49 protein-coding genes, 1 pseudogene and 2 riboswitches are annotated in these 52283 nt (G+C 72.3%); of the genes and pseudogenes, 26 read left to right on the top strand and 24 right to left on the bottom strand.

Annotation, left to right across the window (positions count from 1 at the left end; genetic code table 11):
* A pseudogene (locus GQQ95_RS19670) lies at nt 1-132 on the top strand (IS481 family transposase); the annotation flags it as partial.
* A 257-nt stretch (nt 133-389) separates the two neighbouring features.
* On the opposite strand, the gene GQQ95_RS11830 reads toward GQQ95_RS19670, so the two are convergent.
* Both GQQ95_RS11830 and fbaA read right to left on the bottom strand, forming a co-directional pair.
* Nucleotides 390-1052 (bottom strand): DUF6264 family protein, encoded by a 663-nt coding sequence (locus tag GQQ95_RS11830; protein ID WP_157427878.1) that lies wholly within the window; start codon nt 1050-1052, stop codon nt 390-392.
* Between the two features lie 9 nt (nt 1053-1061).
* Nucleotides 1062-2093, bottom strand: coding sequence for a class II fructose-bisphosphate aldolase (fbaA, locus tag GQQ95_RS11835; RefSeq protein WP_157427879.1), 1032 nt, complete (start codon nt 2091-2093; stop codon nt 1062-1064).
* A 111-nt stretch (nt 2094-2204) separates the two neighbouring features.
* On the opposite strand from fbaA, the gene GQQ95_RS11840 reads away from it, so the two are divergent.
* The 4 genes from GQQ95_RS11840 to GQQ95_RS11855 all read left to right on the top strand — a co-directional run bounded on the left by GQQ95_RS11840 (nt 2205) and on the right by GQQ95_RS11855 (nt 6304).
* Nucleotides 2205-3272 (top strand): fructose-bisphosphatase class II, encoded by a 1068-nt coding sequence (locus GQQ95_RS11840; protein WP_170297047.1) that lies wholly within the window; start codon nt 2205-2207, stop codon nt 3270-3272.
* 152 nt (nt 3273-3424) lie between these two features.
* Entirely contained in the window at nt 3425-4426 is a 1002-nt protein-coding gene (glpX, locus tag GQQ95_RS11845) for a class II fructose-bisphosphatase (protein WP_157427921.1), read from the top strand.
* A gap of 46 nt (nt 4427-4472) precedes the next feature.
* Nucleotides 4473-5849, top strand: a complete 1377-nt coding sequence (locus GQQ95_RS11850; RefSeq protein WP_212275409.1) for an MFS transporter — start codon at nt 4473-4475, stop codon at nt 5847-5849.
* 65 nt (nt 5850-5914) lie between these two features.
* On the top strand, nt 5915-6304 hold the full coding sequence (locus tag GQQ95_RS11855; protein WP_157427881.1) for a VOC family protein: 390 nt from the start codon (nt 5915-5917) through the stop codon (nt 6302-6304).
* 119 nt (nt 6305-6423) lie between these two features.
* Here GQQ95_RS11855 and GQQ95_RS11860 read toward each other — a convergent pair whose 3' ends face one another.
* Nucleotides 6424-7860, bottom strand: coding sequence for a DNA recombination protein RmuC (locus GQQ95_RS11860; protein ID WP_157427882.1), 1437 nt, complete (start codon nt 7858-7860; stop codon nt 6424-6426).
* Nucleotides 7861-7939: 79 nt separating this feature from the next.
* On the bottom strand, nt 7940-8557 hold the full coding sequence (locus GQQ95_RS11865) for an exonuclease domain-containing protein (RefSeq protein ID WP_157427883.1): 618 nt from the start codon (nt 8555-8557) through the stop codon (nt 7940-7942).
* A 66-nt stretch (nt 8558-8623) separates the two neighbouring features.
* Here GQQ95_RS11865 and GQQ95_RS11870 point away from each other — a divergent pair, with 66 nt between their 5' ends.
* Complete coding sequence (locus tag GQQ95_RS11870; protein ID WP_157427884.1) at nt 8624-9406, top strand: class I SAM-dependent methyltransferase; 783 nt, start codon at nt 8624-8626, stop codon at nt 9404-9406.
* A gap of 27 nt (nt 9407-9433) precedes the next feature.
* Here GQQ95_RS11870 and GQQ95_RS11875 read toward each other — a convergent pair whose 3' ends face one another.
* Nucleotides 9434-11272: a histidine-type phosphatase gene (locus GQQ95_RS11875; protein WP_157427885.1), complete on the bottom strand. Its 1839-nt coding sequence runs from the start codon at nt 11270-11272 to the stop codon at nt 9434-9436.
* 153 nt (nt 11273-11425) lie between these two features.
* Between GQQ95_RS11875 and GQQ95_RS11880 the strand changes: the two genes are divergently transcribed.
* Nucleotides 11426-12709: a glycosyltransferase gene (locus tag GQQ95_RS11880; RefSeq protein ID WP_157427886.1), complete on the top strand. Its 1284-nt coding sequence runs from the start codon at nt 11426-11428 to the stop codon at nt 12707-12709.
* A gap of 82 nt (nt 12710-12791) precedes the next feature.
* Entirely contained in the window at nt 12792-13865 is a 1074-nt protein-coding gene (gene ychF, locus GQQ95_RS11885; RefSeq protein ID WP_157427887.1) for a redox-regulated ATPase YchF, read from the top strand.
* An 18-nt stretch (nt 13866-13883) separates the two neighbouring features.
* Here the strand turns inward: ychF and GQQ95_RS11890 are convergent, their stop codons facing one another.
* The 3 genes from GQQ95_RS11890 to GQQ95_RS11900 all read right to left on the bottom strand — a co-directional run bounded on the left by GQQ95_RS11890 (nt 13884) and on the right by GQQ95_RS11900 (nt 15762).
* Nucleotides 13884-14441, bottom strand: a complete 558-nt coding sequence (locus tag GQQ95_RS11890) for a hypothetical protein (protein ID WP_157427888.1) — start codon at nt 14439-14441, stop codon at nt 13884-13886.
* A gap of 131 nt (nt 14442-14572) precedes the next feature.
* The gene (locus GQQ95_RS11895; protein WP_157427889.1) at nt 14573-14800 is read right to left on the bottom strand and encodes a hypothetical protein; all 228 of its coding nucleotides are present in this window, start codon (nt 14798-14800) and stop codon (nt 14573-14575) included.
* Between the two features lie 200 nt (nt 14801-15000).
* Nucleotides 15001-15762: a patatin-like phospholipase family protein gene (locus GQQ95_RS11900; RefSeq protein ID WP_170297048.1), complete on the bottom strand. Its 762-nt coding sequence runs from the start codon at nt 15760-15762 to the stop codon at nt 15001-15003.
* 196 nt (nt 15763-15958) lie between these two features.
* Between GQQ95_RS11900 and GQQ95_RS11905 the strand changes: the two genes are divergently transcribed.
* Complete coding sequence (locus GQQ95_RS11905) at nt 15959-16525, top strand: RNA polymerase sigma factor (protein ID WP_246205438.1); 567 nt, start codon at nt 15959-15961, stop codon at nt 16523-16525.
* Between the two features lie 67 nt (nt 16526-16592).
* Nucleotides 16593-17981: a hypothetical protein gene (locus tag GQQ95_RS11910; RefSeq protein ID WP_157427891.1), complete on the top strand. Its 1389-nt coding sequence runs from the start codon at nt 16593-16595 to the stop codon at nt 17979-17981.
* A 6-nt stretch (nt 17982-17987) separates the two neighbouring features.
* On the opposite strand, the gene GQQ95_RS11915 is transcribed toward GQQ95_RS11910, so the two are convergent.
* Entirely contained in the window at nt 17988-18569 is a 582-nt protein-coding gene (locus tag GQQ95_RS11915; protein WP_157427892.1) for a 1-acyl-sn-glycerol-3-phosphate acyltransferase, read from the bottom strand.
* Nucleotides 18570-18660: 91 nt separating this feature from the next.
* Here GQQ95_RS11915 and GQQ95_RS11920 point away from each other — a divergent pair, with 91 nt between their 5' ends.
* The 4 genes from GQQ95_RS11920 to GQQ95_RS11935 all read left to right on the top strand — a co-directional run bounded on the left by GQQ95_RS11920 (nt 18661) and on the right by GQQ95_RS11935 (nt 22209).
* Entirely contained in the window at nt 18661-18975 is a 315-nt protein-coding gene (locus GQQ95_RS11920; protein ID WP_157427893.1) for an NIPSNAP family protein, read from the top strand.
* A 22-nt stretch (nt 18976-18997) separates the two neighbouring features.
* Nucleotides 18998-19789 (top strand): GNAT family N-acetyltransferase, encoded by a 792-nt coding sequence (locus GQQ95_RS11925; RefSeq protein ID WP_157427894.1) that lies wholly within the window; start codon nt 18998-19000, stop codon nt 19787-19789.
* Between the two features lie 32 nt (nt 19790-19821).
* Complete coding sequence (locus GQQ95_RS11930) at nt 19822-21513, top strand: ABC-F family ATP-binding cassette domain-containing protein (protein ID WP_157427895.1); 1692 nt, start codon at nt 19822-19824, stop codon at nt 21511-21513.
* Between the two features lie 153 nt (nt 21514-21666).
* On the top strand, nt 21667-22209 hold the full coding sequence (locus GQQ95_RS11935) for an RBBP9/YdeN family alpha/beta hydrolase (protein WP_157427896.1): 543 nt from the start codon (nt 21667-21669) through the stop codon (nt 22207-22209).
* Between the two features lie 16 nt (nt 22210-22225).
* Here the strand turns inward: GQQ95_RS11935 and GQQ95_RS11940 are convergent, their stop codons facing one another.
* Nucleotides 22226-22801 (bottom strand): MarR family winged helix-turn-helix transcriptional regulator, encoded by a 576-nt coding sequence (locus GQQ95_RS11940; protein ID WP_157427897.1) that lies wholly within the window; start codon nt 22799-22801, stop codon nt 22226-22228.
* A 76-nt stretch (nt 22802-22877) separates the two neighbouring features.
* On the opposite strand from GQQ95_RS11940, the gene GQQ95_RS11945 reads away from it, so the two are divergent.
* Complete coding sequence (locus tag GQQ95_RS11945; protein WP_246205440.1) at nt 22878-23783, top strand: SDR family NAD(P)-dependent oxidoreductase; 906 nt, start codon at nt 22878-22880, stop codon at nt 23781-23783.
* 9 nt (nt 23784-23792) lie between these two features.
* On the opposite strand, the gene GQQ95_RS11950 is transcribed toward GQQ95_RS11945, so the two are convergent.
* Nucleotides 23793-24539, bottom strand: a complete 747-nt coding sequence (locus GQQ95_RS11950) for a hypothetical protein (protein WP_157427898.1) — start codon at nt 24537-24539, stop codon at nt 23793-23795.
* A 111-nt stretch (nt 24540-24650) separates the two neighbouring features.
* On the opposite strand from GQQ95_RS11950, the gene GQQ95_RS11955 reads away from it, so the two are divergent.
* On the top strand, nt 24651-25526 hold the full coding sequence (locus GQQ95_RS11955) for a DNA-formamidopyrimidine glycosylase family protein (protein ID WP_157427899.1): 876 nt from the start codon (nt 24651-24653) through the stop codon (nt 25524-25526).
* A 69-nt stretch (nt 25527-25595) separates the two neighbouring features.
* Here GQQ95_RS11955 and GQQ95_RS11960 read toward each other — a convergent pair whose 3' ends face one another.
* Both GQQ95_RS11960 and GQQ95_RS11965 read right to left on the bottom strand, forming a co-directional pair.
* Nucleotides 25596-25814 carry a hypothetical protein gene (locus GQQ95_RS11960; protein ID WP_157427900.1) on the bottom strand — a complete coding sequence of 73 codons (219 nt, stop codon included), beginning with the start codon at nt 25812-25814 and terminating at the stop codon, nt 25596-25598.
* Nucleotides 25815-25905: 91 nt separating this feature from the next.
* Nucleotides 25906-26271 (bottom strand): DUF4180 domain-containing protein, encoded by a 366-nt coding sequence (locus GQQ95_RS11965; RefSeq protein ID WP_157427901.1) that lies wholly within the window; start codon nt 26269-26271, stop codon nt 25906-25908.
* A 141-nt stretch (nt 26272-26412) separates the two neighbouring features.
* Between GQQ95_RS11965 and GQQ95_RS11970 the strand changes: the two genes are divergently transcribed.
* Both GQQ95_RS11970 and GQQ95_RS11975 read left to right on the top strand, forming a co-directional pair.
* Nucleotides 26413-27285, top strand: coding sequence for an Fpg/Nei family DNA glycosylase (locus GQQ95_RS11970; protein WP_157427902.1), 873 nt, complete (start codon nt 26413-26415; stop codon nt 27283-27285).
* 55 nt (nt 27286-27340) lie between these two features.
* Nucleotides 27341-27928, top strand: a complete 588-nt coding sequence (locus tag GQQ95_RS11975; protein WP_157427903.1) for a GNAT family N-acetyltransferase — start codon at nt 27341-27343, stop codon at nt 27926-27928.
* On the opposite strand, the gene GQQ95_RS11980 is transcribed toward GQQ95_RS11975, so the two are convergent.
* Together GQQ95_RS11980 and GQQ95_RS11985 are read right to left on the bottom strand one after the other, a co-directional pair.
* Nucleotides 27912-29204 carry a phosphotransferase gene (locus tag GQQ95_RS11980; RefSeq protein WP_157427904.1) on the bottom strand — a complete coding sequence of 431 codons (1293 nt, stop codon included), beginning with the start codon at nt 29202-29204 and terminating at the stop codon, nt 27912-27914. The genes GQQ95_RS11975 and GQQ95_RS11980 overlap by 17 nt on opposite strands.
* A 9-nt stretch (nt 29205-29213) precedes the next feature.
* Nucleotides 29214-31085, bottom strand: coding sequence for an anthranilate synthase family protein (locus GQQ95_RS11985; protein ID WP_157427905.1), 1872 nt, complete (start codon nt 31083-31085; stop codon nt 29214-29216).
* A gap of 227 nt (nt 31086-31312) precedes the next feature.
* Between GQQ95_RS11985 and GQQ95_RS11990 the strand changes: the two genes are divergently transcribed.
* Nucleotides 31313-32161 carry a putative protein N(5)-glutamine methyltransferase gene (locus GQQ95_RS11990; RefSeq protein WP_157427906.1) on the top strand — a complete coding sequence of 283 codons (849 nt, stop codon included), beginning with the start codon at nt 31313-31315 and terminating at the stop codon, nt 32159-32161.
* Here GQQ95_RS11990 and GQQ95_RS11995 read toward each other — a convergent pair.
* On the bottom strand, nt 32109-32759 hold the full coding sequence (locus GQQ95_RS11995) for a phosphoribosyltransferase (protein WP_157427907.1): 651 nt from the start codon (nt 32757-32759) through the stop codon (nt 32109-32111). The two genes, GQQ95_RS11990 and GQQ95_RS11995, sit on opposite strands and share 53 nt — an antisense overlap.
* Before the next feature lie 313 nt (nt 32760-33072).
* On the opposite strand from GQQ95_RS11995, the gene GQQ95_RS12000 reads away from it, so the two are divergent.
* Entirely contained in the window at nt 33073-34920 is a 1848-nt protein-coding gene (locus tag GQQ95_RS12000; protein ID WP_157427908.1) for a VWA domain-containing protein, read from the top strand.
* Nucleotides 34921-34995: 75 nt separating this feature from the next.
* Here the strand turns inward: GQQ95_RS12000 and GQQ95_RS12005 are convergent, their stop codons facing one another.
* The 7 genes from GQQ95_RS12005 to GQQ95_RS12035 form a co-directional block, all read right to left on the bottom strand.
* The gene (locus GQQ95_RS12005) at nt 34996-36552 is read right to left on the bottom strand and encodes an MDR family MFS transporter (RefSeq protein ID WP_212275411.1); all 1557 of its coding nucleotides are present in this window, start codon (nt 36550-36552) and stop codon (nt 34996-34998) included.
* Nucleotides 36553-36710: 158 nt separating this feature from the next.
* A complete protein-coding gene (locus GQQ95_RS12010) occupies nt 36711-36878 on the bottom strand; it encodes a hypothetical protein (RefSeq protein WP_157427909.1) in 168 nt (55 codons plus the stop codon).
* A complete protein-coding gene (locus GQQ95_RS12015) occupies nt 36875-38020 on the bottom strand; it encodes a cysteine desulfurase family protein (protein WP_157427910.1) in 1146 nt (381 codons plus the stop codon). The genes GQQ95_RS12010 and GQQ95_RS12015 overlap by 4 nt, the downstream gene beginning before the upstream one ends.
* On the bottom strand, nt 38017-38919 hold the full coding sequence (gene nadC / locus GQQ95_RS12020; protein ID WP_157427911.1) for a carboxylating nicotinate-nucleotide diphosphorylase: 903 nt from the start codon (nt 38917-38919) through the stop codon (nt 38017-38019). The genes GQQ95_RS12015 and nadC overlap by 4 nt, the downstream gene beginning before the upstream one ends.
* A complete protein-coding gene (gene nadB / locus GQQ95_RS12025; RefSeq protein ID WP_157427912.1) occupies nt 38916-40544 on the bottom strand; it encodes an L-aspartate oxidase in 1629 nt (542 codons plus the stop codon). Before nadB ends, nadC begins: the two co-directional genes overlap by 4 nt.
* Nucleotide 40545: 1 nt before the next feature.
* On the bottom strand, nt 40546-41889 hold the full coding sequence (gene nadA / locus GQQ95_RS12030; RefSeq protein WP_212275413.1) for a quinolinate synthase NadA: 1344 nt from the start codon (nt 41887-41889) through the stop codon (nt 40546-40548).
* Nucleotides 41886-42638 carry an NUDIX hydrolase gene (locus tag GQQ95_RS12035; protein ID WP_157427913.1) on the bottom strand — a complete coding sequence of 251 codons (753 nt, stop codon included), beginning with the start codon at nt 42636-42638 and terminating at the stop codon, nt 41886-41888. The genes nadA and GQQ95_RS12035 overlap by 4 nt, the downstream gene beginning before the upstream one ends.
* A 122-nt stretch (nt 42639-42760) precedes the next feature.
* A riboswitch (glycine riboswitch) is annotated at nt 42761-42851 on the top strand.
* Nucleotides 42852-42947: riboswitch (glycine riboswitch) on the top strand. It abuts the riboswitch before it with no gap.
* 146 nt (nt 42948-43093) lie between these two features.
* On the opposite strand from GQQ95_RS12035, the gene GQQ95_RS12040 reads away from it, so the two are divergent.
* From GQQ95_RS12040 to GQQ95_RS12060, 5 genes are all read left to right on the top strand, one after another.
* The gene (locus tag GQQ95_RS12040) at nt 43094-44512 is read left to right on the top strand and encodes an L-serine ammonia-lyase (RefSeq protein WP_246205445.1); all 1419 of its coding nucleotides are present in this window, start codon (nt 43094-43096) and stop codon (nt 44510-44512) included.
* 10 nt (nt 44513-44522) lie between these two features.
* The gene (gcvT, locus tag GQQ95_RS12045; protein WP_157427915.1) at nt 44523-45695 is read left to right on the top strand and encodes a glycine cleavage system aminomethyltransferase GcvT; all 1173 of its coding nucleotides are present in this window, start codon (nt 44523-44525) and stop codon (nt 45693-45695) included.
* Nucleotides 45696-45739: 44 nt separating this feature from the next.
* Nucleotides 45740-46111 (top strand): glycine cleavage system protein GcvH, encoded by a 372-nt coding sequence (gene gcvH, locus GQQ95_RS12050; RefSeq protein WP_157427916.1) that lies wholly within the window; start codon nt 45740-45742, stop codon nt 46109-46111.
* A gap of 12 nt (nt 46112-46123) precedes the next feature.
* Nucleotides 46124-49015 (top strand): aminomethyl-transferring glycine dehydrogenase, encoded by a 2892-nt coding sequence (gene gcvP / locus GQQ95_RS12055; RefSeq protein ID WP_157427917.1) that lies wholly within the window; start codon nt 46124-46126, stop codon nt 49013-49015.
* Nucleotides 49016-49130: 115 nt separating this feature from the next.
* A complete protein-coding gene (locus GQQ95_RS12060) occupies nt 49131-49601 on the top strand; it encodes a hypothetical protein (protein WP_157427918.1) in 471 nt (156 codons plus the stop codon).
* On the opposite strand, the gene GQQ95_RS12065 is transcribed toward GQQ95_RS12060, so the two are convergent.
* Nucleotides 49547-50308 carry a CPBP family intramembrane glutamic endopeptidase gene (locus tag GQQ95_RS12065; RefSeq protein WP_157427919.1) on the bottom strand — a complete coding sequence of 254 codons (762 nt, stop codon included), beginning with the start codon at nt 50306-50308 and terminating at the stop codon, nt 49547-49549. The two genes, GQQ95_RS12060 and GQQ95_RS12065, sit on opposite strands and share 55 nt — an antisense overlap.
* Nucleotides 50309-50514: 206 nt before the next feature.
* Between GQQ95_RS12065 and GQQ95_RS12070 the strand changes: the two genes are divergently transcribed.
* Nucleotides 50515-52137 carry a peptide ABC transporter substrate-binding protein gene (locus GQQ95_RS12070; RefSeq protein WP_157427920.1) on the top strand — a complete coding sequence of 541 codons (1623 nt, stop codon included), beginning with the start codon at nt 50515-50517 and terminating at the stop codon, nt 52135-52137.
* The last annotated feature ends 146 nt before the right edge of the window (nt 52138-52283 follow it).

A 52283-nucleotide genomic window follows, 5' to 3' on the forward strand; every position in this document is an offset into this window, starting at 1 on the left:
GCATCCAACACGGAACGCGCAGCAGCCTTGCCAACCTGGCTCGACCACTACAACCTAGACAGAACCCACCTCGGCATCGGAGGCAAAACCCCCATCGACCGAATCAACAACGGTCGAGGTCAGTACACCTAGACGCTCGGCCGCGCAGGCCACCGCGCCCGAACCGCGACCGCATCGATCCGTCGATGTCCGCCCCTTGACCGGCTTGGGTCGGGCGCACATCGACGGATGGATCGGGCCTGCTGGGCGCTCACGTCGGTGCTGCCAACGTTCGACCCCGTGCGTTCGCCACGCGCGACAAGGGCCGACGCGCGTGTCGCCATGCGGGGCCCGCGTGCAGCACGCGAACCGCGGATGCCGCCGGCGCGCGTCCGACGGCCGGTTCGGCGCTACCCTCCGGCGGCCGCGCCCGCGCCGCTCAGCGCGGCCATGAAGTCGGGGTCGCTCGCGAAGACGAGCAGGCCGACGATGGATACGACGAGGAACGCGACGACGCCCGCGAGGATCGGGATCCACCATGCCAGGCGGCCCGCCCGCAGGCGCGCACGTGCCCAGAGCAGGGCTCCGATCCAGAGGGCGACCTGCAGCGCGACCCCGATGGCGATGAGCGTCGGCACCGCGGGGCCGGGCGTGAACGAGCTCGGTCCCTCGACGCCGAGCATCGACGAGGAGAGCTTCGCCGACTCGAGGGCCGTCGCGGGCAGCTGCACGAGCGTCAGGACGTTGTAGAAGACGCCGAAGGCGCCGAAGACGAGCAGGGCGATGGTCCAGAGCCGGTCGGTCGGTCGTGCGACGGGCGCCACGGGGGAGACCGTCGAGCCGGTCGTGTACGGTGCCGCGGCGTCGGGAGCACCGCCCGCGGCCGTGCGGGTGCCGGCATCGTCGGCTGCGGCATCCGGCACCGCATCGGGTGCGACCGGCGGCTGCCAGGTCCAGCCCTCGGGGGCGTACTCGCCGTAACGCGGACGAGGCCGCTCGTCGATCGGGGGAGTCGGCGGGGGCGAATCCTGCCCCGCGGCTCCGGTCGGGCGAGCGGCCTCGTCATGCGTCATGGATCGTGCCTACGCCGTGATCGAGTTGCCGGCGGAGCCGAGCTGACGGGTGGACTCGACGACGCGAGCGGCCATCGCGGTCTCGGCGATCTTGCCCCAGGCGCGGGGGTCGTACTGCTTCTTGTTGCCGACTCCGCCGTCGACCTTCAGCACGCCGTCGTAGTTCTTGAACATGTAGTCGGCGATGGCCCGCGTGTACGCGTACTGCGTGTCGGTGTCGATGTTCATCTTCACGACGCCGTTCGCGACCGCCTCGGCGATCTCGGCGTCGGTCGAGCCCGAGCCGCCGTGGAAGACGAGGTCGAGCGGCTTCGGGCCGGTGCCGTACTTGGCGGCCAGGCCGTCCTGGATGTCCTTGAGCAGCGACGGGCGCAGCTTGACATTGCCGGGCGCGTAGACGCCGTGCACGTTGCCGAAGGTGAGCGCGGCCATGTAGCGGCCCTGTTCGCCGAGTCCGAGCGCCTCGACCGTGGAGATCGCGTCGTCGAGGGTCGTGTAGAGCGCGTCGTTGGAGCCCTCGTGCGCCACGCCGTCCTCTTCGCCGCCGACGACGCCGATCTCGACCTCGAGGATCGCGTTGATCGCCTTCATGCGGGGCAGGATCTGCTTCGCGATCTCGAGGTTCTCGTCGAGCGGCACGGCCGAGCCGTCCCACATGTGCGACTGGAAGATCGGGTTGCCGCCGGCCTTCACGGCCTCCTCGGATGCCGCGAGCAGCGGGAAGACGAAGTCCTCGAGCGCGGGCTTCGGGCAGTGGTCGGTGTGCAGCGCCACCGTGACGGGGTAGCTCTTGGCGATCTCGTGCGCGGCCGCGGCGAAGGCGAGCGCACCGGTGGCGCGGGCCTTGACGGTGTGGCCGGCGAAGTAGTCGGCGCCGCCGGTGGTGACCTGGATGATGCCGTCGGAGCCGGCCTCGGTGAGGCCCTGAAGCACCGCGTTGAGGGTCTGCGTCGACGAGACGTTGAACGCCGGGAAGGCGAAGGCCTTCGCCTTGGCGGTGTCGAGCATCTGTGCGTACTGCTCGGGGGTGGCGATGGGCATGGCGCTCCTTCGGAAGGCAACAGGATTCAAGGGGAAGTCTACCGAGGTCGCGAGGAGTGCTCACGTGCGTTGCGCGAGCAGCGGATGCCGCGGCTGCGCGAAGATGGGCGGGTGCCTGACTCTCCCGCGACCGTGCCCTCCGATCCGAGCCCCGAGACCGGGTCGGATGCCGCGCCGTGGGCGGCGGATCCCGGGCTGCGGCGGGCCCTCACCGAGGCCGTTCTGGCGGCGGCGCGCGCGGCGCGCCCGCTCGTCGGCTGCGGCGACGGCGACGCGGTGGATGCCGCGGCGGTCGACGCGCTGCGGCGAGCCCTCGCGGGCGTGCCCGCCGACATCCGCGTCGTCTCGGGTGAGGGCGAGAAGGACGAGGCGCCGATGCTGCACCCGGGAGAGCGCTTCGGCACCGGCCGTGGGCCGTCGCTGGACCTCGTGGTGGACCCGGTCGACGGCACGCGCCTCGCCGCGGGCGGTTATCCGGGGGCGATGGCGATCCTGGCGGTCGCGCCACGCGGGGCGTTCGCCGACCTCGGGCCGGCGTTCTACCTCGACAAGCTCGTGCACGCCGGGCCTGAGGCGTCCGGCGTCGACGGTGCCGGCGCGCAGGCGCCAGGGCAAGCGCTCGCGCTCGACGCGAGCGTCGCCGACAACCTCTCCCGGCTCGCCGCGGCGCACGACCGCCCCGTCTCGACCCTGCGGGTCGCCGTGCAGCGACGGCCCCGCAACGCCACCGTCGCCGACGCCGTGCTCGCCGCCGGTGCGCAGCTGCACGAGTTCGAGCACGGCGACATCGAGCGCGTCGTGCACGCCGTCTGCGCGACCGGCGACCTCGACCTGCTGCTCGGCATCGGCGGCGCTCCCGAGGGGCTGCTCGAGGCCGCCATCGTCCGCGCGCACGGCGGCGTCATGCGCGCGCGCCTCTCGCCGCAGTCCGATGCCGAACGCGAGCGCCTCGACGGCGTCCTCGCGGCCCCCGGCGCATCCGGTGCCGGGAGGCTCGAGGGACTCTCTCGCCCGGAGGGCGTGGGGCTCGACGCACTGTGCGCGGCGCCCGCCCTCGTGGTGATCGCCCCGGTGACGCCCTGCGCCGTGGGCCCGGCGGGCGCACCGCTCGTCATCGTCGACACCGCCCAGCGCCTCGACGGCTGGGAGCCGGTGAGCGCAGGCTTGACAGCCGGTTAAGAATCCGAGTTCTTTCCGTGCATCACGCCTGCGAATTCGCCGGTGACGCAAGCCGCCTGCCTAGGCTTGGGGAGAGCGCGGACTGAGCCGACGGCCCGACCGGGGCCGCGCCGGCCACGTCGCACCGATGCACGGAGGATCACTCGAGCATGATGAGCAGCACCGACGCCGACAGCCTGTACCTGCACCCCGACCGCAACATCGCCATCGAGCTCGTCCGGGCGACCGAGGCCGCGGCGATCCGCTCGTACCCCTGGATCGGCAAGGGCGACAAGCTCGGGGCCGACGGCGCCGCCGTCGACGCGATGCGCGCCTTCCTCGGCACCGTGGACTTCGAGGGCGTCGTCGTCATCGGCGAGGGCGAGAAGGACGCCGCCCCGATGCTCTTCAACGGCGAGCGCGTCGGCACCGGTCGCGGGCCCGCCTGCGACATCGCCGTGGACCCGATCGACGGCACCTCGCTCACGGCCGCCGGCCGCCACAACGCGCTGTCGGTCATCGCGGTCGCCGACCGCGGCACGATGCTCGATGCGTCCACGGTCTTCTACATGGACAAGATCGTGACGGATGCCACGGGCATCGGCGTCGTCGACATCCGCAGGCCGATCGGGGAGAACCTGCGCGCGCTGGCGAAGGCCAAGGGCAAGGACGTCTCCGAGCTCCGCGTCGCCGTGCTGAACCGCGAACGCCATGAGCAGCTCATCGCCGACATCCGCGAGGCCGGCGCGGGAACCCGCCTGATGAGCGACGGCGACGTCGCCGGCGGCATCAACGCCGCGCGGTACGAGTCGCGCATCGACATGTGCGTGGGCATCGGCGGCAGCCCAGAGGGCATCACCACCGCCTGTGCGATCAAGGCGCTCGGCGGCTTCATGCAGGGCGTCCTGGCCCCTAAGGACGACGCCGAGCGCGCACGCGGCGAAGCCGCCGGGCTCGACTGCGACCGGGTCTACGAGCTGAACGACCTCGTGCGCGGCGACAACACCTTCTTCGTCGCCACGGGCGTGACCGACGGCGAGCTGCTCGAGGGCGTGCGCAAGAAGGGCCCGATCATCCGCACGGAGTCCATCGTCCTTCGCGGCAAGTCGGGCACCATCCGACGCATCGTCGCCGACCACCTCGTGGAGAAGTGGCTGGACGACGCCGATCGGTGACCGTCCGCCACTCGCGGACGTCGGTGGTGCACCCGACAATGGGAGGGTGACCGACCGCCGCACCCTCCCGCGCGCCCTGCGCCCGTTCGGCGCCGCCCAGTACCGGCTGCTCGTGCTCGCCCTCGCGGCGTCGCTGCTGTCGGCCGGCGCCTGGCTCGTGGCCGCCGCCTGGCAGGTCGTCGAACTCGGCGGGAGCCCCATCGACCTGTCGTTCGTGGCCGTGGGATCCAGCCTCGGGCTCGTGCTCGCCGTGCTGATCGGCGGCGTGGCCGCCGACAGCATCCCGCAGCGGAGCATCCTCATCGTCGTCGAGATCGTCCGCGGCGGCGCCTTCGCGGTCGCGGCGGTGCTCGCGGCGACGGGCGTCATCGAGGTCTGGCACATCGCGGTGATCTCGTTCGTGCTCGGCATCGCCGACGGGTTCTTCTACCCGGCGTACTCGGCGTGGCTCCCGGCGATCCTGCCCGGTTCGCAGCTGCTCGCCGCCAACGGCATCGAGGGCGTCCTGCGGCCGGCCGTCATGCAGGCCGCGGGTCCCGCCCTCGCGAGCGCGCTGATCGCGGTGCAGGCGCCCTGGCTCGCCTTCGCGGTCGTCGCCGCGATGCAGGCCGTGGCGGCCGTGGTGCTCGCCGTGATGCGCTCCACGCCCGTGCGCCGCGACCCCGAGGAGGTCGTGCGACACCCCGTGCGGCAGTCGCTGCTCGACCTGCGCGACGGGTTCGCCTACCTCGTGCAGACGAAGTGGCTGCTGGCCACCCTCGTCTTCTCGATCATCCTCGTGTTCCTCATCATGGGGCCGATCGAGGTGCTGCTGCCGTTCGCGGTGAAGGACCAGACCGGCGGCGGAGCCGGGGCCTTCGCCCTCGCGCTCGCCGCGTTCGGCGTGGGCGGCGCGGTCGGCTCGCTGTCGGTGGCCTCGTTCCGCCTGCCGCGTCGCTACCTGACGCTCATGATCCTCGCGTGGGGCGTCGGATGCGTGCCGCTCGCGATCATCGGCTACACGTCCCAGCTCTGGGTCATGGTCATCGCCCTGTTCCTCGTGGGCGTGCTGTTCGACGGCGCCCAGGTCGTGTGGGGCACCCTGCTGCAACGCCGGGTCCCGCCGTCGATGCTCGGCCGGGTCTCGAGCCTGGACTTCTTCGTCTCGCTCGCGCTCATGCCCGTCTCGATGGCGGTCGCCGGCCCGGTCGGAGAGGCCATCGGTCTCGCACCGGCATTCCTCATCGCCGGCCTGGTGCCGCCGTTCCTCGCGTTCGCGACGCTCGCGATCGCGCGACTCGGCAAGGACGAGCTCGCCCATCCGCTGGATTCGGCGATCGCCGATCCGAGCATCGTCACCGGCGCCGAGGCGGCGGCCGGGTTCGAGGCACCCGTCGACGAGGCGCATCCGCCGGCGCGCAGCGCCGAGTCCGGGCCCGCCTGAGCCCGTCGCCCCTCGACGACGTCACCCGGGTGTGGAAAGGTGGGCGCCGAGGAGAGGGGTTCCCCATGGTCCAGGTCAGCGATGCGTTCCCGGGTTTCAGCGTGAACGATGTCGACGCGGCACGCGCGTTCTACGGCGAGACGATCGGGCTGGAGGTCACGGACTCGATGGGCGGGCTGAACCTCACCCTGCCGTCGGGTCAGGGCATCTTCGTCTACCCGAAGGACGATCACGAGCCGGCGTCGTTCACGATCCTCAACTTCGAGGTGGCCGACATCGGGAAGGCCGTCGATGAGCTGAACGCCGCCGGTGTGGTCACGAAGATCTACACCGACCCGCATTCGTACGGAACCGACGAGCGCGGCATCGCCTGGGGCTCCAAGACGGGGCAGGGGCCGGACATCTGCTGGTTCCGCGACCCCGCGGGCAACGTGCTCAGTCTCATCGGTCAGTGAGCTCAGTCTCGTCGACCGCTGAGCTCTGTCTCATCGGTCGGTGAGGAGGCCGTCCCGCCAAGCTCGGCCGTCCAGGGCGACGCCCGACCCCCCAGCCACGCGAGCGGCGCCGGCCCGGGTCAGATCGAGCGGATCTCGGGGTCGATGTCGGCGCTGAAGTCCGCGCCCGCCGGCATCTCGAGCTCGGCGTCGGCCTCGATGGCGAGCGGCTCGTCGACCGTGGCGGCAGCCGTCGTGAACTCGTAGGCCGTCAGCTCCCGAGGGCTCTCCTCGATGCCCTCGAGCTGGGCGAGCACCTTGGTCTCGTCGAGCGCCTTGAGCTTGCGGGCGGTGGGCATGACGCGCGTCTCGAGCGAGCCGACGAAGGCGTTGTAGTCCTTGACGGTGCGTTCGATGGTGCGGCCGAGCTTCTCGATCTGCCCGGCCGTGACGGAGAGCCGCGTGTAGAGCTCGCGGCTGAGGTCGAAGAGGGTCTTGGCCTCCTTCGTCAGAACGTCCTGCTGCCAGCTGAACGCGACCGTCTTCAGCACCGACCACAGCGTCACGGGGGAGGCGAGCGCCACGCGCTTCGAGAAGGCGTAGTCGAGCAGGGCGGGGTCGGTCTCGAGCGCGCTCGAGACGAGCGACTCGCTCGGGATGAACGCGATCACCATCTCGGGGGAGGCTCCGAGGCCCGCCCAGTACGTCTTGCCGCCGAGAGCGGTGATGTGGTCGCGCACGGCCTTGACGTGCTGCTTCATGAGCGCCTCGCGGCGGGCGGCCTCGGCACCGGTGGCCGTGAGCGGGATCTGGCTGGCCTCGAGGTAGGCGTTGAACGGCACCTTCGCGTCGACCGCGATGTTCTTGCCGCCGGGGAGGTGGATGACCATGTCGGGCCGACCGGCGCCCGAGTCGGTGGTGATGGAGTGCTGCGTGTCGAAGTCGACCCGCTCGAGCAGGCCCGCGGCCTCGACCACGCTCTTCAGCTGGGTCTCGCCCCAGACGCCGCGCGTGCTGTTGGAGCGCAGTGCCGAGGCCAGGGTCTCGGCCGTCGATCGCAGTCGCTCCTCGTTCTCGGCGGCGATCTTCAGCTGCTGGCTGAGCTCGCCGTGCTGCTGATGGCGCTGCGCCTCGAGTTCGGTGACCTTGGCCTGCATCTCGGTGATGGTCTGCTTGACCGGGGCGAGGGCCGTGAGCACCTTGCTGTCGGCGGCCTCGCGGGCCTCGCGCTGCTGCTGCTCCGACCGTTGCCGCTCGACGATCTCGCGGTACTGCACGCGCGCCGACTCGATCTGCTCCCGGAGCCCGACGGTCGTGGCCTGCGCCGACGCGAGTTCGGCCTGCAGCTGTGCCTGCACCTGCTGTTCACGAGCGAGGATGCGCGCCTGCTCGGCGGCCTGCTCGGCCCGCATCGCCGTGATGGCGGCCTGGTGCCTCGCCTCGACGAGGGCCGGATCTTCGAGCTCGACCGTGTCGGCCGACGCCTCGCTCGCGCGCTTGGATGCGACGAACCACGTGGCGAGCGCGCCGAGGGCGATGCCGACGACGAGGCCGATGACGAGCAGCAGGATCTCCATGTCGCCAAGTGTCGCAGGGGCCGCCGACATCGCCGGTGATGCTCCCCGGCGAGGCTCGAGCGAGCAGCAGCGACAGCGGCTACTGCAGCGCCATGGGGCCGTGCGCGGCGGCCCGGGCCGTCGCGGCCGTGCGGCCGACCGCGCCGAACGCGACCCGCGTCACGTGCGCGAGGCGGTCGAGGTCGTCGGCCTCGTGCCGGCGTGCGGCGTGCACGACGATCGCCGCGCACGCCTCGGCGTCGGCGAGCGCGTCGTGGTGCGAGAAGTCCTTGAACCCGGCCGCCATCGCCGCCACGGGCAGGCGGTAGGACTCGAGGTGGTAGGTGCGGCGTGCGACCTGCAGGCTGCAGAGCGAGCGGTGGTTCGGCACCTCGACGCCCACGGCCTCGCTCGTCTTCTCGATCACGCGCATGTCGAATCCCGCGTTGTGTGCGACGAGCACGTCGTCGCCCGCGAACTCGCGGAACGCCGGGAGCAGTTCGGCCCAGCCGGCGGCATCCGCCACCATGCCGCGTGTGATGCCGTGCACCCGGACGTTCCACTCGGAGAACTCGTCGTGGGGGAACGGCGGGCGGATGTACCGGTGCAGGCGGTCGACGACCACGCCGTCGCGCACCTTCACCAGTCCGATCGAACAGGCCGAGGCACTCGACGGGTTGGCGGTCTCGAAGTCGATCGCGGTGAAGTCCACTGGCACGTGAGCATCGTGCCATGCACCGCAGACGGTTGACGGATGCCCCGCCGCAGGCGTGGAATGGGCGCCATGACCGAGACGACCGGAGCCGTCCCGCCCCTCGGGGATCCGTCCGCGCCCGAGACCGTCGCGGCGGCGAGGTCGTTCGGCGCGGCGGCATCCGCCTATCACCGGGCCAGGCCCGGGTACCCGGCCGAGGCCGTCGCCTGGCTCGTCGGCGACGCGGTCGACGTGCTCGACCTCGGCGCAGGCACCGGCAAGCTCACCGAGGCGCTCGTGGCCCTCGACCTCGACGTCATCGCCGTCGACCCGGTCGAGGAGATGCTCGATGAGCTCGAGCTCACCGTGCCCGCCGTGCCGCGCATCCTCGGCACGGCCGAGGAGATCCCCCTCGAGGACGAGACGTTCGACGCGGTCGTGGCCGGCCAGGCGTGGCACTGGTTCGAGCCGCATCGCGCCCTCCCCGAGATCGCGCGAGTGCTGCGCCCCGGAGGGATCCTCGGGCTCGTGTGGAACAGCCGGGACCTCCGGGCCGACTGGCTCCGCGAGGCCGGCGAGCTCATGCACGAGCGGCACGACGCGAGCGCCACGTTCGAGGCCTACGTGAACATCGGCGCGCCGTTCGGCGAGGTCGAGGAGCACACCGTCGAATGGACCGAGCGCATGTCGCGCGACCGGTTCCTCGAGCTCGTGCGCTCGCGTTCGTACTTCATCACCGCGTCGCCGGCCGAGCAGGAGGCCACGCTCGCCGCTCTGCAGACCCTGCTGCACACGCATCCGGATGTCGCGGGCGCCGTGGAGCTGGAGGTGCCGTACGTCACGCGCTGCTTCCGCGCGCGGCTCGAGGACTGAGCCGCGCGCGGAAGCGGGTCGCACGCGTCAGCCGCGCAGGGTGCGCCGCGACCGGCGGGCCAGGAGGGAGGCCGTGACGCCGCCCGTGAGGAGCAGCAGGGCCGCCGTGGCCGCTCCGGCCTCCACGCCCGTCTCGGCGAGCTGCGGGCCTTCGGCGTCGGTCGCGGCGGGGACCGCGTCGGTGGCCGTCTCGACGGCGATGAGCGGGCTCTCGGTCGTCGCGACATCCGCGAGGCAGCGCTTCAGCTCGGTGGCCTTGACCCAGGCCGAGCCCTCGGCGACGGGCTGGCAGCCCTCGGCGAAGGCGATCTCGCGTTCGTTGAAGAGCATGCGGACGAGCGGCGTGTACGCGGCGCCCGTCGCGGGGTCGACGCCCTCGCGGCCGACGACGTCCCACTGCACGTTCGCGGCCATCGGCGTCACCTGCGAGCCGCGCCACGGGTTGCTCGCGTAGTCGTACACGTCGGCCTCGCTCGCGGGGGCGGCGACGTCGGGCGCGGCCACGGTCGACCCGGGCAGGCGCAGCAGGGCCGCGAACGGCACGATCGTCTCGGCGTGCGCGAACCGGAAGGTCGCCGCGACGTCGCCGCCGCCGGCACGCTCGTCGATCGTGGCGAAGAAGTCGTCGAGCAGCGGCTGGGCGATGCGGTACGTCTCGTCGTGGCCGGCGAGGCTCGGGCCCTTCTCGTAGAAGTCCTCCGTGTCGAGGAGGTATGCGAACCACTCGGCGTCGGCCTCGTGGCCGACGAAGTACGCGCCGAAGTCGAAGGCGTGCGGCGCGACGTTCTCCTCCTGCATGTCGACGGCGATGATGTACAGGTTGTAGAGCGTCATGGCCGCGTCGACGGGGCTCTCGATCGACTTCTCGGGATCGCCGCACGCGTCGGGGTCGACGGCGGGGTCGGCACCCGGCGCGCAGGTCACGGCCCCCGTCTCGGTGCCGTCGGCCGTGTTGAACCACGTGTGCGCCTCGTCGGCGCCGATCTGCGCGATGAACTCGGACGTGAAGATGCCGGAGAGGAGCTCATCGGCGACCTCGAGCGAACGCGGCCGGTCCTCGATGAAGTCCGTCGCCGCCGCGATCGTGCCGCCGTCGCCGGTCTGCTCCTCCAGGTAGGCGTCGTACGCCTCGGCGATCGCGCGCTCGGGCGAACCCTCCGCCTTCTCGGTCCCGTCGGGGTTCTCGACCTTGTGGAAGTACAGTCGCTCCGGGTGCGCGACGAGCGGCTGGTCGAGGGCGGGCACGGCGCCGCCGGCGGCGGCCGCGGCATCTGCGAACCCCTGCAGGAAGCTCTCGCCCGACTCGGTGGCGCGCGCCTCGCCCGAGGTCTCGGCGACGATCCGGTCCCCGGCCGACGACGCCTCGGCGAAGAGCGCGGCGTTGCGCTCGTAGGCACGTGCGCCGATGCCCCGATGCTGCGTCGCCCCCTGACCCGTGAGCATGCCGTAGCCGTTCTCGACGTTCGCGGCCGTGATCGCATCGAGGTTCGAGACGAAGGTCGCGCCGATCTCGGGCGTCAGGAACCCGCCCTCGGCCAGTGCGGTCTCCGCCAGGCGGTGCAGCAGCGCGTCGTACTTGTAGCTCGAGAGGCCGCGCGATCCGTGCCGGGCCACGGACTCGGTCGCGATCGTCGCGTACCCGGCGGGCGCGGGCGAGTACGCCTCCAGGTCGGCGGTTCCGGGTGCGACGTAGGGCTGCTTGCTGCTGTAGAACCCATCGGCGACCGGGGCGTCGGATGTCTCGGCGGCGACAGCCGGGCCGGCGAGCGCGACGGCGGCGAGGGCGCCGAGCGTGCCGGCCGCGAGGGCGATGCGGACGCTGCGGGCGGCGCTCGGCCGGCGGCGGGTGGGAAGCGGGCGGATCATGGAACCTCCGTGCGTAGGGGGCGGCCCCGAGGATCGGGCCTCATCAGGAGTACCGGCGGCGGGTGAACGGGAACCGACGGCGGGATGACCTGCCGGCGTCGAAGCGCGAGGCGGCCGGTTGACCGCCGGCGAGCGGAGGAGGAACCTTCAGGCATGAAGTATCTGCTCGCCGTCTGGGACGGCGGGGGAGCGACCCCGCCGAACCTCGGGATCGCGCGCCTGCTCGTCGGGCGAGGGCACGAGGTCGTCGTCCTCGGCGACCCGACGCTCGCCGAGGCGATCGCCGCGACCGGGGCATCGCACCGCACCTGGCCGACCGCCCCGCAGCGCCGGTCGACGGCGCTCGAGGACGACCTCTTCAAGGACTGGGAGTGCCGCACGCAGTTCGGGGCGCTGAACCGGGTCCGCGAGCGGCTCATGGTCGGCCCGGCCGCGAGGTACGCGGCCGACGTCGTCGCCACGCTCGATGAGGCGTCCGCCGGGGCCGAGTCAGCCCCGTTCGATGCGGTGCTGGCCGACGGCATGCTCCTCGGCGCACTCATCGGGGCGGAGGCCCGCGGCATCCCGACCGCGGTGCTCGTCGGCAGCGTCTACCTCGTGCCCTCCCGCGTGCGCCCGCCGATCGGACTCGGGCTCGCGCCGGCGCACGACGCGCTCGGCCGCGCGCGCGACCGCGCGGCCTACGCGCTCATGACGAGGATGTCCGATGTCGGCACGGGGCCGGTCGACGCCGCCCGTTCCGAGTTGGGTCTCGGGCCGCTCCGCCACCTGTGGGAGCAGTGGGACCACGCCGACCGCGTGCTCGTGCTCACCGGCTCCGCGTTCGATGACCCGCCGCCCGATGCGCCGAACGTGCGGCACGTCGGCCCGGTGCTCGAGGACATCCCCGTCGAGGGGGCGCTGGAGTTGCCGCCCGGCGACGCGCCGCTCGTCGTCGTCGGCCTCTCGAGCTCGTACATGCGCCAGGCGGACCTGCTCACGCGGATCTCCCGTGCGCTCGCGTCGCTCCCGGTGCGCGCCGTGATCACCACGGGCCCCGCGGTCGATCCCGCCGCGATCCCCGGCGCGAGGAACGTCGCGGTGGTGCGCTCCGCCGCCCATGGCGAGCTGATCCCACGGGCGGCCCTCGTCGTCACCCACGCGGGGCACGGCACGCTCATCAAGGCGCTCGCCGCGGGGGTGCCGGTGCTCGCCATCCCGCTCGGCCGCGATCAGCCCGAGAATGCGGCCAGGGTCGCACGGCACGGCGCCGGCAGGGTGATCTCGGTGCGGTCGGATGCCGCCGCGATCGCGACGGCGGTGTTCGACCTGCTCGTCGAGCCGTCCTACCGCGAGGCGGCGGCCGCGCTCGGCACGCGCATCCGTGCGGAGATCGACTCCGGCACGCTCCTCACCGAGCTCGAGGGGCTCGCCGCGGCGCCGCATCGCCCGACCTGACGGCGGCGCGGATGGGGGAGCGGCAGCACGCGGCATCCGCTCGATGAGGCCGCCGGCCGACGCACCGGTACGATAGACCCCCGTGGCTCTCACTATCGGCATCGTCGGCCTGCCCAACGTCGGCAAGTCCACCCTCTTCAACGCCCTCACCAAGAACCAGGTGCTCGCGGCGAACTACCCGTTCGCGACGATCGAGCCCAACGTGGGCGTCGTGAACCTGCCAGACCCACGGCTCGAGGTGCTCGCCGGCATCTTCGGCTCCGAGCGCATCCTGCCCGCCGCCGTGTCGTTCGTCGACATCGCCGGCATCGTGCGCGGGGCGTCCGAGGGCGAGGGCCTCGGCAACAAGTTCCTCGCCAACATCCGCGAGGCCGACGCGATCGCGCAGGTCGTGCGCGGGTTCGAGGACGCCGACGTCGTGCACGTCGAGGGCGCCGTCGACCCGAAGTCCGACATGGAGACCATCAACACCGAGCTGATCCTCGCCGACCTCGAGACCCTCGAGCGCGCGATCCCGCGCTTCGAGAAGGAGATCAAGGGCAAGAAGCTCGACCCTTCGGTGCTCGAGGCCGCGAAGGCCGCGCAGGACGTGCTGCAGCGGGGCACGCCGCTGTCTGCGGCATCCGTCGACCTGGAGCCGGTCAAGGAACTCGGCCTGCTCACCGCGAAGCCCTTCATCTACGTGTTCAACGTCGACGAGACCGTGCTGACGGATGACGCGCGGAAGGCCGAGCTCGCCGCGCTCGTCGCGCCCGCAGAAGCCGTCTTCCTCGACGCGAAGATCGAGTCGGAGCTCATCGACCTCGACCCCGCGGATGCCGCGGAGCTGCTGGCCTCGACCGGCCAGGAGGAGTCGGGGCTCGACCAGCTCGCCCGCATCGGCTTCGACACGCTCGGACTGCAGACCTACCTCACGGCCGGCCCCAAGGAGTCGCGCGCGTGGACGATCCACAAGGGCGACAAGGCTCCGCAGGCGGCCGGCGTGATCCACACCGACTTCGAGCGGGGCTTCATCAAGGCCGAGGTCATCTCCTTCGCCGACCTCGTCGAGACCGGTTCGGTCGCCGAGGCGCGCGCGAAGGGCAAGGCCCGCATGGAGGGCAAGGACTACGTCATGCAGGACGGCGACGTCGTGGAGTTCCGCTTCAACGTGTAGCGGTCGAGGCCTCGGCTGCTAGACGCCGGTGCCGTCCGTTCGCCTGGGGGCGGTCGTCCGCGCGTCATCGATGTCGGTGCGGGCCTCGTCGCCCCCGCCGTTCCTGGAGCCATCGGAGACGTGCGCGCCGGTACCGCCCGTCGTCGACCCTGCGGAACCGGAATCCCGCCGGGCGCCGAGATCACGGTCCGTGGTCCCGTCGGGATCCGCGTCAGCCGCCTCGCGCGCGTGGCGAGCCGCCTCCTCCTGCAGGCCGGCGGCGCGCTCGGAGCGCTCGTTCCCCTCGCGGGCGAGGCGATCGGCCTCCAGACGGGCCCGCTCGGCCTGGGCCTCGGCCTGTGCGGCGCTCGACGCCGCAGCGAGTCGATCCGCCTCGGCCTGCGAGGCCGCCGCGGCCTGCTCACGGGCATCGCGCTCGGTGCGCTCGGCCTTCTCGCGGAGCTCGGCGGCGTGCTTGCGCTCCGCCTCGACCTTGGCCTCCTTGCGGCGCCGTGACGTGGCCATCACGGCGATGACGACGATGATGGCGACGACGACGATCGCGACGACGATCCAGATCCAGATGCTGGTATCCATGGTGCTCCCACCTTTCTGGCGATGTCGCCATTCAAGGCCCGGGCGCGCGCCGCGGCCAAGGGGTTGCGTCGCGCGCGGGTTTCTGCCACGCGCGGCGGGAACGGCGCCGCCGATCTCGGGGAGGCCGCCCCTTACGGCAGGGTCGAGTCGATCGCCTGGACCGCTCGCTCGATCGAGGGGTAGTTGCGGACGACCCCGGGCCGTGGGCGCATCCACATCATCTCGTAGACCGGCTCATGCCAGCTGAGGTACCCGAGGATGCGTCGTGGATCTCCCTCATCGAACCTCGCGTCGCACACGCGCCAGGTCGTCTCGCTGAGTGCGACGAGATCGACGGAACTGCTCATGATCTGCGGCATCCTCGCCTCCTTGCGATGGGGCGGAGGGGCGGCCGCGGTCTCGCCCTGACCGCTCCGCCCCTCCTCTCGGCGGGGATGGATCCGCCGGGTGAGATCATCCTGCGTGAGACCGAGCGGCGGCAGTAGGGACTTGACAACTCCGTCTCGGGGCGGCAAAGGCCGAGCGGATCGGGGCAGCCGGTCCGCGCGGGCGCGAGCCCTCAGGCGAGCCGCTCCGAGGGGTCCTCGCGACGCTCGGCCGCGTCCAGCGCGGCCGTCGCCGCCCGGCGGCCCTCCGCGATGAGCCGGGCCGCATCGGACATCGTCCACTGCGCCATCCCCTCCATCTCCGGCTGGATGAGGACGACCGACGGGTCGTTCGCGAGCTCCGTGGTGCGGGTGACGGTGCGCATCATGCGCACGTTCTCCCATTTCGCATGCAGCCGGACCACGATCACGCGCGATGCGCCGAGTGCCCGCGTGGCCGCGACGGGGACGTTGTCGATCATCCCGCCGTCCGCCAGCAGCGCACCCCCGCGGCGCACCGGCGGAAGGAGTCCGGGCACGGCGATCGACGCCCGGAGCGCCACGCTCACCGGGCCGCGGTCGACCGTGACCGCCCGACGGGTCCGCAGGTCGGTGGCGACGGCGCCGAACCTGCGGGGGAGGTCCTCGATGAGCGGATCGAAGCCCATCGCCGCGACCACCGCGTCGTCCATCGCACGCGCGTCGAGCAACCCGAAGCGCGGGGAGAACGACCACCGGGCGATGGCGCGCCACCGGAACGAGCGGGCGACGCGTTCGATGTCATCGGGCTCGAAGCCCGCGGCGTAGGCGGCGGCGATCATCGCGCCGGAGCTCGTGCCGGCGACGATGCCCGGCTGGATGCCGCGTTCCGCGAGCACCTGCAGGACGCCGATGTGGGCTGCGCCGAATGCGGCACCGCCGCCGAGCGTGAGGCCCAGCGTCTGGTCGTCTGCCACGGTGATCCTCCAGATCGGTCCCACGACGGTACCGCGGGAGGATGCGCCGCCCCTGAGTCGCGGCAGTGAGCGCCCTGTGCGCAACCTGTGCGCAAGCCGTGGACCGGAAGGTGGCTCCGAGAGTGAGACGGCGGCGCATCCGAGGAATTCCGTCGGCCGCGTGCAAGACTCGCGGCAGGCGCGACACATTCAGATCGTGACGAACGCCAGCACTGCAGCCGAGACGACCGAAGGGGTGTCGATGCCGGACGGGGCCGAACCGCCTTCGGACGCCGACGAGATCGTCTGGTTCACGGAGGCGGTACGCGAGCACTCGACCGCCCTCGTGCGCTACTTCGCCCGTCGCGGACCCCGGCAGGACGCCGAGGACCTCGCGGCGGAGGTGTTCGCCATCGCCTGGCGGCGTCGCGGCGACGTTCCCAGCGAGGCGGTGCTGCCGTGGCTCTACCGCACGGCCGGATTCACCCTCGCCAACCACCGGCGCAAGCACGTCGACCTGCCCGTCGAGGAGGTTCCCGAGCGGGGCGAGGTGCGCGTGGCCGACGACCCCGAGCTGAGCCTCCTGTTCGACGCCGAACTGCGTGGGGCGCTCGCGAGCATCGGCGAGCGCGATCGGCGCATCCTCCTCCTGCATGCGTGGGAGGGGCTCGACGGCGCGGAGCTCGCGGCGGTGCTCGGGATCTCCCGTTCCGGAGCGGATGCCGCGCTCTCGCGCGCCCGGAAGCGGCTCCGCGAGGCGTGGGGCGATCGCCTGTCGTTCTAGCCGCTGCAAGGTCGGGCCCGCCCGTGACACAAGCATGAGTGAACCGCAGCCACGGAGGATGACCCAGATGAACGAGAACCGAGACCTCGATCCCGAAGCGCGACTTCGCGCCGCCGATCCCGCCGCCGACGTCGAACCCCGCGCCGGGTTCGTCGACGAGGTCGTCGCGGACGTCACCCGTTCGGATGCCGCAACCGGTGAGCCCGCGACATCCGACGCCCCCGAGGTGCCGGTGGCCGACCTCGCCGCAGAACGCCATCGTCGTGCGAAGTGGGTTCCGTGGGTCGCGGTCGCCGCCTCGCTGATCGTCTTCGGCGGCGCGGGGTACGCGGTGGGCGCGACGACCGGGGGCTCGACGGACCTCGCCGAGGGCGCGGCGCCGCCGATCTCGCTCCAGGGCGCCGCCGGCGGTGCGGGGACCCCGGAGGGCATGGCGCAGGAGGACGCCTCGGCGGCCGTCGGGGATGCCAAGCGCTCCGCGCAGGGGGCGGCCGACATGATGTACCCGGCCTGGGGAGGCCGCAACAGCTTCACGTCCTCGGGGCTCGGCACCTCCGAGGGGAGCGCCCTCGCGTACGCGTTCGACGCGCGAGCCGCCTCGAACGTCGATACCGTCTCGGCGCTCGCCGCCTCGTTCGGCATCGCCGAGCCGGCCGAATTGCAGGACGGGCTCTGGATCGCGGGGCCGCAGGACGGCACGGCCCCCTCGCTCTCCGTCAGCCTCGACGGGACGCTCAGCTTCTTCTACACGAACCCGTTGCTGAACCCGTGGGCATGCGAGTCGTCCGACGGTGCGGTGGGCGCCGAAGGGGGCGGCGATGCCGGTTCCGTCGACGGCGTCGATCCCGTGGTCCCGTGCGAGCCCACCGGCACGCCGCCGGCCGAGGACGTCGCGATCGATGCCCTCCGCTCCGTCATCACGTCGGCCGGCCGCGACGCCGACGCCTTCGAGTACTCGTCCGAGGCGTGGGAGGGCGCGGTCACCCGCACGGCCCAGGCCTGGCCCGTCGTCGACGGCCAGCGCCTCGACCAGGCGTGGACCGCCGAGGTCGCCGAGGACGGCCTCGTCAGCGCATCGGGCGCTCTGGCCGGACTCGTCCCGCTCGGCGAGTACGACGTCGTGAGCGAGCAGCAGGCGTTCGAACGGCTCTCGGACCCCCGCTTCGGCGCCCAGATGACGGCCATGCCGCTCGCCGCCCGCGAGGAGATCGCCGTCGACGACCAGCCGTGGGTCGCCCCGACCGAGCCGCCCGCAGCGCCGTCAGCCGGCTCGCCCGTTTCCTGGACGGTGAACGACGTGGAGATCGTCAGCGCTCGTCTCGGTCTCGCGAGCCAGTGGCAGCCCGACGGCAGCGTGCTCGAGGTCCCGGCCTACGAGTTCACCGACGCCGGTGGCGGGACCTGGTCGATCATCGCCGTCGCAGACGCGATGCTCGACTTCGCCCCGGTCGAGTAGCGGGCGTCAGGACTGCGCGGCACCGTGCTCGTCGCGCAGGCGCGGCTCGGTGCGGAACTGCGGGCGCAGCCCGGCCTTGTCGGCGTAGAACGCCCGGATGCGGTCCATGTCGGCCGCCACGTCGCCCGTGAGGTCGATCGTCGGGCCGAGGCCCGCGGTCATCGTCGTCCGGTCGACATAGCCGAGGGTGAGCCCCATCCCCGTCTCGCGGGCGATGCGGTAGAAGCCCGACTTCCAGGTCGTGTTGGAGCCGCGGGTGCCGTCGGGGGTGACGACGAGCCCGAACACCTCGCCGCCGCGGATGCGGTCGACCACCTCCGTCACGACCCGGCTCGGGTCGTCGCGGTCGACGGGGATGCCGCCGAGGGCGCGCATGATCGGGCCGCGCCAGCCGCTGAAGAGGCTCTTCTTGCCCAGCCAGCGGAAGTCGATGCCGAGGCGCCATGCGATCGCGAGCATGAGCACGAAGTCCCAGTTCGAGGTGTGCGGGGCGCCGATCAGCACGGTCGGTCGGGCGGGCGCGGGCTCGCCGGCGAGACGCCAGCGGCTGCAGGCCCAGTAGACGCGGGACAGCAGTCGTCGGAGCATCCGGCAACCGTATGCGACGGCATATGACGTTCGGGGCATGCGCCGTATCGGGGTCCGGTCCGGCCCTCCCGGATGCGGCAGGATGGGTCGCATGACGAACCCCGTGACGGTGCACCTGCGCTACGAGATCGACGCCGACAAGATCGAGGAGTTCCGCGAGTACGGGGAGCGTTGGATCCGCCTCGTCACCCGATTCGGCGGCACCCACCACGGTTACTTCCTGCCGAGCGAGGGCGACAGCGACGAGGCCTTCGCGCTCTTCACGTTCCCGTCGCTCGCCGAGTACGAGCAGTACCGCTTCGCCGCAGCCGACGACCCCGAATGCCTCGAGGCGTACCGGTTCGCCGTGGAGACGAAGTGCATCCGCCGGTACGAGCGGCGCTTCCTCGCGCCGGTGTTCGAGTAGCGGCATCCGCAGGTTGGCTGCGATGAACGACCGGGCCCGTCTGCTGCGCGCCTACGACGACCAGCTCAGGACGGATGCCGAGACCCCGGGCGCGATCACCGTGCAGCGGCTGGGGCCCTTGCGACTCGTGACCTTCGGCGGCGGTCGTGGCTTCATCACCTACCGCGACCTCGCGGGAGCCGAGGCCGACGAGATCGCTGGCCTCGTCGAGGACGCGCTCGCGTACTTCGTCGCGGACGCCGGCATCCGCCGCGTCGAATGGAAGACGCGAGGTCACGACCGGGCGCCGGGCCTGCGCGACGCCCTGGTCGCGCGCGCGTTCGTGCCGGAGGAACCCGAGTCGATCATGATCGGCATGGCGTCGGCGCTCGCCGTCGACGTTCCGCTGCCCGACGGCATCACGCTGCGCCGGGTCGTGGAGGAGCGCGACGTGCGGGCCGCGAACGCGATGCAGGACGAGGTGTTCGGCGGGCAGCCCTCCGAGGCTTTCGTCGAGGCCGTCCTGCGACGCATCGCCGACGGCGACGGCATCGAGTTCTGGGTCGCCGAGACGGCCGACGGCGAGATCGTGAGCACCGGCCGGCTCGACCCCGTCGCGGACACGGACTTCGCGGGCATCTGGGGTGGGGCCACGCGCGAGGCGTGGCGCGGCCGGGGCATCTACCGCGCCCTGACGGCGGCGAGGGCGCGGTCCGCGATGGCGCTCGGCAAGACCCTCGTGCACAGCGACTCGACCGAGTACTCGCGGCCGATCCTCGAGCGCTCCGGGTTCGTGAAGGTGTCGACGACGACGCCGTACCTCTGGAGCCGGTGAGGATTCGCGCAGCCGCTGACTAGGGTTGACCGGTGACTGCAACTCTCGTGGCCCAGGGCCTCGCGGGCGGATACGCCCACCGCACCCTCTTCGAGGACCTCGACCTCACTGTCGCCCCGGGCGACGTCGTCGGCGTCGTCGGCGCCAACGGGGCCGGCAAGTCGACCCTGCTCGGCATCCTTGGCGGGGCCGTCCCGCCACTCGCGGGCACCGTGTCCCTGGCGCCGACCGACGCCTTCGTCGGGTGGCTTCCGCAGGAGCACGAACGCGTCGAGGGCGAGACCATCGCCCAGTACGTCGCCCGACGCACCGGGTGCGCCGAGGCATCCGCTCGCATGGATGCCGCGGCGGCGATGCTGGCCGAGCCTACGGCGCCCGACGGGGTCGACCCCGGCGAGGAGTACTCGATCGCGCTCGAGCGCTGGCTCGCGGCGGGCGCCGCCGACCTCGACGAGCGGCTGCCCGCCGTGCTTGCCGAGCTCGGCCTCGCGGTCGGTTCCGCGGGCGAGGGTGGCGAGGGCGGCGGCTCGGCGATCACGGCCGACTCCCTGATGACCGGGCTCTCGGGCGGCCAGGCGGCACGCGTCGGCCTGGCCGCGCTCATCTGCTCGCGCTTCGACATCGTGCTGCTCGACGAGCCGACCAACGACCTCGACCTCGACGGCCTCGCCCGGCTCGAGGCCTTCGTAGCGGGCCTCCGCGGCGGCGTCGTGCTCGTCAGCCACGATCGGGAGTTCCTCGCGCGCACCGTGACGAAGGTGCTCGAACTCGATCTCGCCCAGCACAGCAATCGCGTGTACGGCGGCGGCTACGACGCCTACCTCGAGGAGCGGGAGACGGTGCGCCGTCACGCCCGCGAGGACTACGAGGAGTTCGCCTCGAAGAAGTCCGACCTCGTCGCCCGCGCGCGCGTGCAGCGCGAATGGTCGAGCCAGGGCGTGCGGAACGCGATGAAGAAGTCGCCGGACAACGACAAGATCCGGCGCAAGGCCGCGACCGAGTCGAGCGAGAAGCAGGCGCAGAAGGTGCGCCAGATGGAGAGCCGCATCGCGCGCCTCGACGAGGTCGAGGAGCCGCGCAAGGAGTGGAAGCTCGAGTTCACCATCGGGCAGGCGCCGCGGTCCTCGGCCGTCGTCGCCACGCTCGCCGAGGCATCCGTCACCCGTGGCGACTTCACGCTCGGGCCGGTCTCGGTGCAGGTCTCGGGGGGCGACCGCATCGGCATCACGGGGCCGAACGGCGCGGGAAAGTCGACGCTGCTCGCGCTGCTGCTCGGGAGGATCCGGCCCGACGCCGGGCGCGCGAGCCTCGGCTCCTCCGTCGCGATCGGCGAGATCGACCAGGCCCGCTCGCAGCTCGCCGGAACCCGCCCGCTCGCCGACGCGTTCGAGGCGCTGGTGCCCGAGCTGAGTTCGGGCGAGGTCCGCACGCTCCTCGCGAAGTTCGGGCTGCGCGCCGACCACGTGCTGCGGCCGGTCGACGCGCTCTCGCCGGGAGAGCGCACCCGCGCGGGCATGGCCCTGCTGCAGGCGCGCGGCGTCAACGTGCTCGTGCTCGACGAGCCGACCAACCACCTCGACCTCGCCGCGATCGAGCAGCTCGAGGACGCGCTCGAGGGCTACGAGGGCACGCTCCTGCTCGTCACGCACGATCGCCGGATGCTCGAGCACGTGAACCTCGATCGGCGCTGGCACGTCGAGGGCGGTCGCGTCGTCGAGGCCTGACGTCTCGGCGTGGGCTGCTCGCGGCATCCGTCGCCGTCGTGTGACGGGCTCGTGAAGCCCGTCACGCTCCGATGCGGCGCAATGTCGGGAAATCTGCGGTCACTGGCAGTCATGCAGGGTGCCGGCGCCCGAGTGCCTTGGCACCATGGCCGGATGACGCATCTCATCCTCCCAGGCATCGGCGGCTCGGGTCCCGAGCACTGGCAGACGCAATGGGAGCGCGAACTCCCCGGAAGCATCCGCATCGCGCCGTCCTCGTGGGACGAACCGCGCCTCGACGACTGGCTCGCGGCGGTCGATCGGGCGAGCGCCGTCGCGGGCGACGACACCGTGATCGTGGCCCACAGCATGGGGTGCCTCGTCGCGGGCGAGTGGCTCGCGCGCAACCCGGGCCGGGCGTCCGCGGTGCTGCTGGTCGCGCCGCCCGACCCCGACGGGGAGCGGTACCCGGATGCCGCGTCGGAGTTCGCCCGCATCGGGCGGCATCCGCTCGACGTGCCGGCGCTCGTGGTCGTGAGCGAGGACGATCCCTACGGCGGTGTCGCGTACGCGGCCGGGCTGGCCGAGGTCTGGGGTGCGCGGCTCGTGTCGGTCGGCGCCCACGGGCACCTGAACGCCGACAGTGCGCTCGGCGGATGGCCCGAGGGGCGGCAGCTGCTCGAGGGGCTCGTCGGCGTCGCGCGCGCGGTCGGCTGAGTCCGGCGGGTCGGGACTAGCTGCGCGGCGCGGGCGCTCCGGCCACGGGCGCTGGAGGCGCGGATGCTCCCGGCTCCGCCGTGCTCGGTTCGGCGGCCGTGTTCTGAGCTTCACTGCCGTTGAACTCGTGCAGGAGCGACGTGAACGCCTGGATGCGCTCGATCGGCCATGCTGCCGTGCGGTCGAAGAACGCGGCCCCGCGGAGGTCGAGCGCGTCGACGACCCGGGCCGAGCCGGCCGCCGTGAGGGCGACCTTGACGGCGCGGCGATCGGCCGGGTCGGGGGTGCTCTCGACCAGCCCGAGCGCCTTCATCCGGCCGATCAGGCTGCTCGTCGAGCTCCGATCCATGGCGACGGCCTCAGCCAGCGTGCTGGGGTTCGCCGGCCCGTACGCGTAGAGCCATCGCGCGAGGTGGAACGCGGCCGGCTGGAGGTCGGGGTGGAAGGCCGCCGCCGTGCGTTCGGTGAGGGCGCGCGACGCGCTGAGCAGGGCGTTGAGCTCGACGCCCAGTGCGAGCGCGGCATCGCGTCGGTCGAGGGCGTCGCCGGATTCGTTCGAGCCGTCGAGTCCGGCGAGCGGTGTAGTGGGCATTTCCCCATCATACGCTATGGTGGGCATTTCCCCATCATGTTCCCGCTTCCGCTTCCGATGCTCAGGAGAACCGTCCATGGCCGCCACCGATCGCATGCCCACCATCGTCATCACCGGCGCCACGAGCGGACTCGGCCGCCTCGCTGCGATCCGCCTCGCGGAGCAGGGAGCCCGGCTGGCGATCACCGCCCGCAGTGCCGAACGGGCCGCCGATGCCCGTGCGGAGATCCTCGCCGCCGCACCGGAGGCCGAGGTCGACGTGTTCCTCGTGGACCTCACCCGGACCGCTGAGGTCCGCGACGCGGGCCGGGCGATCGCCGCCCGGTACGAACGGGTGGACGTCCTGGTCAACAACGCGGGCGTGCACGCCTTCGCGCAGCGCGTCACGCCCGACGGCCTCCCCGAGATGGTCGCCGTGAACTATCTCGCCCCCTGGCTGCTCACGCGCGAGCTGCGTCCGAGTCTCGCCCGCGCCGGCGGAGCCAGGGTGGTCAACGTCGCTTCCGAGGCCTCCCGGCGACACGGCGTGCTCGTGCTGCCCGACGACCTCACGGACACCGCGCCGTTCACCGCCCGAGGCTCGTCGCCGCTCTACGGCAAGAGCAAGTTGCTCGACATCATGTTCACCCTCGAGCTGGCCCGGCGCCTCGAGGGCACCGGCGTGACCGCGAACTGCGTCGATCCCGGGTTCAACGTCACCGGCCTCGGTCGGGAGCTCGGGTTCGCCGCCCCGCTCGAGAGGCTGCTCACCCGCCTGCGGATCGGCGACCCCCGCCGTGGTGCGGACCTCATCGTCCGACTTGCGACCGACGACGCGTTCGCCGGGCGGAGCGGCGGCTACTACGGGGTCAGGGGTGCCCGCGCCCTGGCGCCGGTGCATCCGGCCGACGACCGCGAGTGGCGCGCCCGACTGTGGGATGAGACCGAACGACTCCTCGACCGCGTCGGCGTGGTCACGGGCGACCCGCCGTCGGCCCGCTAGGTGGCAGGCTCAGGCTCTACCGCCGCCCCCGTCGAGGCAGCGGACCTCGGACACCCAGCCGTAGTCGTAGTCGTCGTCGCCGTACACGACCGGAAGGGCCTCGCCGGCGGCGACCTGCTCGAACTCGAGGATCCCCTCGGTCTCGCCCTCCCAGGCATCCTCGTCGTTGCTGAAGTCGATGACGACCTCGAGGCTCGAGCAGTCGTCCTCGGTGAAGAGGGCGTTCTGCCAGCACCCGCTCGCGTACTCGGCGCCGCAGAGCTCGTCGTAGCGGCCGTCACCGTAGAGTTCGAGCGCCGCCGCGAACTCGTAGAGCGTCTCATCCGGCTCGTATCGCTCGACCGAGACGTCCTCGCCCTGCTCCTGCTGGCCCTCCTGCCCTTGCTGCACGGACTCGGCGGTCGACGAGGCCAGCCAGGCGGCCCCGATGGATGCGACGGCGAGGAACGCGACGAGCACGAGCGCGCCGGCGACGATGCCCGTGATGGCCCAGGCGCCGAGGCCGCGCGTGCGGTGCGCTGCGACCGGGGCGGCAATTGGGCCGCTCGCCGCTGACGGCAGTTCCGCGAGGAGTGCGATGCGTGCGGCCGCGAGGGTCGTGGCCCAGGCCTCGGCCTGTTCGCGCTGTGCGGGGTCGGCGTAGCGCGACGGGAGCCGGGCCCACGATTCCGCGGCGAAGGCGCCCTCGACGAGATCGGCGGTCAAGGGGGCATCGGGGAAGATGCGCAGCACCTGCCGCGCCGTGTTCGGGTCCACAGCGTGATCGTAGTGGCTGGCGGCCCTCGACGTGCCGTGCCCCGCGACGCCCCCTGAACGCGACCGCGATCGACCCTCGAACATGACGGTCGTCTGTGCAAGGCTGGCGCCATGCCCGAGTCACCGGAGGTCCAGGCACTCGCCGAAGAACTCGATGCCCGTCTGACGGGTCGCAGCCTCGTCGAGGTCGACGTCCTCGAGTTCCGCATCGCGAAGACCCGTGCACGTCCGCCCGAATCGCTCGTCGGTGAACGCATGACCGGCGCGACGCGACACGGCAAGCTGCTCGATCTCGCCTTCGGCGCCGCAGGACACCTGGTGGTCTCCCTGGGCCGGCATGGGTGGGCCAGGTGGGCTGTGTCGGATGCCGCCGGCGAGGGCGCGACCCGAGCGGATGCTGTTCCGCAGGGCGCCGATGCGCCGCCGGCCCTCGCGACGCTCGTCTTCGACGACGGTGCCCGGCTCGAACTGACGGATGCCGGCAACTGGGTCTCGCTCGGCGCCTGGGTCGTCGACGACCCGGCCGAGGTGCCCGCCGTCGCGAAGCTCGGTCCCGACCCCGCGGCACCGGACTTCTCCCGCGCGCAGTTCGACGGAGCCCTCGTCGGTCGCCGCAAGCAGGTGAAGGCGGTGCTGCAGGAGCAGGAGTCGTTGGCCGGCATCGGCAACGCCTACTCCGATGAGATCCTGCATGAAGCACGGGTCTCGCCGGTGGTGCACGCGGCCGCCCTCGGGCCCGACGAGCTCGACCGGCTGTTCGACGCGACCACCGGGGTCGTCCGCGGTGCGATCGCCGATCGGCGGGGCGTTCCGATCGATCAGCTCAAGGCGGCCAAGGTCGCGGCGATGCGCGTGCACGGGCGTGCAGGGGAGTCCTGTCCGGTGTGCGGCGGCGTGGTGCGGGACTTCTCGTTCGCGAGCACGACGGCGCAGTACTGCCCGACGTGTCAGACGGCCGGCGAGGTGATGCCGCTCAAGTCGACGTGAACGGCCGGGGCCGCGGACGAGCTGCTGATCCGAGGCACCGGTTCCGTCGGCGCGCTCGTGACAGGCGGGTCACGCGGGAATCGGCGCAGCACGACCGCCGAGCACGCGACTGATCGCCTCGGGAGCCGCCGTGAAGCGGCCGGGCCGCCCCTCCGACGTGAGGTACTGCACGCGGATGCCGCGGCCGATGCGGGTCACCTTCGTGACCTCGTAGACGTGGCCCGCGACGTTCACGAGGGTGTCGCCCACCTCGAGGTGGCGGGCCTGCCGCAGCTCGATCGTCTTCATACTGAGACGATCTCACCAACCACCGACATCGATCCGGGTCGGTACCGAGCGACGCCCGGCGTCCGGACGGCCCTTCAGGGGCACGGCCCGTTCAGCGGCGGCCGGCGAGCTTCGCGGAGAGCTCCTCCTCGTCGCGAACGAACCAGACCTGGTCGCCGCGGTTCGACTCCCACACGTAGTCGCGCAGCGCGCCGCTCCCGGCGGTGTGCTCGCTCAGGTCGCCGACGATCGCGAGCCGGATGCGGTAGTTGACGAGCTTCTGGGTGAAGGCTCCCGCGAGGCCGGTGCTCAGGTCGAAGAACGCCGGGTCGAAGCGCTCGACGGGCACGGCGGCGGTCGTGGTGTCGTGCGACCAGACGCTGCCGATGAGGTCGATCGCATCGTCCTCGCTCGAGATCGGCTCGCCCTCGAGGGGGACGGAGTAGACCCGGATGTTCTCGCGCTGCTCGTTCGGCATGCCACGACCCTAGCCGCGGCGACCGCGTCGAGGAAGGCAGGCGGCCGCCGGAGGTGCTCCGCCGCGGCATCCGCTCGGCGTGTCATGCCGATCGACGTCGCGGCACTCGCGAGTGCGGGCGGGCGGTGGCACGATGAAGGAGTGCCCGAACTGCCGGAGGTCGATGCGCTCACCGCGTTCCTGCGCGAACGCGCCGTCGGCCACGTCATCACCTCGGCCGCGGTGACGGCGATCTCGGCGCTGAAGACGTTCGATCCGCCCCTCGGTGCCCTCGTCGGAGGGACCATCACCGCCGCGACCCGCCACGGCAAGTTCGTGGACCTCCGGGCGGGCGAGGGCGACGCCGCCGTGCACCTCGTGTTCCACCTCGCGAGGGCCGGGTGGCTCCGCTGGTTCGAGGAGGTCCCGAAGACCGTGTTGAAGCCCGGCAAGGGGCCGATCGCCCTCCGGGTGAAGCTCGACGACGGCTCGGGCTTCGACCTGACCGAGGCCGGCACCAAGAAGTCGCTCGCGGTGTACGTCGTGCGCGACCCGCAGGACGTGCCCGGCATCGCCCGGCTCGGGCCCGACCCGACGGACCCGAGCTTCACGCTCGAGGACTTCCAGGCCGTGCTCGACGGGCGCCGGACGCAGATCAAGGGCGTCCTCCGCGACCAGTCGGTCTTCGCGGGCATCGGCAACGCCTACTCCGACGAGATCCTGCACGCGGCGCGCATGTCGCCCTACGCGCTCGCGGCGAAGCTCACGCCCGAGCAGGTCGCCACGCTGTTCGCCGCGCTGCGCGAGACGCTCGCGGAGGCCGTGCAGACCGCCTCGGGCCGCCCGCCGGCCGACCTCAAGGACGCGAAGCGGCGCGGCATGCAGGTGCACGGCCGCACCGGTCAGGCGTGCCCCGTCTGCGGAGACACCGTGCGCGAGGTGCGCTTCGCCGACTCGAGCTTCCAGTACTGCCCGACGTGCCAGACCGGCGGCAAGCCGCTCGCCGACCGGGTCCTGTCCCGCCTGCTGAAGTAGGGCTCCAGGCGGCTCGTCGCTCGCCTGTCGGTGGGTCCTTGCGAGACTGGAGGCGATGAACGACGAGTACCTCACCGAACGCCTCCTGCTCACCCCGCTCACCCCCGACGACCTCGAGGACGTGCACCGCGTCTACGGCGACGAGCGCACCTGGCGGCACCTGCCCTCGGGCCGCCACCTCGATCGCGGCATCTCCATGGCCACGATCGAGCGGTCGTCGAAGAGCCGACGCGAGCACGGGTTCGGCATGAACGCCGTGCGACTCCGCGAGCCGGTCGGAGACCTCGCTCCCGGCACGTTCGCCGGCGTGGCCGGCGCGAGCATGATGGCGTTCGGGGCCTGGAACCTCAGCTACCGCTTCGCGCCCGATGCGTGGGGCCATGGTCTCGCCGTCGAGGCGGCGCGGCGCTCCCTCGCCGCGGCGATCGAGGGCGCGCCCGCGGCCCCCGTCACCGCACGGGTGCTCGCCAACAACCCGGCGTCCATCCGGGTGCTCGAACGGCTCGGGCTCGAGCTCGCCTGGCGCGGCGCCTCGTCGGCCGAGCCCACCCACGACGGCGACACGACGCATCTCGAACGGCTCGTCTTCAGCGACCGGGCCCTCGACGAGCCGGTGCTCGACGCCGTCATCGCCCTCGGCTGAGCGGCGCCCGACCGACGAGGTCGGCAGCGCGGACGAGCCACTCCACGGGGTCATCGCGGTGGTACACCCGCTCGTCGGGTTCGATGCGATCGAGGAATCCCTGGTAGATGACGGCCTGGCGGAGCGCCGAGACCGGAGCGAGCAGCCTCATCGCCTCCGCGGCATCCGAGCCGGGAACGGCGGCGGCCCAGGCGCGCACCCAGTGCGAACGCGCCGTGGCGGCATCCGCTGCCGACAGCCGGGCCGTGAAGGCGGCTTCGTCGAGCAGGGGATGCCCGATTCCGGAGTCGCCCCAGTCGAGCAGCGTCAGGTCGGATCCGGTCCCGCGCACGTTGCCGGAGTGGAAATCGCCGTGCACGAGGGTGTCGGCGAGACCGCAGGCCTCCAGCCGGCGTGCGCGCGCGTCCAGTCCGTCGAGCAGCCCGGTTACGCCGTCGCGGACGGCGGCCGACAGGCGATCCGCGGATGCCTCGAGCGCTCGCGCTCCCGCGCCCGCGAGTGCCGGAAGCCGCCAGTCCGGCAAGCCGAGTTCGAACAGGCGTTCGACGCCGTCGGCCGGCCTGCCGGCGTCGAGTTGGATGCCGATGAGCAGGTCGATCATGGCGGCGCGTTGCGCGTCGGTCGCGTCGTACAGGTCCTCGCCCGGGATCTCGGCGAGCAGCACGACCCCGCTGTCACGGGCGAGCAGTCGGGGCACGCGATGCCGCGACATCCGCTCGATGATCGCTCCCTCGTGCGCGAAGAACGGAGGGACCTGTTTGAGCCAGGCCGCGCCCCGGTCGGTCGGGACGATCCAGAGGCTCGACAGGTTCCAGGTCCGCACCTGCTGCGGTGGCCCGGTTGCGGCGATCTCGAGCTCGCGCAGCCGTGCGGTGGCCCACCGCAGCGCCCGAGCCGGCCCGCCGGGCACGGCCCACGGCATCCTCAGTGGTTCCGGCTCCGGCTCCGGCTCCGGCTCCGGCCATGCCGGCGGCGGCGGCCGATCATCGCTCGCGCCCGTGGCCACCGCGCCGAGGAGCAGAGACGCATCGAGGGGAGGGGCGTCCACCTCGGCGAGGTAGCGCACGAGGTCGGGCGTCCCGTCGGCCCGCTCCTCAATCGCCTGCAGGCGCAGCACGGTCATGTCGAGCCCGAGCAGGGCACGCGCCTCGGCGACGACGGGCCAGACGAACTGCGGCCATGGACCGTCCGCCGTGAACCGCCGCGTCGTTCCGAGGACGCGGCCGTCGCCCAGGCACAGCGTCAGCTCGACCTCGCGTGCGACCCCGTCACCCATGCCCGAAGGCTAGGGCACGAGGGCGGTCGGTGACAGCACGCCGTCGACGAGCCGCTCGAGCAGCGCGAGCCCGTCGGGGGAGGTGACCGACTCGAGATGACCCTGCACCGAGGCCACGCCCGGCCCGCGCAGGGCGTGCACGACGTCGGTCGCCGGGTCCGACGCCACCTCGAGGTCGAGCCTGGGCGTGATCGACGCGTGGGGGCCGATCGCCGAGAAGGTGTTGTAGAACCCGATCGCCGCCGTCTCGCCGAAGACCTGCACCGGGATCTGCACCCCCTGTCGCGGCGTCGGCAGGGGCGCCAGCGGCAGGCCGGCGAGGTCGGCGAGCACCTGGTGGCTCAGGCACACCGCGAGCAGGGGGCGCCCGGTCTCGAGGCGCGCTGCGAGGAGGCCGCGCATCCTGGCGATACGAGGATCGTCGCCGTCGCGCGGGTCGCCGGGGCCGGGGCCGAACACCACGAGGTCCTCGGATGCCGCATCGGGAGCCTCGTGCCACGGGACGAGTCGCACGTCGAGGCCGAGGTGGTGGAGCTGATGGGCGAGCATCGTCGTGAAGTCGTCGTTCGCGTCGATCACGAGCGCCGACACGCCGCGGCGCTCATGGGCCTGCTGCGGCGCTCGCCAGAACGCGGCGAGGTGGTCGTTGCGCGCGGCGAGCAGGGATTCGTGACGCGCGTCGTCGACCGGCGTCGACGCCGCGCTCGTCGCAGCGCGGGGGAGCGCCCCGAGCGCGGTGAGCATGCCGGCGGCCTTCGCCCGCGTCTCGGCGACCTCGCCGACCGGGTCCGAATGCCGCACGAGCGTCGCGCCGACGGGCACGCTCACGCGGCCGTCGCGCACGTACGCCGTGCGGATGAGGATCGGCGCGTCGACGTCGTACCCGCGGGCCGTCGGCGTGAAGCGCGCGAACACGCCCGCGTAGTACCCGCGCGGGGTCGACTCGCGCCGGGCGATGACGGCGCACGCGTTGCCCATGGGCGAGCCGGTGACGGTCGGGGCGAACATCGTGCGGCGCAGCACCTCGCGGGGGTCGAGGTCGGAGAACCCCTCGAGGAGGTACTCGGTGTGCGTCAGCCGCGACATCCGCTTCAGGTACGGCCCGCGGATGCGCCCTCCGTCGGGGCACACGGCGCTCATCATCTTGAGTTCCTCGTCGACGACCATGACGAGCTCCTCGCGCTCCTTCACGTCGTGCAGGAACGCGTGAAGGCGGTCGTCGACGGATGCTGCCGCGGCATCCGCCTCGGTCAGCACGTCGTGGCGGAAGGTGCCGCTGATCGGGTTCATCGAGACGAGCCCGTCGATCGACGAGACGTGCCGCTCGGGCGTCGCCCCCACGGCGGCGAGCCCGGGGGTGTGCACGGCGAACGTCCAGAACGCCCCCTGCTCGTGCTCGAGCAGGGCACGCATCCAGCCGAGAACCGCGATGGGGGCGGCCGCGTCCGTCGAGCCGGCGAACTCGCGCCGGATCACGAAGTTCGCCCCCTCGCCGCGACCGATCTCCTCGTCGATGACCCGCCGCACGAGCTCGGCGTAGGCCTCGTCGCTCACGTCGACGTCGAGGTCGTCGACCACGACCGGATGCCGCGGCAGGGCCTCGATCGCCTCTGGCACAGGCACCGTCTCGCGCTCGCGGACCACGAGGCACCGGACGGGGGCGCCGTCGTCGAGCGCATCGAAGCCGCGCTCACGGACCTGTCGGAACGGGACGAGCGCGAGCACCTCGGCGCCGTCGAGCGGGATGTCGGCGAGCAGGTCGACGTCGACCACCTCGCCGACGAGCACGTCGAGCACCGGTTCGCGTTCGCGGCGGATGACGGCGAACGGCGGCGCGTCGGCGCCCGCGGCAAGCAGTGAGGTGAGCAGCGATGGGGTCATGGCGGTCTCCGGTGGTCGTCTGGCCCAGGGGCGAGAGTGCTCCGCACATGCGAAGACGACCGCCCTCGGGCGGTCGTCGTACGTCGAAACGTGGAGTCCGCCTAGGAGGCGGGCCACCAGCTGCAGGTCGACGCGGTCATGCCGACGACTCTAGGCCATCGACGTGGATCGCGCACGCGCATTGCGCCCGGCGACGTCGGTGCCGCGCACCGCTAGCATGCGAGGTGATGCACGCAGCCGAACCCGATGCCGCCCTCGTCGCACGCCTCCGCAGCGCAGGGTGCGTGTTCGCGGAAGCGGAGGCCGCCCTGCTCGAGTCCGCCTTCGACGGGTTGCCCGCGGCGGCAGCTGCGGCCGAGCTCGAACGGCTCGTCGCACGGCGGGTCGCGGGCGATCCGCTCGAGCAGCTCCTCGGGTGGGCCGAGTTCGGCGGCGCCCGGATCCTCCTCGAGCCGGGCGTCTTCGTCCCGCGCCGTCGCACCGAGCTGCTCGCCGAGACGGCAGCGGCTGCGGCCCTCGGGATCGGGGCATCCGGGCGGGTCCCGGTCGTCGTCGACCTGTGCTGCGGCGCCGGCGCCATCGGGGCGCTCATCGCGGATGTCGCGGCGCCGGTCGACCTCGTCGCCGCTGACCTCGACCCGGCGGCCGTGCTGGCTGCCCGCCGAAACCTCGAGCCGCGCGGGGGCCGCGTCTTCGAGGGCGACCTGTTCGACGCACTGCCCGTCGAGCTGCGCGGGCAGGTCGACGTGCTCGCCGTGAACGCGCCCTACGTGCCGACGGACGAGATCGCGATGATGCCGCCCGAGGCGCGCGACCACGAGGCGCGGATGGCCCTCGACGGCGGTGACGACGGGCTCGACGTGCATCGCCGGGTCGCGGCATCCGCGCGGGCCTGGCTCGCGCCCGGCGGATGCCTCGTCATCGAGACGAGTCGGCGGCAGTCGTCGACGACGCTCGCCCTCGTGGAGGCCGGCGGGCTGGCCGGGCGAATCGAGGCCGACCTGGAACGGGGAGGCACGATCGTCATCGGGCTCCGCGCAGGATCTCCTGCACCTGCGCATCCGTCGTCTGCCTGAAGTCGACGTAGTGCAGGCCGACCGCCATGAAGAACGGCGGGACCATGAGGCACACGACCTCGTCGACCTCCGGCGAGGCCACGAGGTCGGCCACGGCGTCAGCGGCCGCGACCGGGACGGCGAGCACCACGGATGCCGCGCCCGACGCGCGTGCCACCGTGCAGGCCACCTTCGCGGTGGCGCCCGTCGCGACCCCGTCGTCGACGATGATCGCCGTTCGACCTGCGATCTCCAGCGGATGCCCGCCGCCGCGGAACCGCACCACCCGGGACTCGAGTTCGGCCCGTTCGCGCCGCTCGACCGCGGCGAGCTCCCGATCGTCCACCCGGCCGTCGCGGACGACGTCGGGATTGAGGACGCGCCCCCCGCGCTCGCCGATCGCGCCCATCGCGACCTCGGGCTGTGCGGGGAGGCCCAGCTTGCGCACGATCAGCACGTCCAAGGGCGCGTCGAGCGCCGCGGCGACCTCGGCGGCGACCGGGACGCCGCCGCGGGGGAGGCCGAGCACGACCGCATCGGCCCACGGCCCGCGCTCCACGAGCGCCTGCGCGAGTCGGCGGCCGGCATCGCGCCGGTCCTCGAACGGTCGTTGCGTCATCGCACGTCCTGCCTATCGCCGGACCGCTCCCGCGTCAATGGGTTCCGCGGCGAAGGCCGGTGCGCTAGCTTCGTAAGGATCCTTTCCCACTGAAACCCGCGCCGCATCCCGGTCGCGAGAAGGAGACGCCGGCCCACCCGGAGCCATCGCACGCAGGCACCCGATGTGTCGTTACCGCACAATGAGGCGCGGTTGTTTTCGCTGCTCGGCGTGGGTAACCTACACTGATCGAATCCTTCCCACGTACCCGGTGGGAACCCGAATTGAAGGATTCGACGGTGTCACCTGTGTAACCGTCGGGCTTGGAGTGTCCGTGGGGCGTCATAGCACTGCGTCGGCGAAGAAGCCGAAGCGCGGCCTGTACCTGTCCATCATCGCTGCCGTCGTGGTGGTCGGCGTCGTCTCCTCCGGCGTGTACCTCTGGGTCGGCGGACACCTCGACCCGTCGGATGCCGCTGCCGAGAACGGCTGCGAAACCGCTCAACCGCTGACCATCGTCGCCGACACGACCATCGCCCCCGTGCTCGGCGACATCGCCAGCGCGTACGACGCCGCGAGCGACGGCTGCGTCACGACGCAGGTCGTCGCGCAGGACTCCGCCGACACGGCGGCGGTGCTCGCCGCAGGCGGCCTCGATGCCGACGCGTGGGTGCCGCAGTCGACCGCATGGGTCGACCGGGCGGCGGCCACCGCGGCCTCCCTCGGCCGCACGAGCCCCGAGGCGCTCGTCGGTGAGACCCTCGCCGCGACCCCGGTGGTCTTCGCCACGACCGCGGAGGACGCCGCGGCCGTCGCGAGTGAACCGATCACCTGGCAGCGCGTGCTCGACGGCACGCTTCCGGCGATCCTGCCGGATCCCGAGGCCTCGTCGGCGAGCCTTGCGAGCCTCGTCGCGCTCGGTGCGCACGCGCCGGCGGAGGATCCCAGGCCGCTCGCCTCCGCGATGATCGGGCTCGGCAAGTCGATTCCCGACTCCACGAGCGCCGCATTCGGTTCGCTCGCATCGCAGGCCCAGCCGAGCGTGGTGATCACGACCGAGGCCCAGGTCGCCGAGTACAACGCCGACGGGCCGTCGCAGGCGTTGACGGCTGCCTACCCGAACGACGGCACGGTCGTGCTCGACTATCCGCTGGTGCGGGTCGGCGACGCGGCGACGGAGGCCAAGGCTGCCGCGGCCGACCAGCCGGCCGAGGGCGAGGAGCCCCCCGCGACGGAGAAGCCGGACGCGACGGAGAAGCCGGACGCAGCCGGCTCCGACGCTCGGATCGAGCCGGTGTCGTTCTCGTCCGGCACGCACGCCGAGTCGACTGAGGCGACCGAGGCCGCCGAGGAGCCGACGGCGCGGGTGAAGGCCCTCGAGAAGTTCGCGGAGGTCGTGGCCGACGCGACCGAATCGCTGAATGCGGCCGGGTTCCGAGCGTCCGACGGCGGAGGCACGATCGACATCCTCGGCATCGCGCCCGAAGGCCCTGCGGCGCAGGCCCTGCCGCTCGACGCGGACACGCAGTTGACGATGCTCCGCACGTGGGGCGTGCTGACGCTCCGCGCCCGGTACCTCGCCGTGGTCGACGTGTCCGGATCCATGGAGGAGCCGGCCGGCAACGGCCTGCGCCGCATCGACATCTTCCAGCAGGCGGCGCAGCAGGCGGTGTCGCGGTTCTCGGGCGAGGTCGACCTCGGCGTCTGGGCCTTCTCGACGGCCCGCAACGGCGATCTCGACTACGAGGAGCTCGCGTCCATCTCCGCGCTCGGCGACGCCGCGCACGCCCAGCAGATCGGCGGCATCATCCAGTCGCTGCCGAGCCGGCTCGGTGGGGCGACCGGGCTCTACGACACGGTGCTCGCCGCGGTCAAGCGGGTCCGCGAGGGCTACGACCCCGAGAAGGTCAACGCCGTGCTGCTCATCACCGACGGCAAGAACGAGGACGAGAACGGCATCGACCTGAACACGCTGCTGGCCGAGCTCACCAAGGCCGACGACGGCACGAAGCCGGTGCCCGTCATCATGATCGGCTTCGGACCGGACACCGACCTCCAGGCCATGCAGCAGATCGCCGAGGCCACGAAGGGCGGCGCGTACTCGGCCACCAAGCCCGAAGACCTCGGAACGGTGCTCGTCGACGCGATCTCGCAGCGGAGCTGCCGCCCCGACTGCGGCTGATCCGCGACCGAACCGAAGGGGCCCGCCCGGAGATACGCCGGGCGGGCCCCTTCGGTTCGGTGGGCGTGTCGAGGCTCAGTGGGCCATGACGGGGCCGCCCTCGGTGTCGGCCGGCCGGCGTACGAACAGGGCCCCGACGATCGAGGTCAGCGACAGGATCGCGCCGATGAGGAACGCCGTGTGGATGCCGGCCGCCTGCGCCGCCTCCGGCGAGCTCGCCAGCGGTGCCGCCGCGAGCGTGCCCGCGGTCATGACGGTGACGAAGAGCGCGGTTCCGGCGGCGCCGGCGACCTGCTGGACGGTGCCGATGACCGCCGACCCGTGGGAGTACAGGTTCGGGGCGACCGAACCCAGCGCCGTGGTGAACAGCGGCGTGAACATGAACGCGAGCCCCGCCGAGAGCGCGACGTGCGCCGCGAGGACGAGCCACGGAGACGTGGTCTCCGACACCATGGTGAGCGACCAGAGCACGCCGCTGACGACGATGGCACCGGGCACGAGCAGCGGCCGCGGACCGAAGCGGTCGTAGAGGCGGCCGACCACCGGACCGAGCAGGCCCATCACGAGCCCGCCGGGCAGGAGCAGCATGCCCGTGGCCAGCGGCTCGAGGTGCAGCACGTTCTGGAGGTAGATCGGCAGCAGGATGATCGTGCCGAAGAGCGAGGCCATCATGACGACCATGAGCGCGACCGAGATCGCGAAGTTGCCGGAGCGGAACGTGCGCAGGTCGAGCAGGGCGCGGTCTCGACGCTGGAGCCAGAGCTGGCGCAGCACGAACGTCAGGATGCCGGCCGCGCCGACGCCCAGCGAGATCCACATCTGGGTGGGCGTGGCCGTGCCGGACGCCTCGCCGCCGATGAGGCTCAGGCCGTAGACCAGGCCGCCGAACCCGATCGCCGAGAGCACGACCGAGAACACGTCGAGCGGGACCCGCTTGGGTTCGGTGACGTTCTCGACGCGACGGATGCCGATGACGAGCATGACCAGGGCGATCGGCAGCACGAACCAGAACATGAACCGCCACGAGAGGTACGTCAGGATGACGCCCGAGAGCGTGGGGCCGATCGCCGGTGCGACCGAGATGACGGTGGACACGCGACCCATGAAGCGGCCGCGGTCGGATGCGGCCACGAGCTCCATCAGGGTCGTCATGAGCAGCGGCATCATGATCGCCGTGCCGGTCGCCTGGACGACGCGGGCGCCGAGGAGGAGTTCGAAGCCGGGCGAGAGCGCCGCGAGCAGGGTGCCAGCGGAGAACAGCGTCATGGCGGCGATGAAGAGCTGCCTCGTGGTGAAGCGCTGGAGCAGGTAGCCCGTGATGGGGATCACGACCGCCATGGTCAGCATGAACGCCGTGGTCAGCCACTGCGCGGCGGAGATGGTGATGCCGAGGTCGACCACGAGGTGCGGGATGGCCACGCCCATGATCGTCTCGTTGAGGATGACGACGAAGGTGGCTGCGAGCAGCAGCCAGATGACGCGCGAGTTGCGGGCTCCGTGCAGCGCTTCGGCATCGGTGTGGAGGTGCTGGGCGGTGTCGCCGATCGCGGCGGACTCGCCGGTCGGCCGGCCGGCGAGTTCTGGACGTGCGAGATCGGGACCTGCGAGGTCGGGAAGGGCGCGTTCGGTCACGGTGCGGTTCCAATCGGCAGAGATGAGGGGTGCGCTCCGTTGCGCCCGGATGAAGTCGACAACCGGTCGACGGCGCAGCCCTATTCCCGGAACGGGCGAAGGATTGGAACGTATGGAAAATCAGGCGGCGGGCAGGAGGGGCTCCGCCCGCGGGTGGCCTACGGAGCCGGGGCGGGCCCGTCGGTCGGCGACGGGGTCGGGAGCCAGCCCTCGAGCAGGGACTCCTCGGGGGCGAGTTCGCCCTCGAGTCGTGCTTCGGCGGCCTCGTCGAGCTCGGTCTCGTCGAACGGGACGTCGTCGTGGTGGGAAGCGGTCGATTCGGTCATGGATTCACGATAGCCCGCACCGCCGACACCGCTCGAACGACGGCTGCCGCGGCATCCGCGATCTCCTGGTCGGTGGTCGCGGCTCCGAGCGTGAAGCGCACGGCCGTGTGCGCGAGGTCCGCGGGGATGCCGATCGCGGTCAACACGTGCGACGGCTCGGTGCTGCCCGCGGCGCAGGCCGAGCCGCTCGAGCAGGTGACGCCCAGTCGATCGAGTTCGAGCAGCACGGCCTCTCCGGAGGTGCCGGGGAAGACGAAGGAGACCGTCGAGGCGAGACGCAGGTCGGCGTCGCCGGTGAGTCGTGCGCCGTCGACGCCGGCGAGGATGCGCTCGGCGAGCTCGCGACCCTGCCCGGCAGCCCGCGCGGCGGCATCCGCTCGCTCGGCGTCAGCGAGACGCAGCGCCGTGGCGAACGCGACGGCGCCCGCGACGTTCTCGGTGCCGGAGCGGCGCCCGCGCTCCTGGCCGCCGCCGTGCAGCACGGGCTCGATGCCGACCCGGCCGCGCGCGATGAGCGCACCCGTGCCCTTCGGCGCGCCGACCTTGTGGCCGGCGAGCGACATCGCGTCCACGCCGAGCCGCCCGAGGTCGAGGTCGAGGTGACCGGCCGCCTGGACGGCGTCGGTGTGCATGAGCGCACCCGCCCCGCGCGCGATCGCGGCCAGGTCGGCGATGGGCTGGATCGTGCCGATCTCGTTGTTGACGAGCTGCACGGACACGAGGGCGGTCTCGGGCGTGATCACGGCGGCGAGCGCCGCGGGGCGCACGATCCCGCCCGCGTCGACGGGAACCTCGACCACGGTGAAGCCGTGCAGCCGCGCCAGGTACGCGGCGGACTCGAGCACCGCCTCATGCTCGATCGGCGAGACGACGACGCGGCGTCCGCGCGGCCGGGCGAGCGCGATGCCCTTGACCGCGAGGTTGTCGGCCTCGGTGCCCCCGCTCGTGAAGACCACCTCGCCCGGGCGGCATCCGACGATCGCGGCGACCTCGCCGCGCGCCCACGCGAGCGCGCGTGCGGCCTCATCGCCGAGCTCGTGCCGGCTCGACGGATTGCCGAAGGAGCCCGTGAGGTACGGCCACATCGCCTCGATCGCCTCCCGGCGGACGGGCGTGGTGGCCGCGTGGTCGAGGTAGATCACACCGGCATCCCGCCGCTCGGGGCGACCGGGCCCTCGAGGCCGCCGAGGGCGATCTCGACGTCGAGCCCGAGGTCGAGCGCCCGTGCCGAATGGGTGAGGGCGCCAACCGAGATCACGTCGACGCCGGTCGCGGCGATCGCGGCGACCGTGTCGAGGTTGACGCCGCCGGACGCCTCCACGGTCGCGCGGCCGTCGATGCGACGGACGCCTTCGCGCAGGTCGTCGAGCCCGAAGTTGTCGAGCATGATCGTGTCGGCCCCGCCGGCGAGCACGGCGTCGAGCTGATCCAGGCGATCGATCTCGACCTCGAGGTGGGCGGTGTGCGGCATCCGCTCGCGCGCGGATCGCAGTGCGGCCGCGAGATCGACGCCACCCGCCGTGAGCACGGCCAGGTGGTTGTCCTTGGCCATGATCGCGTCGGAGAGCGAGCGACGGTGGTTGCGGCCGCCGCCGTCGCGCACGGCCTGCCGCTCGAGGCTGCGCAGCCCCGGGGTGGTCTTGCGCGTGTCCACGATGCGCGCCCCGGTGCCGTCGACGGCCGCCACGTACGCCGCGGTGAGCGTCGCCACGCCCGACATGCGCTGGAGGAGGTTGAGCGCCACGCGCTCCGCGGTCAGGATGCCGCGGGCCGGCCCGTGCACGCGGGCGAGCACGTCGCCGGCGGCGAACAGCTCCCCGTCGGCGGCGAGGCGTTCGACCTGGATCGCCGGGTCGACGAGGCGGAACGCGGCCGCGAACACCTCGATGCCGCTCAGCACGCCGGGCTCGCGGGACACGAGCGCGGCCGTGGCCGAGGCATCCGCCGGGATGAGGGTCTCCGACGTGAGGTCGCCCCACGGGGCGTCCTCCTCGAGTGCGGCCGACACGATGCGGTCGACCTCGCGCTGGACGGTGCTCATGCTGCCTCCTCGGCATCGGCGATGGGGTGCACGGGATCGGGGGATCCGTGCCGGCGGTGCGGCGCGTGGGCGGCCTGCGTCGCGGCGGCCGCCGGTCGCACGGCGTCGGTCGCGGCATCCGCTCGGAAATGCGCACCGACGCTCTGCGTGCGCGCCGCCGCGGCGGCCACGGTGAGGCGGGCCAGGTCGAGCAGGTTGCGATCCTCGGCGCTGCGGCGGTCGCGCGGTTCGGGCGCCTGCCAGGTGTCGAGCACGGCGGATGCCGCGGCGAGCCCCGCGGCGCTGCGCTCGAGTCCGACGTGCTCCCACATGAGCGCCCGGAGCGTCTCCCGATCGACGACCGAGGTCGGGTGACCGCTTCCGGCGACCGGCTCGCCGACCCGGCGGATCCCGGCTCCGGCGGTCGGTGCAGTCGGGCCGGCGGCGTCGGCGCGGGTGTCGGCGCCGATCGCCCGCGCCGCGCGGTCGGCGAACACGGCCGCCTCGAGCAGGGAGTTCGACGCGAGCCGGTTCGCCCCGTGCACGCCCGTGCGCGCGGTCTCGCCGACGGCGAGGAGTCCGGGCAGGGTCGTGCGACCGTCGAGGTCGACCGCCACGCCGCCCATGGCGTAGTGCGCCGCGGGCGTCACGGGCACGGGCTCGGCGGCCCAGTCGTACCCGGCCGCCCGGCAGGCCTCGCCGAGCCCGGGGAACCGGCGGTCGAGGAAGGCGCGTCCGAGGGCCGTGGCATCGAGGACGACCGGCACGCCGTCCTGCTCGAGGCTGCGTCGCCACACGGCACGCGCGACGACGTCGCGGGACGCGAGCTCCGCGCGCGGGTCCACGAGCGACATGAAGCGCCGCCCGTCGCGGTCGCGCAGCACGGCGCCCTCGCCGCGGACGGCCTCGGAGATGAGCGGCGTGCCTGGTGCGGCGAGCGCGGTGGGGTGGAACTGCACGAACTCGAGATCGGCGACCTCGGCGCCCGCGCGCCACGCGGCGGCGACGCCGTCGCCCGTCGCGACGTCGGGATTCGTCGTGTGCGCGAAGAGCTGCCCCGCACCGCCGGTCGCGAGCACGACGACGTCGGCGGCGACCTCGAAGGCCGGGCCGGAGGCCGCGAGCAGGCGAGCTCCCGTCACGCGGGCGCCGCGCGTGGTCGCCGTCGCATCGGACGAGACCAGCAGGTCGAGGAGCATCGTGTGCTCGTGGATGCGCACCGCGCGACGCCGGACCGTCGCGACGAGGGCGTGCTCGATCGCGGCGCCCGTGGCGTCGCCGCCCGCGTGCAGGATGCGCGCCCGCGAGTGCGCCGCCTCGAGTCCGCGCTCGAGCCCGGAGTCCCCGTGGTCGAAGGCGACCCCGAAGCGGATGAGGTCGCGCACGCGCGCGGGCCCCTCGTCGCAGAGCACGCGCACCGCGGCGGGGTCGCCGAGGCCCGCGCCGGCCTCGATCGTGTCGGCGAAGTGCCGCTCGGCCGAGTCGTCGGGGAAGAGCGCGGCGGCGATGCCGCCCTGGGCGTGGCGCGTGTTGCCGTCGGCGAGCTCGGTCTTCGTGACGAGCTCCACCTCGTGGCCGGCGTCGGCGGCCCTGACCGCGGTCCAGAGGCCGGCGATGCCGCCGCCGACGACGAGCACGCGAGCCATGTCAGGCCCCCGCGGGCACCGTCGGGGCGGCGGCAGGCGGCTTCGCCGCGAGCATCCGCTCGAGGGCGACGCGGGCGGGCCGGGCGACGTCGCCCGGGACGGTGATGCGGTTGACGACGCGCCCCTCGACGAGTTCCTCGAGCACCCAGGCGAGGTAGCCGGGGTGGATGCGGTACATCGTCGAGCAGGGGCACACGACGGGGTCGAGGCAGAAGATCTCGTGCTGCGGGTACTCGGCGGCGAGGCGCTGCACGAGGTTGATCTCGGTGCCGATCGCGAACGTCGAGCCGGCGGGAGCGGCCTGGATCGCCTTCACGATGAAGTCCGTCGAGCCGGCGGCATCCGCTGCGTCGACGACGGGCATGGGGCACTCGGGGTGCACGATGACCTGCACGCCGGGGTGGTCGACGCGCGCCTGGGCGATCTGGTCGACGGTGAAGCGGCGGTGCACCGAGCAGAAGCCGTGCCAGAGGATGACGCGGGCGCCGACGAGGTCGTCGGCGGAGTTGCCGCCGAGCGCGCGCCGCGGGTTCCACATCGGCATCTGCTCGAGCGGCACGCCCATGGCCTTCGCCGTGTTGCGGCCGAGGTGCTGGTCGGGGAAGAAGAGCACGCGCTGCCCTCGTTCGAACGCCCACTCGAGCACGGTCTTCGCGTTCGACGAGGTGCACACGATGCCGCCGTTGCGCCCGACGAAGCCCTTGAGGGCCGCCGAGGAGTTCATGTACGTGACCGGGATGACGGGCACCCGGCCGTCGGCGTCGGTCGCCGTGAGGTCGCCGTACAGGTCTTCCAGGTCGGCCCAGCAGGCCTCGACCGACTCCTCGTCGGCCATGTCGGCCATCGAGCAGCCGGCGGCGAGGTTCGGCAGGATCACGGCCTGCTCGGGCGTGGAGAGCAGGTCGGCGGTCTCGGCCATGAAGTGCACGCCGCAGAAGACGATGGCCTCGGCATCCGGCCGCGTGAGGGCCGCGTTCGCGAGTTGGAACGAGTCGCCCACGAAGTCGGCGTGCTCGATGACCTCGTCCCGCTGGTAGAAGTGCCCGAGCACGACGACGCGCTCGCCGAGGGTGGCCTTGGCCGCGCGGATGCGATCGTGCAGCTCGGCGTCGCTCGCGGTGCGGTACGACTCGGGGAGCGCGCCCTGGCGCGGCGATCCCGTCGGGATCACGTCGCCCATCGACGAGCCGGGGCCGTACGAGACGGGACCGGCGTCGAACTCCCAGGGGCCCTTGGCGAGCTCGGGGGAGCAGGTGCTGCCCTTCGACGCACCCGTCTGGATGAGCTGGATCGAACGGTCGACGGATGCCGCGAGCCGGACGTCGCTGGGCTGGACCATCGTCATGGGTGTCTCCTCGGGTGCGGTGCGATCGGGATGCGGAATGCGCCCTGCGGGCCCGCCTCGGCGGGCTGTGCTGCGCGGTAGAGCTTGGGCGGCCGGTGCGGGGTGCCGGTGCGCACCTCGCCCGTCTCGACGAGCGCCCCGGAGGCCTCGACGGTGCGGCGGAAGTTGGCGGGGTCGAGGGGTCGGCGCATGACGGTCTCGTAGACCTCGCGGAGCTCGGCGAGGGTGAAGGTCTCGTCGAGGAAGGCGTGGGCGATCTGCGAGTAGCCGAGCTTGGTGCGCAGTCGCCCGAGCGCGTAGGCGACGATCTCGGTGTGGTCGAAGGCGAGTTCTGGAAGGTCGTCGGCGTCGAACCAGCGCACGTTGGGATCGTCGATGGCGCCGCTCGTCTCCTCGGGCCGCACGAGCGCCCAGTACACGACCGATACGACGCGCTCGTCGGGGGACCGATCCGGCGCCCCGAACGTGTAGAGCTGCTCGAGGTAGCGGGGCGTGACGCCGGTGGTCTCCCCGAGCGTGCGGGCGGCCGCGCCCTCGAGGCTCTCGGCTGCGCCCAGCCACCCGCCGGGCAGTGCCCAGCGGCCCTTGCCTGGCTCGCGCAGACGCCGCACGAGCGGGATCCAGAGGGAGCGGTCGGCCGGGTTCGCGGGCCGGGCGGGCGGCTCGCCCGTGACGACCCCCGGCTCGCGCGCGAAGATCACCGTCGACACGGCGAGCCGCGCTTCGGCGAGTTCGATCCGGCGAGGCATCCGCGGTCCCTTCGTGTCGAGTTGACTCTAAGTAGGCTCATCTTACAGTCAGGCTGACACGAAGAGAAATCGCGGATGTCACGAACCGACCGGTAGGATCGGATCCACAACTGAACGACCGATCACTCGCCACGGGAGAAGCCGCCACCGCGCGGCTGCCGTAGGAGCAACCCCTCCCGGGAATCTCTCAGGCCCCTGTACCGTGGCGGCAGGTCACTCTGGAAAGCGGCGCTCCGGCGCCCGCCGACGGGGCAAGCGGAGCCGGCGACGGCGACGCGGAAACTCTCAGGCCCATATGACAGAGCGGGAGGAACTCGACGCATCCGACGACGGCTGCACCAGAAGGAGTTCCGCATGTCCCGACCAGGCCCCATCCACGTTCACCTCGTTCCATCGGCCCCGCACCGGTGCCTCGGCCTCGTGCACGGCGCGTGGCGCCTCGCCGCGGGGACCCCGTGACCATCGCGGCCGCCGCGCCCCCGATCGAGACGATCGGGGTGTTCGACCTGTTCAAGATCGGCATCGGCCCCTCGAGCTCGCACACGGTCGGCCCCATGCACGCCGCGGCCGACTACGTCGCGCGCCTCGGTGCTGCGGCCGCCGACGTGACGCGCCTCGAGGTGGAGTTGTACGGCTCGCTCGCGGCGACGGGCCACGGGCACGGAACCCTCACCGCGGTCCTGCTCGGGCTGGAGGGCCGACGCCCCGACGCCATCTCGAGCGCCGAGGTCGAGCAGCGCACCGCGGAGATCGACCGCACGGGGCGCATCCGCCTCGCCGGCGTCGTCGAACTGCCGTTCGGCGTCTCCGACCTCGTGCTCTCGCCGCGCACGGTGCTCCCCAGGCACAGCAACGCCGTCCGGTTCTCGACCTTCGCCGCCGACGGACGCAGCCTCGACGAGGCGACCTACTACTCGATCGGCGGCGGCTTCATCGTGCGCGACGGCGACGGCGCCGGCGACGGCGATCACGGTACCGCGCCATCCGCGGTCGCCGCCTCGCACCCGTACCGCAACGCCGACGACCTGCTGCGGCGGTGCGAGGCCGCCGGCCTCTCGATCGCCGAGCTGACCATGTGCAACGAGACCGCCGCAGTCGCCGAGAGCGAGGTCCGGGCCGGCATCCTGCGCATCCGCGACGCGATGCTGGAGTGCGTCGACACCGGCATCCGCCGCGACGGCGTGCTGCCCGGCGGGCTCTCGGTCCGTCGCCGTGCGCCCGAGTGGCACGCCCGCCTCCTCCGCGAGGACCCGGATCGGAGCCCCGAGTTCGCCCAGGAGTGGGTCAACCTCGTCGCGCTCGCCGTCAACGAGGAGAACGCCGCGGGCGGCCGGGTCGTCACGGCCCCGACCAACGGCGCCGCCGGAATCGTCCCCGCGGTGCTGCACTACGCCGCGACGTACAGCCCCCGGGCCCGGGCCGGAGCCGACCTCGACGACCTCGCGGTCGAGTTCCTGCTCACCGCGGCCGCGATCGGCGGCATCGTCAAGCGAGGAGCCTCCATCTCCGGCGCCGAGGTCGGCTGCCAGGGCGAGGTCGGGTCGGCCTCCTCGATGGCCGCCGGCGCGCTCGCCGCGATCCTCGGCGGCACGCCGGCGCAGGTGGAGAACGCCGCCGAGATCGCGATGGAGCACAATCTCGGCCTGACCTGCGACCCCGTGGGCGGGCTCGTGCAGATCCCGTGCATCGAACGCAACGCGATCGCCGCCGGGAAGGCGATCAATGCGGCCAAGATGGCCATGTGGGGGGATGGGAGCCATCGGGTGTCGTTCGACCAGGTCATCGAGACCATGCGCCAGACCGGTCGCGACATGAGCGACAAGTACAAGGAGACCGCGACCGGAGGGCTCGCGGTCAATGTGGTGGAATGTTGAGGAGAGCCGAATGACCGAGACAGCACAGGCAGAGCCGACGTCGGGTCGACTGAGTCCGCTGCACGACGTGCACGCGGCGCTCGGCGCGTCGTTCACCGACTTCGCGGGGTGGGAGATGCCGGTCAGGTACACCTCCGACCTCGCCGAGCACCATGCGGTGCGCACGAGGTCGGGCCTCTTCGACCTCTCCCACATGGGCGAGATCGTCGTCGTCGGCCCCGAGGCCGCGACCGCGCTCGACTACGCGCTCGCCGGTCGCCTGTCCGCCATCGCACTCGGGCAGGCGAAGTACACGCTCCTGCTCGCCCGCGACGGCGGCGTGATCGACGACCTCGTCGTCTACCGCACGGGCGAGGACCGCTTCATGGTCGTGGCCAACGCCGCGAATCGCGAGGTCGTCGTCGACGAGCTGCTCGATCGCACCGCCCCGTTCGACGTCGAGGTCTTCGACGAGAGCGACGACGTGGCGCTCATCGCCCTGCAGGGCCCCGACGCGCTCGAGGTGCTCCTCGAGACGCCGGGCTTCGGCATCCAGGGCCCCGGCAACGACCACGACGACTTCGCCTCCGCGCTCCGCGAGCTGAAGTACTATCGCGCGGTCGCCGCCGAGTACGACGGCGGCCCGGTGCTCGTCGCGCGCACGGGGTACACGGGCGAGGACGGCTTCGAGCTGTACGTCGCCCCCGAGCGCGCCGCCGACCTCTGGCGTGCGATCGCCGAGACCGGCGGGCCGCGGGTCGTGCCCTGCGGCCTCGCGAGTCGCGACACCCTGCGCCTCGAGGCCGGCATGCCGTTGTACGGCCACGAGCTCGGCCTGGACACGCAGCCCGTGCAGGCCGGGCTCGGCCGCGTGGTCGCGCTCGCCAAGGAGGGCGACTTCGTCGGCCGCGCCGGCATCGAGCAGGGTCCCCGAGCGGATGCCCCGGTGCTGGTCGGCCTCGCGGCCGAGGGTCGCCGCGCCGCCAGGGCCGGCTACGCCGTCCTCACCGGAACCGGGGAGGACGCGGCCGAGATCGGCGTCGTCACCTCCGGCGTGCTCTCGCCGACCCTGGGGCATCCGATCGCGATGGCGTTCGTGCACCCCGACCACGCGGAGCCCGGCACGGTGCTCGCCGTCGACGTGCGCGGCACGCGCATCCCGGCATCCGTCGTCGCCCTTCCCTTCTACCGCCGCGGCGCGTGACGCGCACCGGCCCGACCGACCTCACCAGAGACCAGGAGAACCCCATGAGCGAGAACACCGACCTCCAGTACACCGCAGAGCACGAGTGGGTGCTCGTCGACGGCGACACCGTCACCATCGGCATCACCGACTACGCCGCCGAGAAGCTGGGCGACATCGTCTACGTCGACCTGCCCTCCGCGGGCACGAGCGTGACCGAGGGCACCGTCGTCGGCGAGATCGAGTCGACCAAGTCGGTCGGCGAGCTGTTCGCGCCCGTGAACGGCGAGGTCGTGGAGGCGAACCAGGCCGTCATCGACTCGCCCGAGCTCGTCAACAGCGACCCCTTCGGCGAGGGCTGGCTGCTGAAGATCACCGCGCCCGAGCTGCCGAAGCTCCTCAGCCACGCCGAGTACCGCGCCCTCGTCGGCGAGTAGGGGCAGCCACCGATGAGCACCTCCTCCACGTACGACCTGGACGCCTTCGGGCGTCGCCACATCGGCACGACGCCGAGCGACCACGGCATCATGCTCGCCGAGCTCGGCTACGACTCGCTCGCGTCCCTCATGACCGCCGCCGTGCCCGCCTCGATCCGCATGGGCGAGGTGCTGAACTCCGCGATCCCGGCCGCCGCGACCGAGCGCGAGGCGCTCGCCGAGCTCGCGGCCCTCGCCGACCAGAACGCCGTGCGCGCGTCGATGATCGGCCTCGGCTACTTCGGCACGATCACGCCCGCCGTGATCCAGCGCAACGTGCTCGAGAACCCGAGCTGGTACACGGCGTACACGCCGTACCAGCCCGAGATCTCGCAGGGTCGCCTCGAGGCGCTCATCAACTTCCAGACGATGGTGACCGACCTCACGGGGCTCGACACGGCCAACGCCTCGATGCTCGACGAGGGCACCGCGGTCGTCGAGGGCATGCTCCTCGCGCGCCGGGCCTCGAAGTCGGCCTCGAACCGATTCGTCGTCGACGCGGACGCACTGCCCCAGACGCTCGCGCTGCTCGAGTCCCGCGCCGAGGCCGTCGGCATCGAGCTCGTCGTCACCGACCTGCACGAGGGCACGGATGCCGCCGCCCTCGGCGAGCACTTCGGCGTCTTCGTGCAGTACCCGGGTGCGTCGGGCCGGGTGTGGAACCCCGCATCCGTGATCGCAGCGGCGAAGGAGCAGGGCGGCCTCGCCGTCGTGGCCGCCGACCTGCTCGCCCTCGCGCTCATCACGAGCCCGGGCGAGCTGGGCGCCGACGTGGCGGTCGGCACGTCGCAGCGCTTCGGCGTGCCGATGGGCTTCGGCGGTCCGCACGCCGGCTACATGGCCGTGCGCAAGGGCCTCGAGCGGCAGCTGCCCGGCCGCCTCGTGGGCGTGTCCCAGGATGCGGCCGGACACCCCGCGTACCGCCTCAGCCTCCAGGCGCGCGAGCAGCACATCCGCCGCGAGAAGGCGACGTCGAACATCTGCACGGCGCAGGTGCTCCTCGCCGTCATGGCGTCGATGTACGCGGTGTACCACGGACCCCACGGCATCCGGCACATCGCGGTGAGCACCGCGGCCAAGGCGAAGGCCCTCGCCGACGCCCTCACCGGCTTCGGCCTCACGCTCGCGCACGACGCCTACTTCGACACCATCCGCGTGCACGTCCCGGGACTCGCGAAGAACGTCGTCGCCAAGGCGCACGACCTCGGCCTGAACGTGTGGGAGGCCGATGAGGCCACCGTGCACGTCTCGGTCGACGAGACCACGACCGAGCGCGAGCTGTCGCTCGTCGTCGAGGCGTTCCGACTCGGGGAGCGGGCGGATGTCACGGTGTCGCTGCGCGAGCTCCCCGCGAGCCTGCCCGAGGCGCTGCGCCGCACGACCGCGTACCTCGAGCACCCGGTGTTCAACACGCACCAGTCCGAGACGCAGATGATGCGCTACCTCAAGCAGCTCGCCGACCGCGACTACGCCCTCGACCGCGGCATGATCCCGCTCGGCTCCTGCACCATGAAGCTCAACGCCGCCACCGAGATGCAGTCGGTCACGTGGCCCGAGTTCGCGAACCTGCACCCGTTCGCGCCCGAGGCCGACGTCGTCGGCACCCTCGGGCTCGTCGAGCAGCTCGAGAGCTGGCTCGCCGAGGTCACCGGGTACGACACCGTCTCCCTGCAGCCGAACGCCGGCAGCCAGGGCGAGCTCGCCGGCCTGCTCGCGATCCGCGGATACCACCGGGCCAACGGCGAGGCCGAGCGCGACCTGTGCCTGATCCCGTCGAGCGCGCACGGCACGAACGCCGCGTCGGCGGTGCTGGCCGGCATGCGCGTCGTCGTCGTCGCCTGCGACGAGCTCGGCAACGTCGACCTCGGCGACCTGCGCGCCAAGATCGCCGAGCACGCGGCATCCATCGCCGCCCTGATGATCACGTATCCGTCGACGCACGGCGTGTACGAGCACGACGTGCGCGACATCTGCCAGGCCGTCCACGACGCCGGCGGACAGGTGTACGTCGACGGAGCGAACCTGAACGCGCTGCTCGGCTTCGCCCGATTCGGGGACTTCGGGGGCGACGTCTCGCACCTGAACCTGCACAAGACCTTCTGCATCCCGCACGGCGGCGGCGGCCCCGGCGTCGGACCGGTCGCGGCGAAGGCGCACCTCGCGCCCTACCTGCCCGGCCACCCGATGGCGCAGCGCGTCGACCACGCCGGCGGCTTCGTGCACGGCGGCGGACCCGTCTCGGCGGCGCCGTACGGCAGCCCCTCCATCCTCCCGATCTCGTGGGCCTACGTGCGCATGATGGGCGCCGAGGGACTCGCGCAGTCGACCGCGACGGCCGTGCTCGCCGCGAACTTCGTGGCCTCCCGCCTGCGCGAGCACTACCCGGTGCTCTACACGGGTGAGAACGGCCTCGTCGCGCACGAGTGCATCCTCGACCTGCGCCCGCTGACCGCGGCGACCGGCGTGTCGGTCGACGACGTCGCCAAGCGGCTCATCGACTACGGCTTCCACGCCCCGACCATGTCGTTCCCGGTCGCCGGGACGCTCATGGTCGAGCCGACGGAGTCCGAGGACCTCGCCGAGCTCGAGCGCTTCGTCGAGGCGATGATCGCCATCAAGGCCGAGGCCGACGCCGTCGGCCGCGGCGAATGGCCCGTCGACGACAACCCGCTCCGCAACGCGCCGCACACCGCGGAGTCGGTCATCGCGGGGGAGTGGAATCACCCCTACACCCGCGAGCAGGCCGTGTACCCGGTGCACTCGCTCGTGCGAACCAAGTACTGGGCTCCGGTGCGCCGCATCGACCAGGCCTACGGCGATCGCAACCTCGTCTGCGCCTGCCCGCCGGTGGAGGCATTCGCGTAGGGTCCTGAGCGGCGCCGGCCGAGCGCGACGGGGCGGCGTTCGCGGAGCCCGCGCCGCCCCTGTACGTGAGGTGCCCTCAGGTCTACACTGAGGGCACTCTCACGGGGAGGTGCCCATGTCCCTCATCGATCTGGCGCAGGTCGTCGGCGGTGTCGCGTTCCTCGCGACGATGGTCGTGGCCAGTGCCGCCGCGACCCGGGTGCTCGGGCTCGAGCAGCGGGCCGGGCTGCTGGAGCGTCGCGACCCCGGACGGGCCGAGGCGCTCCGACGCGCCGACGCGATGGGCTCCATCTCGCAGGTCGGCGGGTTCGGGTTCGACGGCATGTCGGCCGTCTGCACGCCGAGCCGCAGCAGCTGGCTCGACATGGCGCGCGTGCGGGCGAGCGGGTCCGACCTCAGGGTGGAGCCGCCCGAGGAGGCGCTGCCGCCGATGCCCACCACGGTGCTCGCGCTGGCCCAGGGTGAGCACGTCGCGAGGGGCGTGCGCCCGCGGCATCCGTCACCCGAACCGCGAGGAGTGCCTCACGAGCCTCAGGTGGCGGGAACGGCGAAGAACGCGGGCCACCAGGCCACTGCGAGCGGGTAGCCGACGAACGACACCACGTCGAGCACGAGGTGGGCGATCACGAGCGGCATCGTGCGTCCCCAGCGTTGGTAGCACCAGCCGAACACGATGCCCATCGCGACGTTGCCGATGAACGGGCCGAAGCCCTGGTAGAGGTGGTACGTGCCGCGCAGCACCGCGCTCGAGAGGATCGTCGCCCACACGCCGACGCCGAGTTCGCGCAGGCGCGTGAAGAGGTAGCCGACGACGATGACCTCCTCGGTGAGCGCCGCCTCGAGCGCCCGCAGCACCAGGATCGGCACGGTCCACCACAGCCAGTCGGCGGGCGAGGCCTGCACCGCGACCGTGATGCCGAGCGCGCGGCCGGCCGCGTACAGCGCCAGGCCTGGCACGCCGATGACGGCGACGAGCAGCAGGCCGGATGCCGCGTCGCGGGCCGGCCGCGTCAGGTCGAAGCCGATGCGCCGGAACGGGCTGCGGCCCGGCTGCCAGAGCAGGTAGAGCACGAGCGCCACCGCGAAGAGGCCGAAGAAGACGTCGAGGAACTGGTAGGTGAAGTCGAGCCACTGCCGTTCGGATCGACTCGGGTTGAGGGCGACGGACTGGTCGCCCAGAGCCTGCTCCGCCGTGAGCTTGGCGATGATGGAGACGATGGAGTAGACGGCCGAGGCGCCGAGCGAGAGCCCGAGCACGATGACGATCTCGATCCGCAAACGTGCAGCCGACATGCGTCGATCTTCGCATATACGCCAGCGGCGCAAAGATCGTGCGTCACACGACCGGATCTTCCGCAGGAATCCATTCGAAGGTTGCGCGTCGATAACGGTTTCCCCAAGAGTTTGCTTCGCGCCAGTCCGGTTCATAGTCTCAATTCATCCCGCGCCCCAGGGCGGCCAGAAGCCGCACTGCCGACGCACGTCTCACAGGAGGAACATTGAAGATCAAGAGAAGCGGCGTTGCAGCCATTGCTCTTGCTGCAGCCGGAGCCCTCGTGCTCGCAGGCTGCACGAGCGGCTCGCCCGAGGCGACCGACGACGCGGCGACGTCGAGCGCGGTCATCACGGTCAACAACACCGAGCCCCAGAACCCGCTGGTCCCGACCAACACCAACGAGGTCGGCGGCGGACTCGTGCTCCAGAACATCTTCGCCGGCTTGGTCTACTACGACGCCGAGGGCGCCGTGCACAACGACGTCGCCGAGTCGATCGAGACCGAAGACGCGCAGACCTACACGATCAAGATCCGCGAGGGCCTGACCTTCACGAACGGCGACCCGGTCGACGCGGCCTCCTTCGTCGACGCCTGGAACTACGGCGCCGCGCTCGACAACGCGCAGCTCTCCAGCTACTTCTTCGAGTCGATCGAGGGCTTCAGCTACGACGAGAACGTGCCCGAGCTCTCGGGCCTCGAGGTCGTCGACGACACGACCTTCACCGTCACGCTCAAGCAGCCCGAGTCGGACTTCCCGCTGCGCCTCGGCTACACGGCCTACTTCCCGGTGCCCGCATCGGCATGGGACGACATCGAGGCCTTCGGCGAGAACCCGATCGGCAACGGCCCGTACATGCTCGACGGCGAAGGCGCATGGGCTCACAACGAGCGCATCGACCTCGTCACGAACCCCGACTACGACGGTCCCCGCGCAGCCCAGAACGGCGGCGTCGACATGATCCTCTACGCCAGCACCGACGCTGCGTACGCCGACCTGCAGGGCGGCAACCTGGATGTCATCCAGGAGATCCCCGACAGCGCGCTCCAGACCTTCGAGTCGGAGTTCGAGGGCCGCACGGTCAACCAGCCCGCTGCTGCCAACGCGACCATCACGATCCCCGAGCGCCTCGCGCACTTCGCGGGTGAAGAGGGCAAGCTCCGCCGCGCGGCGATCTCGCACGCGATCGACCGCGACGAGGTCACCGAGGTCATCTTCAACGGCACCCGCACCCCGGCGCAGGACTTCACCTCCCCGGTGATCGACGGCTACTCCGAGGACATCCCCGGCTCCGAGGTCCTCGACTTCGACGCCGACCTGGCCAAGGACCTCTGGGCGCAGGCCGACGCGATCGCTCCGTGGAGCGGCGCGTTCGAGATCGCCTACAACGCCGACGGCCCCAACCAGGGCTGGGTCGACGCGATCGCCAACCAGCTGAAGAACAACCTCGGCATCGAGGCGGCCGGCGCGCCGGTCCCGACGTTCCAGGAGCTTCGCACCTCGGTCACCGACCGCACCATCGCGACGGCGTTCCGCACCGGATGGCAGTTCGACTACCCGTCGATGTTCAACGGCCTCGGACCGATCTTCGGCACCGGCGCAGGCTCGAACGACGGCGACTACTCGAACCCCGAGTTCGACGCGCTGCTCGACGAGGGCGCTTCGGCGACCGAGGTCGAGGCCGGCATCGAGAAGTTCCAGCAGGCACAGGAGATCCTCTTCGAGGACCTCCCCGCCATCCCGCTGTGGTACACGAACGGCATGGGCGCCTGGGGCGAGCAGGTCGACAACGTGCAGTTCGGCTGGGACACCTGGCCGATCCTCCACGAGATCACCAAGAGCGAGTAATTCTCTCTCAGAGGCGACTCGGGGTTAGACTCTGAGGCGCCCGTGGGGGGGGGGGGCCCCCCCGCCCCCCCCCCCCCCCCCCCCCCCCCCCCCCCCCCCCCCCCCCCCCACCCCCCCCCCCCGGGGGGGGGCGACCCCACCCGGGG

Origin of the sequence: Agromyces salentinus (assembly GCF_009749395.1) — a bacterium.
GTDB lineage: Bacteria > Actinomycetota > Actinomycetes > Actinomycetales > Microbacteriaceae > Agromyces > Agromyces salentinus.

Bases quoted from the DNA above. Each gene is read 5' to 3' on its own strand.
- GQQ95_RS11990 (WP_157427906.1), top strand. From the start codon at position 31,313: ATGCACGCAGCCGAACCCGATGCCGCCCTCGTCGCACGCCTCCGCAGC.
- GQQ95_RS12065 (WP_157427919.1), bottom strand. From the start codon at position 50,308: ATGTCGGCTGCACGTTTGCGGATCGAGATCGTCATCGTGCTCGGGCTC.
- nadB (WP_157427912.1), bottom strand. From the start codon at position 40,544: ATGGCTCGCGTGCTCGTCGTCGGCGGCGGCATCGCCGGCCTCTGGACC.
- GQQ95_RS11855 (WP_157427881.1), top strand. From the start codon at position 5,915: ATGGTCCAGGTCAGCGATGCGTTCCCGGGTTTCAGCGTGAACGATGTC.
- GQQ95_RS11910 (WP_157427891.1), top strand. From the start codon at position 16,593: ATGAACGAGAACCGAGACCTCGATCCCGAAGCGCGACTTCGCGCCGCC.
- GQQ95_RS12060 (WP_157427918.1), top strand. From the start codon at position 49,131: ATGTCCCTCATCGATCTGGCGCAGGTCGTCGGCGGTGTCGCGTTCCTC.
- glpX (WP_157427921.1), top strand. From the start codon at position 3,425: ATGAGCAGCACCGACGCCGACAGCCTGTACCTGCACCCCGACCGCAAC.
- GQQ95_RS11870 (WP_157427884.1), top strand. From the start codon at position 8,624: ATGACCGAGACGACCGGAGCCGTCCCGCCCCTCGGGGATCCGTCCGCG.
- GQQ95_RS11985 (WP_157427905.1), bottom strand. From the start codon at position 31,085: ATGACCCCATCGCTGCTCACCTCACTGCTTGCCGCGGGCGCCGACGCG.
- GQQ95_RS11860 (WP_157427882.1), bottom strand. From the start codon at position 7,860: ATGGAGATCCTGCTGCTCGTCATCGGCCTCGTCGTCGGCATCGCCCTC.
- GQQ95_RS11830 (WP_157427878.1), bottom strand. From the start codon at position 1,052: ATGACGCATGACGAGGCCGCTCGCCCGACCGGAGCCGCGGGGCAGGAT.
- GQQ95_RS12035 (WP_157427913.1), bottom strand. From the start codon at position 42,638: ATGCCTCGCCGGATCGAACTCGCCGAAGCGCGGCTCGCCGTGTCGACG.
- nadA (WP_212275413.1), bottom strand. From the start codon at position 41,889: ATGACGATGGTCCAGCCCAGCGACGTCCGGCTCGCGGCATCCGTCGAC.
- GQQ95_RS11915 (WP_157427892.1), bottom strand. From the start codon at position 18,569: ATGCTCCGACGACTGCTGTCCCGCGTCTACTGGGCCTGCAGCCGCTGG.
- gcvT (WP_157427915.1), top strand. From the start codon at position 44,523: ATGACCGAGACAGCACAGGCAGAGCCGACGTCGGGTCGACTGAGTCCG.
- GQQ95_RS11980 (WP_157427904.1), bottom strand. From the start codon at position 29,204: ATGGGTGACGGGGTCGCACGCGAGGTCGAGCTGACGCTGTGCCTGGGC.
- GQQ95_RS11975 (WP_157427903.1), top strand. From the start codon at position 27,341: ATGAACGACGAGTACCTCACCGAACGCCTCCTGCTCACCCCGCTCACC.
- GQQ95_RS11880 (WP_157427886.1), top strand. From the start codon at position 11,426: ATGAAGTATCTGCTCGCCGTCTGGGACGGCGGGGGAGCGACCCCGCCG.
- GQQ95_RS11960 (WP_157427900.1), bottom strand. From the start codon at position 25,814: ATGAAGACGATCGAGCTGCGGCAGGCCCGCCACCTCGAGGTGGGCGAC.
- GQQ95_RS11935 (WP_157427896.1), top strand. From the start codon at position 21,667: ATGACGCATCTCATCCTCCCAGGCATCGGCGGCTCGGGTCCCGAGCAC.
- GQQ95_RS11920 (WP_157427893.1), top strand. From the start codon at position 18,661: ATGACGAACCCCGTGACGGTGCACCTGCGCTACGAGATCGACGCCGAC.
- GQQ95_RS11895 (WP_157427889.1), bottom strand. From the start codon at position 14,800: ATGCCGCAGATCATGAGCAGTTCCGTCGATCTCGTCGCACTCAGCGAG.
- GQQ95_RS12010 (WP_157427909.1), bottom strand. From the start codon at position 36,878: ATGACCGAATCGACCGCTTCCCACCACGACGACGTCCCGTTCGACGAG.
- GQQ95_RS11995 (WP_157427907.1), bottom strand. From the start codon at position 32,759: ATGACGCAACGACCGTTCGAGGACCGGCGCGATGCCGGCCGCCGACTC.
- GQQ95_RS11875 (WP_157427885.1), bottom strand. From the start codon at position 11,272: ATGATCCGCCCGCTTCCCACCCGCCGCCGGCCGAGCGCCGCCCGCAGC.
- nadC (WP_157427911.1), bottom strand. From the start codon at position 38,919: ATGAGCACCGTCCAGCGCGAGGTCGACCGCATCGTGTCGGCCGCACTC.
- gcvP (WP_157427917.1), top strand. From the start codon at position 46,124: ATGAGCACCTCCTCCACGTACGACCTGGACGCCTTCGGGCGTCGCCAC.
- GQQ95_RS11945 (WP_246205440.1), top strand. From the start codon at position 22,878: ATGGCCGCCACCGATCGCATGCCCACCATCGTCATCACCGGCGCCACG.
- GQQ95_RS11955 (WP_157427899.1), top strand. From the start codon at position 24,651: ATGCCCGAGTCACCGGAGGTCCAGGCACTCGCCGAAGAACTCGATGCC.
- fbaA (WP_157427879.1), bottom strand. From the start codon at position 2,093: ATGCCCATCGCCACCCCCGAGCAGTACGCACAGATGCTCGACACCGCC.
- GQQ95_RS11925 (WP_157427894.1), top strand. From the start codon at position 18,998: ATGAACGACCGGGCCCGTCTGCTGCGCGCCTACGACGACCAGCTCAGG.
- gcvH (WP_157427916.1), top strand. From the start codon at position 45,740: ATGAGCGAGAACACCGACCTCCAGTACACCGCAGAGCACGAGTGGGTG.
- GQQ95_RS11965 (WP_157427901.1), bottom strand. From the start codon at position 26,271: ATGCCGAACGAGCAGCGCGAGAACATCCGGGTCTACTCCGTCCCCCTC.
- GQQ95_RS11940 (WP_157427897.1), bottom strand. From the start codon at position 22,801: ATGCCCACTACACCGCTCGCCGGACTCGACGGCTCGAACGAATCCGGC.
- GQQ95_RS11890 (WP_157427888.1), bottom strand. From the start codon at position 14,441: ATGGATACCAGCATCTGGATCTGGATCGTCGTCGCGATCGTCGTCGTC.